The following is a 55,325-nucleotide window of genomic DNA, read 5'->3' as shown; positions in this document are numbered from 1 at the left end:
GGACGGATCGGATCCAGCAAGCTCTCTGATGTGTGAGAGAAGCTGATCATTGAGATTGCTGTTGAAAGACACTGTCGGGCCCCGAAAGCCATTGTCCGACGGCCAAAACACCCCATTCGACAGACCGGGCCATACTGTCCAGCGTTGCGCGCCGGCCCGAGACAGGATGCGCTCGTATTCAGCAACGCTAATCGAACCGACGCTGCATTTCTCCAACCCTACGAGTTCCGTAAAGCTGAAAGCCCAAAGCAATATGGGGAGCGCAAACAGCAATCCCACGGGTGAGAGCAGGCCTATTGCAATCTTCGGGTTCGTGCTCAACGCGTTTCCATTCGTGAAGATGACCCGTGGAGCGGTTCCTTGCATCAACCGCGGGACGTTAGACCGCATCTTGGGCAACTTGCTGCGCCCGGTAGCTCACCACGAATCTGCACGCATGGTCGATAGCACGTTCGTGCTGCCCCTATTTCAAGATAGCAATCAGGTCGGTGCGACGAATGAGCCAGCCTGCCCCGCATCAAACCGTACAGGACGACCGGCCAGAAGTTCCGATTTCGCACCGCATCAATGCCACTTCTCATATCGCTCATTATTTGAGCGTGCATCGGCTCGCCTGCTCCGCTTGAATTGTGATGGATACGATTCGACCAATCAACACGGCGGAGGATTGGATGCGACTAGCGCAGCTCGTTCTGCTCGTGTGTCTCTGTGCGCTCGCAGGCGCCGCGCTCGCCGTCGATAACGGGCAATTCGAAAATGTCCCACCCGATATCCGCAACTGGTTCAAAAGTGTGATCGCGCCGAACGGCGTGCCCTGCTGCGATATCTCCGACGGCCATCGCACCTCCTACGACGTGCGCGACGGCGCCTATTGGGTGCCGATCGAAGGCCAGTGGATGGCGGTACCCGACCGCGCCGTCATTCGCGATCACGGCAATCCGATCGGAGAGGCCGTGGTGTGGTACGTGCATCACCGCGGCAGCATTATCATCAGCTGTTTCGTGCCTGCGGACGCGGTGTAGGATTCCGGCAGCATCCGGGATCGCAGGATGTAGAGATAAAAGGTGGTCGCCGGAATACCGCGATGGTATCTTCACGTCATCGCGCCGCATTCATTCAGGAGATGTGCCTTGACCGACTTTGCCGCCAGCGACCTCGCCGCGATCTATCCTGCCCCCTCGCCGCGCGTGATCGCGAAGGCGCGCCCCGAGATCGACGTCCATGCGAAGAAATTCATCGGCATGTCGCCGTTCTCCGTGCTGGCCACGTCGGGCTCGGACGGCAGCGTCGACGCCTCGCCGCGCGGCGGCAATCCCGGCTTCATCCATGTCGCCGGACCGAAGGCGCTGCTGATGCCGGACCGCTCCGGCAACAACCGGATCGACAGCTTTCGCAACATTGTCGAGGGAAGCGGCTTCGTGCAGCTGATCTTCTTCGTGCCGGGGATCGACGAGACGCTACGCGTCGGCGGCAAGGGCAAGGTATCGGTGGATCCGGAGGTGATGGCGTCGATGGTGGAGTTCGGCAAGCCACCGCGTGCGGTGCTGCACATCGACGTGCACGAGGCCTATTTCCATTGCGGCAAGGCGCTGATGCGATCAAAGCTGTGGGCGGGCGATACGCGGGTGGAACGCGCTGTGATGCCGAGCATCGGCGAAGTCATTCACGACCAGACAGGCCTTGGCGAACGGGAAAGCCAGGAAGTGATTTACGAGCGGTACAAGACTCAGCTGTGAGGAAAGCCGGGGATCAGCGATCGGCCCCGGGATTGCCTGAGCTGTCGGCCAAGCGAAGTTCGGCCAGCCGCGCTTCCCTGTCGGCAATCCATTGCTCTACTTTTTGGGCCTGACTTGGGCCGAACTCAAGTTCCCCCATCGGCGTGCCCGCATCGATCCATCGCCGGTTGCTGGCAGGCAAGAACCAGACAAGCACAGCTATGGCCGTCGACACGACCACAGCGAGCGCACCCATCACGAAATCGGCCCACAGGAGATAGCCAAGGAAAGCGGCGAGCGCGGCAAGCATGAATACACTGCCGCGCTTCGCTACGCGCCCGTTGCGTTCGAGAAGCGCATACTGCGATCTGAGCGCCGCTAGTTCATGCTCAAGCCGGGCAATCTCCTCGGAGTGAGCCATCGCGCCCTAGGGTTAGTGCTCGCTCTCGAGTCCGCCGACATGCTTCTGGGTGTAGAGCTCAAGCCCGATGCGCTTGATCAGGTCGAGCTGGGTCTCGAGGAAATCGATGTGATGCTCCTCGTCCTTCATCAGCTGCTCGAACAGGTCGCGTGAGACGTAATCCTTGACGCCGTGGCAGTGGGTAGCGGCTTCCTGGTAGAGCGCGCGCGCGGATATCTCGGAGGCCAGATCGCATTCGATGATTTCCAGGACGTTCTGGCCGATCCGCAGGGGATCGAGCACCTGCAAGTTGGGAAAGCCGTCGAGGAACAGGATCCGGTCGGTGAATTTGTCGGCGTGTTCCATCTCCTCGATGGATTCCTTGCGCCAGACCTTGGCCATGTCCAGAAGGCCCCAATTGTTCAGGAGCCGATAATGCAGCCAGTACTGGCTGATCGCGGTAAGCTCGCTGCGCAGGCCCTTGTTGAGATAATCGATGACTTTTGGGTCGCCCTGCATGGTGCACTCCGGGGTTATTGAGGCCAAATCGGCCCGAAACTGTATTTAGAACGTTTCTAAATCAGTTTGGAGGCAAGAGCAATGGTTCCCGCAAAAAAGCGGTGGGGAACCGAACTATCCCGCGGATTTGAGAGGCTTTCAGGAGGCGGCGAGCGCGAACTCGTGGGCCTGCTCTTCGGTCATTGCGTGGCTATGCGGGCAGCCCGAGCAGCAGGCCTTGGCGCAGGGGCCCAGCGCCTCGTCGATGATGGCCTTGATGGTGCGCGCGCAGCGGCCACACTCGGCGCTGCAGCCGAGGCATCCATAGACCTGCTTGGGATTGCGCGCCACGCCTGAAGCTGCACTGACGGCATTGCGGACATCATGGTCGCTGATGACGTTACAGGAACAAACAATCATGAAGTCGGCAGGCCCTTCGGTGAAGCTTGGCCTCATCGATATTGAAGGCCAGGTCTTGATGCAAAAGGAAAAACAACACTTTCAAGCAATTCCAAACTGAAGCCTAAGTCAGTTTGGAATGAGTCTAAAAAGCCTTGTCTCACAGGCACAATCGCAGGTTTCCCGCGCAGGCACTGTGACCTTAGTCACCACCACCACCACCGCTATCAATCATCGCTACTACCGCCGCTATCGCTATCGCTGTCGCTATCACTACCGCTGTCGCTGTCGCTTCCCCCGCTATCATCGCTGCTGGAATCACTCGACGAGCTGGAGTCGTCGGACGAGCTGAAATTGTCGGACGAACAGTTGGAGCTGGAATTATCGGACGGGCTGGAATTGTCGGACGAGCAGTTCGAACTGGAATTGTCGCTGCTGAACAGGTTGGCGATGCTCGAGCCACTGCCGCCGCCGCTACTGGAACCATAGCTGTCATCATTGCGGTTGCGGTCGCGGTCGCGGTCGCGCGACGAGCCGCTGGGCCATGCGCTGATATTGTACGTCCGGGTTATCACCCAATAGAACATAGCCGACATGCCGCCGAGCGCGATTAGATATGCTGTCATCCCGCTCATCCCGGAATCCTCTTCAAAATCGGTTGGGAAGCGGGCCTTTTGCACCGCAATGAAGCCCAACCGCATGCCCCTTCGTCGCAAAAAGAGGCGGTCCCGTTCATTGATCATTTCAGCGAAATATGGAACTTTCGCTGCGACGGACCGCTTTCCCGCCGTCCTTTGCTCCATCAGAAAGGTGAGGCCCATGAAGAAGACATTGATGGCGCTGGTTGCCGTCTCCGCTTTGGCTGTTTCCGCGGCAGCCCCCGCCCATGCGCAGCGTGGCGTAGCGGCAGGCGTCGCAGCCGGATTGATCGGCGGCGCCATTGTCGGCGGCGCGATCGCCTCGCAGCACGGCTATTACGGTGGTCCGGGCTATTATGCGCCGGCCCCGGGCTATTACGGCGGCCCGGCCTATGTTGCCGAACCCGGCTACGGTCCGGATTGCATCTGGCAGAAGCAGCGATTCTGGGACGGCTATGGCTGGCGGGTCCGCAGCGTGCGGGTTTGCGACTAGAGCCTTGTCGGTTCTGATTGGTCAGAACCGAAGCTCGAAAACGCTCTGAATACCCGTTCACCTTCATTAAATCGCACGCAAAGTCCCGGAAACCCGATGGGTTCTCCGGGACTTTGCCATTCCATGGCCAGAAAAAACCGCTTTTTTCGGCCATCAAGCCCGCACGTTTACTTTCGGTTGACCGTTGTGCGCTCTTTTCGAAGCGGCCAATTCGAGTACGGCGTGTGTGCCTAACCCTAAACCCGGCGTCGGCTGATCAGGCGCCATCTCCAGGAGAGCTTTCAACATGAAGAAGACATTTGCTGCCTTCGTCGCGGCCGCAACGATTGCCGGTTCGCTCGCAGCGACACCCGCAAACGCCCAGCGTGGCGTGGCAGCTGGCGTGGTCGGCGGCCTGATCGGCGGCGCGATCATCGGTGGTGCGATCGCCTCCAGCCGCCCGGCTTACGGCGGACCGGTGTATGTGGAAGACGCCCCCCCGGCCTGCCGCCTGGTTCGCGAGCGCTTCTGGGATGGCTACGGCTGGGCCTACCGCCGCGTCGAAGTCTGCTACTGATCCGATCGACCGGCGCGCCTAACGCGCCTTGCGAGTTCAAGCCCGGCCGAAACTCTCGGCCGGGTTTTTTCTTGGCCGATCTCGCTTGGTGCCGATCTCTCTTGCGTCAACGCGACGAGCTGATCGAACGCAGCACCGCTTCGCTCGGCCAGCAATCGACCTTCAATCCGGCGGACTTCTGATACGCCCCCAGCGCCGCGCGGGTCTGCATGCCTGCCTTGCCGTCGAGCTTGTCCTTGTAGAGGCCGATCCGCGTCAGATGACGCTGCATGGCTTCGACGTCCTTGCTGCGCAACTGCGTCGAGGCCGACCATGGCGTCGCGAATGGCAACGGGTTCGCCATGCGGTCTGCGAGATGGCCGACGAACAGCACGTACAAATCAGAGAAGTTATATTCCTTGATCACGAAGTAGTTCTTGGTGGTCAGGAACGCCGGACCATAAATGCCTTCGGGCTGCAGCAGCGAGGCTGGCTGGGCCTGCTCGGCCGCACTCAACTTCGCGCCGCGCACCGGCACGAAGCCGGCGCGCAGCCATTCGCCGATCGGCTTGCTCACCTCGGGCACGCCCATGGTGCAGTCGGCATTATCAGGCGCGCGCACTTCATAGGCCCAGCGCAAGCCCGGCTGCCAGCCCTTGTTGACGAGCTGCTGGGCGGCGGAGGCGAGCGCATCCGGTACCGAATTCCAGATGTCGATGCGGCCATCGCCATCGAAATCGACACCATGCTTGTAATATTCGCCCGGCAGGAATTGCGTCAGGCCAGTGGCGCCGGCCCAGGATGAGCGCATGTCCTTGCGCGTCACCGCGCCCTCCCCGAGGATCTTCAGCGCCAGAATGAATTCGCCGCGGTACTGATCCTTGCGCCGGCCGACATAGGCCTGCGTCGCCACCACGCGCACGGTGTCGTAAGGCAATCGATAGCGGCCGTAATCGGTTTCGCGGCCCCAGATCGCGAGCACGACCGTGGCGGGCACGCCGAAGCGGCTCTCGATCTGACTGAGCGCTGCGCGATGCCTCGCCATCAGCTTCTGCGCCTCCGCCGCCAGCCGCGCGATCGAGGCCTCCTTCACATAATCGGCCGGCACCTGCACGAACTCGGCCTGCGACGGCGCGCCGGTGGCGGGCCGTCCCGGCAGGATCAGGTCGGGCAATTTGTAATCCGGCTCGAGGCCGCGGGTCTCGGCGTCAAACGTCGCCCGCGACACGCCGGCGGCCTGCGCCTCCGGCCACAGCGAGGCGATGAACTGCGTGAAGCCGGCATCGGCGGCGAACGCCGGGCGCACCACGCCCAGCGTCATCGCTGCCAATATCAGAACCGCGGTGATCGCCCTCATTTGCACGATCGAAATCCCGTGATCGACGCACCGGCTATCGATGCGAGACGGCGGCGTGTTTGGCATTTTCTGCGGAATCATTCGACAGCTTGTCGACATAGGCAATGCCGATCGCCGACAGAATGAAAACCGTGTGGATGATGGTCTGCCACATCACGCCGGTTTCGGTATAGGAGCTCTTGCCCGAGGCCAATGCACCGGCCTCGATGAACGTGCGCAACAGATGGATCGACGAGATGCCGATGATGGCCATCGCGAGCTTGATCTTGAGCACGCTGGCGTTGACGTGGCTGAGCCATTCCGGCTGGTCGGGATGTCCTTGCAGATTGAGACGGGAGACGAACGTCTCATAGCCGCCGACGATGACCATCACCAGGAGGTTCGAAATCATTACCACGTCGATGAGGCCGAGGACCGCCAGCATGATCTGCTGCTCGCTGAAATCGAAGGCGTGGGCGAACAGGTGCCACAACTCCTTCAGAAACAGCACCACATAGACGCCCTGCGCGACGATCAGGCCGATATAAAGCGGCAATTGCAGCCAGCGGGAGCTGAAGATCAGGAACGGGATCGGACGCAATGCCTTCCTCTCAGCTTTGGGCGGCAACGGCGTTTCCGGCGTCATGGACATGGTCGGGGATCTCTCTGTGCGGGACTCAGGTGGGGCAATCGCGGCCAATCTAATAGCCGGATATGGCACATTCCGGACGAGCGGCATTGAGCGGCCATTTGGCGCAGGCGGAGTAGCGTCTGCGACACGGCTTCGTCATCTCAGCGCGAACCACAACTCAGCGCGTCAGCTTCTTGTACTTCACGCGATGCGGGATGATGGAATCCTGGCCGAGCCGGCGCATCTTGTCCTTCTCGTAATCCTGGAAATTGCCTTCGAACCATTCGACATGGCTGTCGCCTTCGAAGGCCAGAATGTGGGTGGCTATGCGGTCGAGAAACCAGCGGTCATGGCTGATAATGACGGCGCAACCGGCGAAGTTCTCCAGCGCCTCTTCCAGCGCGCGCAGCGTGTCGACGTCGAGATCGTTGGTCGGTTCGTCGAGCAGCAGCAGGTTGGCGCCGGACTTGAGCATCTTGGCCAGATGCACGCGGTTGCGCTCGCCGCCCGACAGCGCGCCGACCTTCTTCTGCTGGTCGGCGCCCTTGAAGTTGAACGACGAACAATAGCCGCGCGAGTTGACTTCGCGCTTGCCGAGCAGGATCAACTCGTTGCCGCCGGAGATCTCCTCCCACACGTTCTTCTTGCCGTCGAGATCGTCGCGCGACTGGTCGACGTAACCGAGATGCACGCTTTCACCGACGGTGATCGTGCCCTTGTCCGGCGTCTCCTGCTGGGTGATCATCCGGAACAACGTGGTCTTGCCGGCGCCGTTGGCGCCGATCACGCCGACGATGCCGCCCGGCGGCAGCTTGAAGGTGAGGTCGTCGATCAGCATGCGGTCGCCAAAGCCCTTGCTGAGGCCTTCGAAGTCGACGACGTTCTGGCCGAGCCGCTCGGCCACGGGAATCGTGATCTGCGCGGTCTGGGTCTGCTTCTCGCTGGCCTGCTTCAACAGGTCCTCGTAGCGCTGGTAGCGCGCCTTGGACTTGGCCTGGCGCGCCTTGGGCGACGACGCAATCCACTCCTGCTCGCGCTCAAGCGTCTTCTGGTGCGCGGCGTCCTCGCGGCCTTCCTGCAAGAGGCGCTTCTGCTTCTGCACCAGCCAGGACGAATAATTGCCCTCGTAGGGAATGCCCTTGCCGCGATCGAGCTCGAGGATCCAGCTCGTGACGTTGTCGAGGAAGTAGCGGTCATGGGTCACGATCAGGATCGCGCCGGGATAGTTGCGTAAGTGGCCTTCCAGCCACGACACCGACTCGGCGTCGAGATGGTTGGTCGGCTCGTCCAGCAGCAGCAGGTCCGGCTGGTCGAGCAGCAGCTTGCACAGTGCGACGCGGCGGCGCTCACCGCCCGACAGCTTGGTGACGTCGGCATCGTCGGGCGGGCAGCGCAGCGCGTCCATCGCCTGGTCGACCTTGCTGTCGAGATCCCAGAGGCCGGCAGCCTCGATCTCGTCCTGCAGCTTGGTCATCTCGTCGGCGGTCTCTTCCGAGTAGTTCATCGCCAGTTCGTTATAGCGATCGAGGATCGCCTTCTGCTTGGCGACGCCCAGCATGACGTTCTCGCGGACCGTCTTGGTCTCATCGAGATGCGGCTCCTGCTCGAGGTAGCCGACCCGGGCGCCCTCGGCGACCCAGGCCTCGCCGTTATATTCCTTGTCGAGGCCGGCCATGATCCGCAGCAAGGTCGATTTGCCGGAGCCGTTGACGCCGAGCACGCCGATCTTGGCGTCCGGGTAGAACGACAAATGGACGTTATCGAGCACCTTGCGGGTCGGGTAGCTCTTGGTCAGACCCTGCATGAAATAGACGAACTGGCGAGCCATCGCGATCCCTTGAAACCAGAGGATTTATGGAAATTTGCTGCCGCTGATGTAGCGGCGCGGCCCCCAAAGGGCAACCGCAGGGACGCGTTTTCCATCCGTTCACCACGGATGAATACGGGATGGTCACCATGTGTGCTCGGACACACCCTTGTGTGCCCTAGATCACGACAATTGAAACCTTCTTTTAATAAATCAGGCCAAAAGTCGTTCCCGGCGCTGAAAAAAGGCGTCTCCGCGGCGAAACCGCGAATGGAAACCAGAGACCGCGTCATGGCGACGACCAGTTCGGCATCCCTTTCCACCCCGGCGCACGGCCACGGCCTTGCAAAGCCGCTGGCCGAACTTCGCAACTTCTGGCGCCAGTTCGTGGCCAAGGCTTTCAACCCCTACCGTCCGGAACTGCACTATATGCGCGGCCCCGGCCCCGCCTGGCGCGCCAAGCACCTCTCCCGCTCGAACTGAGCTTCCCGGAATTTTGACCTGGCCCCGCTTTTTGGCCGCTTGCGCGCCTTTCGATTGCGCGCGACCATGGCGATCTCCCCTGACGGCCCAATTCCGCCGTCACCCACGCCATGATCGGACTTTCCAATGACGCGGCTGCGCTGTGCAATCCTCGACGACTATCTCGATGTGGCCTTGAAGGTCGCCGACTGGTCCCAAATCGCCGACCGGGTCGACGTCACCGTCTTCAACCAGCCGTTTGCGAACGCGGAAACCGCCGCCAGTGCGCTGAAGGATTTCGAGATCATCTGCGCGATGCGCGAGCGCACGCCGTTTCCGCGCACGATGTTTGCGGCGCTGCCGAAACTGAAACTGCTGATCACCTCGGGCATGCGCAATGCCGCGATCGACATGGAAGCCGCCAAGGACCACGGCGTGGTGCTGTGCGGCACCCAATGGGGCCGCGATCCCACCGCCCCCCTGACCATGGGCCTGATCCTGGAATTGACCCGCAATATCGGCCGCGAGAACGCGCGCATGCATGCCGGCGAACCGCTGCAGAAATTCGTCGGCATGGAAATCGAGGGCCGCACCCTGGGCGTGATCGGCCTCGGCAAGCTCGGCACCAAGGTCTCAAAGCTGGCGCAGGCCTTCGGCATGAACGTGATCGCCTGGAGCCCGAACCTGACGCCCGAGAAGTGCGCGGAAGCCGGCGTCGGCTACGCCTCCAAGGAGGAATTGTTCGCCACCGCCGACATCATCACCGTGCATGTCGTGCTGGGCCCGCGCTCACGCGGGCTGGTCGGACGTGAGGACCTCGCCCGCATGAAACCGACCGCCTACCTCGTCAACACGGCGCGAGGGCCGATCGTCGACGAAGGCGCCTTGCTGGAAGCACTGACGCAGAACAAGATCGCGGGCGCCGGCATCGACGTGTTTTCGGTCGAGCCGCTGCCGGTCGACCATCCCTTCCGCAAGCTCGACAACCTCGTGCTGACGCCGCATCTGGGCTACGTCACCGAGGACAGCTTTCGCAACCACTACCGCCAGATGGTCGAAGGCATCGACGCCTGGTTCAAGGGCGAGGCGACGCGGAAGCTGGCTTAAAGAAAGCTGGCCTGAAGAAAGCTGGTCTGGGGTCGCCGATCCCGCTCCCAAACAAAAATATGGAAAACAACCCCATGCAAAGAAAGGAACCCTAAGAAAACAAAGGGGTTCGCTGGCATGGATTCTTAACCCGCAAAAACGTTTTGACACGTCGGGCAAATCAGGGGCACATCTTCATCATCCCGCAAATTAGTAGCCGCCCGGCGTTCCCCGGATACTGCGCAGCGCGTTTACGCGCTTCTGTGACGCGCAGACATCCTGTAACCTGGAACCCGGACATTCAGCCTCATTCCGGAAACCGGGCAATACGCAATCCTTCGGCGACTCGATCGGCATCGGCCTGCTTCACAAACTGATGCAACTGCAGCCATTTTTGGATCGTGAAGGCTGGGTCACGCCGCAGCACGACCGCCGCCGCCTCCTGGGCTTCCCCATCATAACCGAGCTGGGCGGCGGTTGCGGCAAGCCAAACGAAGGTTGGACGAAAAGACGGCACGCGACGGGCCGCGATCCTGAGATTTCCAATCGCGTCGGTGTATTGGCCGGTCAGGTAATAGGCGTTTCCCAGGAAAGTCAGACAGTCGGGTGCATGGAAGGGATCGAACCGGATGATCCGTTTCAGGTGATCCATTGCTTCTTCGGTGCGGCCCCAATGGATGAGCGCGAGCGCGAACCGAGGGTCCGCAAGATTCGGGTTGAGTTCGAAGGCGCGCTCGAATTCTGCGTGGCTTTCGGCGGGCCTGTTCAACCAACGCAATATTCCGGCAAGCGTCAGACGGGCGTCGGGCAAATGGGGATCCAGTTCAACGGCTCTCTGCGCAAGTAACAGGCCTTGCTCGAGTGTTGCCGGCTGCTGATACTCAAGGGCGAGCGCTTCATGCGACCACGGCTCGATCCAGGCAGTATTATAGGTCCGGGCGAGACCGTAAACTGGCGGTGCGTAGGCAGAATCGGCGGCCATCGCCTGCCGGAAGAGTGTCCGGGCAGCGAATATCTGCTCGCCGGTGGGGTCGCTTTGCCACCTCTTCATGATGGCATTTCCGCGCAGCCAATAATCATAAGCGGAAAACGCTTCGGGCGGCTTGGCCAGCGCGCGCTCGATCTCGGACCTGGAAATATGGGCAATCAGGGTGTCGATGATCTTCCGGGTCACCTCGTCCTGGAGTGCAAAGATTCCGGTAAGCTCGCGATCGTAATGCTCGGTCCATAGCTGCTCGGTGGTTCCTGCGTCGACGAGTTGGGCCGTGATACGGATGCGCCGGGCGTCATGCCGCACGCTGCCAAACAGCAGATAGCGGACGCCGAGTTCGCACCCGATCGACCGCACGTCGCGGTCCGTTCCGCGGTAGCGGAAGGCCGAGTGGCGCGCGATCACGAACAGGCCTGCGAATTTCGACAGGCTGGTAGTGAGATCCTCCGAAATGCCATCGGTGAAATAATCTTGCTGGGGATCCCCGCCGCGGTTGGCGAACGGGAGAACGGCGATCGAGGGTTTATCGGGGAGCGACGGTCCCGGGCTTGCTTCGGTTTGTGAAACCGGCGCGACAAACATGTACCCGCGACGCAGGACCGTCTTGATGATGCGGTGCTCCGCATCGCCGAGCGCAAGCCGGACGTCGCTCATGCAGCGTGTCAACGAATCGTCGCCGACCTGAACCTTGGGCCAAATCGCGTTGACGATCTCATCCTTCGACACCAGACGATCGGCGTTCTCGACGAGATAGCGCAGCACATCGAAACTTTTTGGTCGCAGTTCGATATCCCGGTCCCCAGCCCGCAGGCGGCCGCGCGCCAGGTCGAGCGTGAACCGGTCAAACCGAATGACTGTCACCGCAAAACTCTCCATCGCCGCTTCGAGCGGCCCACCGGCGGGATGAGGGTAACGCATCCTCAGCCCATTTTCAGCCAAATTGCAGCGCGCTTTCACGACGATCGCTGGGGATGACTCTATGACAGGGCTCTCGGGTGCTGCTGCGTTTCGAGCGAGTGACTAACGCCCCGAAAGCCGGATTGAGGGAGCCAGTCATGAGGAAATTGTCTCTTGGACCAATGATCTGCTGCATTCTAGCCAACGCGATCGCATGGACCGGAGCAGCCTACAGCGGCGATGATGCCATCAAGATCGGCGTGATGGCCGATATGAACGGTCCGCTGGCGAGCGCCTCGGGGCAAGGTTCGTTCGAGGCCGCCCGGATAGCGGCGGAGGAGTTCGGCTGGTCGATCAAAGGCAAACGCATCGAGATCATCTCGGCCGACCATCAAAACAAGCCCGATCTCGGGGCTGCGATCGCCCGCCGATGGTTCGACATCGAGCATGTCGATGTCGTCGCCGACCTGTCCAACTCGGCCGTCGGCTTCGCGGTCGTTGAGATTGCGAGACCGCTCAACAAGATCATTCTGGTGTCCGGACCGGGATCGTCGGACTTCACCGGCAAGGCTTGCGCGCCGACCAGCATTCACTGGACATGGGATACCTATGCGGCCGCGACCAGCGCCGTTAAGGCAGTATTCGGACCGGGCGCGGACACATGGTTCTTCATCGCCTCGGATTTTGCCTTCGGCCATGCGCTTGAACGCGACGGCGCCAGGGCGGTCGAGAAGCTTGGGGGCAAAGTGGTGGGCCGCGTGCGGCCGCCGTTCAATTCCTCCGACTTCAGCTCGTTCCTGCTTCAAGCCCAGCAAAGCAAGGCATCCGTGATCGCGTTCGCCACCGGCGGACAGGACACCGTCAATCTGGTCAAGCAGGCTGCCGAGTTCGGCTTGGCAAAGCCTGGCACGCGGGTGATCCCGATGCAGATGATGATCGACGAAATGAAGGCCATCGGGCCTCAACTCGGCCAAGGCAGTTTTGTAACGATGGCCTTCCACCACGACATATCCCCCGAAGCCCGGGCGTGGTCGCAACGTTTCTTCCAGCGCATGAAGGCGATGCCGACGCAGATTCAGGCCGGCACCTACTCCGCGGTGCGGCACTATCTGCAGGCCGTGAAGGATGGCGACAACGACGAGCCGCTGGCGGTTGTGGCGAAGATGCGGCAAACGCCGGTGAACGACATTTTCGCGATGGGTGGCCGCATCCGGCAAGACGGGCGAATGGTCCACGACATGTACCTCGTGCAGATCAAAACGCCCGCCGAATCGACTGATCCGTGGGATCTCGTGAAGATCATCAAGACCATTCCCGGCGACGAGGCATTCCGGCCGCTCTCGGAAAGCGAATGTCCCCTTGTGCAGAAGGCAGGCTGAACGATAATTGGCGGTCGGTATTGTGAACATGAAGCAGGTTCCGGTCCTCATCGTGGGCGGCGGTCCAGTCGGCATGACGCTCGCGCGCGACCTGGCTCGCCGCGAGATCAACTGCATGTTGGTGGAACGCAATCCCACCACCACGCGCCATCCAAAAATGGACATCACTAACGTCCGAAGCATGGAGCTATTTCGCCGACTGGCTTTGGCGGACGAACTTCGGGCAGTTGCGGTGCCGGAGGATCACAATTTTGACGTCTCGTGGATTACGTCCCTTTCGGGGGACGAACTGTATCGCTTCCGCTACCCGAGTGTGACGCAGTGGAGACGCCTGATCCGCGAGAAGAATGACGGCAGCATGCCAGGTGAACCACCGATGCGCGTCTCTCAGGTGGAGATCGAGCCGGTGCTGCAGCGAAGCGTCCAAACTGAGCCCCGCGTCGAGGCGCGTTGGGGCGTTGCCTTCGACAATTTGGCGCATGACCGGGACGGGGTAACTGCGACTCTGCGCACGGCAGAAGGACAAACCGAGCAGGTACGGTGTTCCTTTCTGGTCGGTTGTGATGGCGGCACCAGCCGGGTCCGCGGCTGTCTTGGAATCGGCCTTGACGGTCAATCCCGCGTGATGGATCGCTTCATGACACACTTCCGTTCCAGAGCGACCAGCGTGTTGCAGCGCTTCGGCATGGCTTGGCACTATCAATCGGCGGCGGGCACGCTGATCGCGCAGAACGACAGCGACATCTGGACACTACATACCCGCTGGCCGAAGGCCATAGCGCCCGAGGGGGTCGATGCGCGCGAGTTACTGCGCGGATTTGCGGGCTGCGATTTTGACTATGAGATCTTGGTCGCCAATGCTTGGACCCCGCACTTGCTCGTGGCGGAGTCCTACGGGATCGACCGCGTCTTCCTGGCTGGTGACGCTGCTCACCAATACATCCCTACCGGCGGTTACGGCATGAACACCGGTATTGGTGACGCGTGTGACCTTGGCTGGAAGCTCGCGGCAGTGCTGCAGGGCTTTGGTGGGCCGGGTCTGTTGGCATCTTATAATGCAGAGCGCCGTCCCATCGGTCTGCGCAATCGTTCGGCTTCTGGCCGGCATGCCCAGGTGCGTGCCGAGATTGCTGCGCTCTACAATCCTGCCCTGACTGCCCCCGGGGCGCAGGGAGACGTCGCGCGCGCTGAGGCAGGGCTGCGCATTGGGGCCATCGGCAACGCCGAGAACGAGAGCTATGGCATTGAACTCGGCTACGCCTACACCGATTCACCGATCGTTTGCACGGAGCCGGGCACGGAAATCCCGAGCGACCCGCTGCGCTATGTGCCGACGACCGTACCCGGAGTGCGGATGCCGAACGTCGTCATGAGCGACGGCGCACCGATCTTTGATCTTCTTGGATCATGGTTCACGCTGGCCTGCTTCGGAGTGCAGCCTAGCGAGGCACTGGTGGCTGCAGCCGCGAGGCGCTGCTTGCCGCTGCACGTGCTACAAGGCGACGCACCTGAACTCATCAGGGTCTACGGCCGCCAGCTTCTGCTGGTGCGGCCGGACCAGCACGTTGCCTGGCGTGGCTCCGCATGCGACGACCCTGGCGTTGCCAACGCCACTATCGCCCGCACCCTGGGTTGGGAGAACTAACAGCGTAGCGTCGTTACGCCGGGGACCTGACCACTCACAACGTCATTGCGAGCTACCGGGTCGCGCGAATGCGCGCCCGATGACAGGCTCCGCCGAAGCAATCCAGAGTCGTGGGCGGGACTCTGGATTGCTTCGGCGCTACGCTCCTCGCAATGACGAAAAAAGGCCCGCGCTGCGGGCCTTTTCAATAGAGGTCATGTAAATCTCTGCTGTTACTCTAGTAGTCGGCATTCTCGTCGGGAGAAAATGGAAGGTGACGCTGCAGGTCCATTCTGTCGTGCAGTGTCCGCACGATTTCGATCGTTGTTTTAGGGGCCACCCGGTACATCAGGAAGTGACTTCCGCGCCGGCCCCGTCGCGCAACGTGGACCGTACGAAGACCTGGCATGATCTCATCTCGGGCCGTGAAGCCCGAAACATCGGGACCATCGGCAAGTTCGCCGATCGTCTGAACGAGCGTGCTCTGATAGACACGCGATTGTCGCGCGCCAAAATTCTCAGTGGTCCATTTCAAGATGTTCGCCAAGTCGGGTTCCGCGGCGGCGCCGAGGCGAACGTGCCATCTCCGCTCGGCCATCGGAGTCTATCCGGATGCCTTGGAAATGACCTTCTCCGACAGCTCGTTCAAATAGGCTTCCAGGTCTCCGATATTTCGAAATTCTTTGTACTCACCTCGATCCAGTGCACCAACGCCGACGCGGGCCGCTGCCCGCAGGGCCTTCAGCTTGCTCGCATCCTCCGCCTCGCGTTGCTCCACCAGCCGCAACCCGTCACGCAGCACTTCGCTGGCGTTCTGGTAGCGGCCGGACTCGACGAGCGTTTCGATCAGCTCTGCCTGGCGTTCCGTCAGCACAACATTCCTGGTTCGCATGGGCTTCTTCTCAAGATCCGGGCGATGGCATAATATGCCATCGTCGCTCGATTGCCTCAAGCCGAAACGCTACCCGAGCAGCGCTTCAGGCCGCCGTCTTCTCGGCCGTCTGCCTCGCCACCATTGCGAATCCCTCGCGCCAGGATGAATAGGCCGGCCGCCAGCCCAGTTCCTGCCTCGCCTTGGCGTTCGATCCTCCGCGCACCTCGGTCATCATCGAGACCAGGTGTTGCCCCGCCAGCAGCCGGCCGAGCCAGGCCGGCACGTGAAATGGCGGTTTGGCGCCGAGAATGCCTGATAGCACGGGCAGCCAATCCCTGACTTGCGCCGGTTCATCATCGACGATGTTGTAGATGCTGCCGGGCCTGCCATGCTCAATCGCAGCAACGGTCGCGGAAGCCGCGTCTTCGACATGCACGAACGACCACCAGCCGCCGCCGTCGCCGATCAGCGGCACACGGCGATGGCGCAGCTGGCCGATCATGGCCGGTGACAGCATGCCGGTATCGGGTCCGTAGAACGATCCGTAGCGCAGCACGATGCCTTCGGGCGCGGCCGACGCGGTCACGGCGTGCTCCAGATGCTGGATCGCTTCCAGCGTACCGCGTAGTTCCTGCGGCGGATCAGGATCGAGTTCGTCGGCTTCGGTTTTGACCGGTCCGCCACCGCTGCCATAGGTCCAGCCGCAAAAACTCTGGGCGATGAAACGCTTCGCGCCGGCATCGCGCGCGGCAACCAGCAGAAAATCGGTGCCGCGCGTCCGCAGCTGATTGGTGGTGGTGAAGGCGCGATCGAAACGGCGCAGATCCGTCACCGCGGCAAGATCGGTCATCTCGTCGATGACGACATCAGGCTTCGCCGACATCACGGCGGCATGAACGGCCGGTGCGTCGAGGCCGTCGGCAACGACCGGTTCGGCCCCGAGCCGTTTGACGGCGTCGGCCTTCGCCGCCGTCCGCGTCATGCCGGTGACGGAATGACCGGCCGCAACCAATGCAGGAACGAGTTCGCGGCCCACGGCGCCGGTGGCGCCCGCAACGAAAATTCGCATGCTGAGATCCTTCTGCTTGCCGCCCCAGCTTGTCGGCGGCAAATAGTCGGAAGAAATGAGAATTCAAGCACGCAAATGTGGCAAGCGAGGAAGGCGTGGCACCGAAAGCTTGCGTACGACGCCGAACGACGCACAGCCGTCATTGCGAGCCACCGGGTCGCGCGAATGCGCGCCCGATGACAGGCTCCGCCGAAGCAATCCATGGTCCGGCAAAGCAAGTGTGGATTGCTTCGTCGCTTCGCTCCTCGCAATGACGAAAAAAAGGCCCGCGCTGCGGGCCTTTTTCAATAGTGGTCGTGCAAACCTCTGACCCTACCGCACCGTCACCGGCGCGGGCAGCGGGGGCACCACGGTCGGCTGCATGCCGGGAACCGGGGCGAGCTGCGCCTGAGCCGGCGCGCCCTGAGCACTTGCCGGCGGCAAGCCTTGAGCAGGAGCCAAGCCTTGAGCAGGCGCGGCCGAAGCGGTCGCAGTTCCAGGCGGCGGACCACCGGGCATGACGACGACGCGGGTGCCGACTTTGACGCGTTCGAACAGGTCGGACACGTCCTCGTTCAGCATACCGATGCAACCCGACGAGACGAACTTGCCGATCGTCGACGGCTGGTTGGTGCCGTGGATGCGGTAGACGGTCGAACCCAGATACATCGCGCGGGCACCCATTGGGTTGCCGGGGCCGCCGGCCATGAAGCGCGGCAGATAGGGCTGGCGCTCGATCATCTCGGACGGCGGATGCCAATCCGGCCACTCGGCCTTGCGGCTGACCTTCTGCACGCCGGTCCAGGTGAAGCCGTCGCGACCGACGCGGACGCCGTAGCGGATCGCGCGGCCACCGCCGAGCACGTAATAGAGATAGGTGTTCGGCGTATCGACGACCAGCGTGCCGGCGGGCTCCTTGGTCGCGAACGAAACTTCCTGACGACGCAGATGCGGCGGGAGCTGCACGGGCGCTGCTTCCGGCTGTTCTTCAGGCGGCAACGCGGAAAGCACCAACGGCTTGCCGTCGGCGCCGACGGCGGGTTGCTGCTGCGGTTGCACGGCGCCGGTGACGGCGGGTCCGCCGCCGACGGCTTCCGGCGGACGCAAGCGGTCATCACCGGGAACGCGACGACCATCACCACGATCCGAATAGATCACGGGTGGCGGACCGGCGGGCCGACCGTAACGCGGATCATCTGGCGAAAGAATCGGGCCCGTAGGCATCGGCTGGCCGCGGTCCGAATAAACCGGCGCGCCAGCGGGACGGCCGTAACGCGGATCATCCGGCGAAAGGACGGGGCCGGTGGGCATCGGCGGGCCGCGGTCGCTATAAACCGGGCGGCCGTAGCGTGGGTCGTTCGGCGAAAGCACCGGGCCAGGCGGCGGCAGCGCGGTCGAACTCTGGGCGTTCGGCGCCTCGTCGTCATCGTCCAAGGCATCGAAATCGGGCGCGCCGGGTCCGCGGCGTTCATCGGTGCCATAACCACCGGGAACATACTGTCCCGGTGCAGCCGAATAGACCGAGCCAGGGGGCTGCATATAGCCCTGGGCCTGGGCAAGCGAGGTTCCTGCCATTGCAGCAGCGATGGCAGCGCTGATCGTCAGAATACGGTTAATCATCATCGCTCTTGTATAGTCCCCAAGCCACACCGGACCGTTAACGGCAGATGACGGAAGATAGCGGCGCATTCAAGACAAATCGGCAAATTCGGGCCAAATCGGTCATTTTGTGATGGGCCGTGAACGCTGCGGCAAAGATGCCGCACGGCGCGAAAAACAACGTTTACCGGCTCCTCGCCGCCATTGGCCGCCAATTTTGTAACAAACAGGTTGGAGACGTTGAGATACTCTCGAATCGGCCTGATTCGCGGTGCGAATCCAGCCGCTTCCCAGTGGTCACCGCGTTCCCTTGGCATCAACAGCCCTGCATGCTCCCGGCAAGGCGGAACTCGCGTCCATGCTCCCCGGTTTTCGCTTTCTGTTCGCCGCGATCGTGCTGTCGATGTCGGTTCTGGTCTTTGGGCTTGGTGCGGCGGCGCTGCTGCGTGCCGCGCATGAGCAATTTGCCAGCATCCCGTCGCGGCGGCCGCCGCCCGAACCCGTATTTGTCAGGCAGAACGAACCGCCCATGCCCACGCTGGCCCTGCTGCGCGTCGAGCCCGATGTCGCAGAGAAGGTGCCGGACAATGTCGCGGCGACGATCATCGAGACCGTGACCCCTGCGGCACAAGCTCCGGAAGCGCCGCCGGTTGAACCGGAAAAGACGGCTGCGCTGAAGCTGGACGAGCCCGTGAAGCTGAACGAGGTCGTGCCGGCCGAGACAGTGAAGGCGGAAATCCCGGCGGCAGAAACAATACCGGCTGTTCAGGCCGCGCAGCCAGAGATGCCGGCCGCCGAGATGCCTGCCGCCGAGGCGCCTGCTGCCGAGACGCCTGTGGCCAATGAGCAAGTGAAGCTCGCGGCGATCGCGGAAACGCCGCCGCCGACGATATCAGCCGCATCGACCGAGACAGCGCCGGTGGCGGAAGCGCCCTCCCTGGAAGGCAACCTCGCCGCGATGAAGATCGCCACGCTGGGCGGTCCTGCTGTCGCTATCCAGGAAACGGCCTCGGTGAAACCGGCGGCCGCGAAACCGGATCGCAGCGCCGACAGGAAGCGGGCACAGCGCGCCAAAGAGCGCCGGCGCATCGCCGCGGCGCGACGCGCGCAACTGGCGCGCCAAGCAGCGGCCCAGCAAGCGCTCGACCCGTTTGCTCAACTAACCTCGCGCGGCAAACAGTAAAACCCGCGCCGTTCAGGTGGGGCCGGTCGCAACCGGCGGCCCGCCCTGCATCCCCCATTCGGTCCATGAGCCGTCATACAGCGCACTGCCGCGCACGCCGAGGCGATAAAGCGCCAGCGTCAGCACCAGCGCGGAGACGCCGGAGCCGCAACTCGTCACGATCGGCGCGTCGAGCTTGACGCCGGCGCCGACGAACACGGCGCGCAGTTCCTCGAGCGACTTCATCGCACCGGTCGAGGCGTCGAACAGCTGGTTGTAGGGCACGCTAAAACTGCCGGGAATATGACCCGAACGCAGGCCCGGTCGCGGCTCGGGCACCTTGCCCTGATAGCGCTCGTTGGCGCGCGCATCGAGCACCTGCTCAGTGCGGCTGGTGAGGTTGTCGACCATCTGCTGGATGTTGCGCGTGTAACGCGGATCGAAGGTCGCCTTGAACGTCGCCGGCTTCGGCGTGACCTCACCGCTCTCGACCTTGCGCCCTTCGGCGCCCCACTTCTTCAGGCCGCCATTCAGGATGCGGACGTTCTGGTGTCCAAACGACAGGAACATCCACCACACGCGGGGTGCGGCGACCCATCCGCCGGAATCGTAGAGCACGACCGTATCGCCGTTGCTTATCCCGAGCCCGCCGACATCGCGGCCGAACTGCTCGGCGCTCGGAAACATGTGCGGCAGCGGATTGGAATGATCGGACACCGCGTCGACGTCGAAGAACACCGCGCCCGGAAGGTGGGAAGCGAGATAATCGTCCTTCGGCAGCGGCAGAATACCCGGCATCTTGAACGACGCGTCGATGATCTTGATCTTGGGATCGTCGAAATGCGCAGCGAGCCAGTCGGTGGAGACAAGCGGATCGTCGGTGGTGGTCATGTCCTATTTCCTTGTCATTCCGGGGCGCGCGTAGCGCGAGCTATGATGCGCAATCGCGCATCAGAGAATCTATCGCGCGACAGAGTTGGTGGATCAATGGATTCCGGGTTCGCGACTTCGTCGCGCCCCGGAACGACAGGCGGAGCGAGTGAGGACCGCTCGATCACCCCTTCTTCTTCGGCTCCCACTTCTCGACCGGGCCGCCGGCGTCGCGCCAGGCGGCGAAACCGCCGGCCATGTGCGCGACCGGCTTCAGGCCCATGTCTTTCGCGGTCTTGGCCGCCAGCGCCGAACGCATGCCGCCGGCGCAGTGGAAGATGAATTTCTTGTCCTGCTGGAACACCGGCTTGGCGTAGGGGCTTTCCGGATCGATCCAGAATTCCAGCATGCCGCGGGTGCAGGAGAACGCGCCGGGGATGCGGCCGTCGCGCTCGATCTCGCGGGGATCGCGGATATCGACGATCACGACATCGTCGCTGGCAGCCGCCTTGATCGAATCCACAGCGCTCAGGGTTTCGATCTCGGCATTGGCTTCGTCGATCAGGGATTTGATACCGCGGTGGATGGTCTGGGGCATTGATTGCACCTTTGTTGTCTGTTGTTGCTCCGGTCATTCCGGGGCGATGCTAAGCATCGAACCCGGAATCTCGAGATTCCGGGTTCGCGCTGCGCGCGCCCCGGAATGACGACGGGACAATTACCGCACCAGTTCCTTCATCGCGCCTTCGAGGCCTTCGATCGTGATCGGGTACATCCGCTCCGAGAACAGCCGGCGAATGATGGTGGTGGATTCCGAATAGTCCCAGTGCTTCTTCGCCACCGGATTGAGCCACACCGCGTGCGGATAGGTGCGCGTGATGCGATCGAGCCAGACCGAGCCGGCCTCCTCGTTGACGTGCTCGACCGAGCCGCCGGGAACCATGATCTCGTAGGGCGACATCGAGGCGTCGCCGACGAACACCACCTTGTAGTCGTGCGGGTATTTATGCAGCACGTCCCAGGTCGGCGTGCGGTCGGTGAAGCGCCGCTTGTTCTGCTTCCAGACGCCTTCATAAAGGCAGTTGTGGAAGTAGAAATATTCCATGTGCTTGAATTCGGTCTTCGCCGCCGAGAACAGCTCCTCGACCTGCTCGATATGCGAATCCATCGAGCCGCCGATGTCGAAGAACACCAGCACCTTGACCGCGTTGCGCCGCTCGGGGCGCATATGCACGTCGAGATAGCCGTGGTTGGCGGTCTCCTTGATCGTGGTGTCGAGGTCGAGCTCATCGGGCGCGCCGGTGCGGGCGAATTTGCGCAGGCGCCGCAGCGCGATCTTGATGTTGCGGATGCCGAGTTCGACGTTGCCGTCGAGATCCTTGAACTCGCGCTTGTCCCACACTTTGACGGCGCGGTTGTTGCGGTTCCTTTCCTGGCCGATCCGCACCCCCTCGGGATTGTAGCCGTGGGCGCCGAACGGCGAGGTGCCTGCCGTGCCGATCCACTTGCTGCCGCCCTGATGGCGGCCCTTCTGTTCCTCAAGCCGCTTGCGAAGCGTCTCCATGAGCTTGTCCCAGCCCATCGCCTCGATCTGCTTCTTCTCTTCCTCGGTGAGGTATTTCTCCGCGAGCTTCTTCAGCCATTCGGCGGGAATGTCCGCCTTCTCCATGGCGTCGAGCAGGTTCTCCAGCCCCTTGAACACGGAGCCGAACACGCGGTCGAACTTGTCGAGGTTGCGTTCGTCCTTCACCAAAGCGGCGCGGGAGAGGTAATAGAAATTCTCCACCGTCTGATCGGCGAGATCGGCGTCGAGCGCCTCCATCAGCGTCAAATATTCGCGCAAGGTCACCGGGACCTGTGCGTCGCGCAGCGATGTGAAGAATTGCAAGAACATGGAATACAGATTGCCCGCCGGGCCGCTGACGTCAAGGGCTAGCGGATTCCCGACAGGGAAGGCCAGCGCATACCAGACAGGCCTAGACCGGGAGGGTTTTTCCTCTAGAATTGAGCCATAAAGGGCTTATTCCGGCAGGGGAAATTCTATGGGGATCATAGCTGCGCTGATCATCGGCGCGATTGCGGGCTGGCTGGCCGGGAAGATCGTGCGGGGCGCAGGCTTCGGGCTGATCGGCAACATCGTGATCGGCATCATCGGCGCGCTTCTTGCGGGCTGGCTGTTGCCGCAACTGGGCGTCAACCTCGGCGGCGGCTGGATCCGCGAGATCATCAACGCCACCATCGGCGGCGTGATCATCCTGGTGATCCTCTCGCTGGTCAAACGCTGACAGGCGCGCATCACCTTCAATCGCGACCGCCGAACCGGCGGTCGTTTACTGTTCAGGCCGGAAACGGCGCAAGAACGAACAACAAGGCAAAGAGATAGATGAAATTTACCGGCACCAAGGACTACGTCGCCACCGAAGACCTCAAGGTCGCGGTCAACGCCTCGATCGTGCTCGAGCGCCCGCTGCTGATCAAGGGCGAGCCCGGTACCGGCAAGACCGTGCTGGCCGAGGAAGTCGCCAAGGCGCTCGGCGCGCCGCTGTTGACCTGGCACATCAAGTCCACCACCAAGGCGCAGCAGGGCCTTTACGAATACGACGCGGTGTCGCGGCTGCGCGACAGCCAGCTCGGCGACGCCAGGGTCTCCGACATCTCCAACTACATCAAGCGCGGCAAGCTGTGGGAAGCCTTCACCCACGACAAGCGCCCGGTGCTGCTGATCGACGAAATCGACAAGGCCGACATCGAATTCCCCAACGACCTCCTGCTCGAACTCGATCGCATGGAGTTCTTCGTCTACGAGACCGGCGAGAACATCAAGGCGAGCCTGCGCCCGATCGTGATGATCACCTCGAACAACGAGAAGGAATTGCCGGACGCGTTCCTGCGCCGCTGCTTCTTCCACTACATCAAGTTCCCCGACGCCGACACCATGGGCCGGATCGTCGACGTGCACTTCCCTAACATCAAGAAGCGCCTGGTCGAGGAAGCGCTGCGGATCTTCTTCGAGGTGCGCGAAGTGCCGGGCCTGAAGAAGAAGCCCTCGACGTCGGAGCTGCTCGACTGGCTCAAGCTGCTGCTCAACGAGGACATCACCCCGGAAATGCTGCGGGAGCGCGATCCGCGCAAGCTGATCCCGCCGCTGCACGGCGCGCTGCTGAAGAACGAGCAGGACGTGCATCTGTTCGAACGGCTGGCGTTCCTGAGCCGCCGCGAAGTGTAATCGCAAGACGACAACGCCAGAACCCGGGGTTCTGGCGTTTTGCTTTTGAAACGATAAAACCAACGACAAGAAGAACAGGGAAGATGAACGTTCAAACCCAGATTCACGCCGCCTCGCCCGGCCATACCGAGCATTTCGACGTCCTGATCGCGGGCACCGGGATCTCCGGCGTCGGTGCGGCCTATCATCTCACCACACAATGTCCGGGCACGAGTTTCGTCGCCCTCGAGACCCAGAAGACGTTCGGCGGCACCTGGAGCACGCACCGTTATCCGGGCATCCGCTCGGACAGCGACCTGCATACGTTCGGCTATCGCTTCAAGCCGTGGACCTCGGCGCCGATCGCAAGCGCGGCCGAGATCCTCAAATATATGGGTGATGTGATCGAGGAGAACGATCTCGCCCGCCACATCCGCTACCAGCACACCATCACTTCGGCGACCTGGTCGAGCGAACAGAACCTCTGGACTATCGAGGCCACGCGGAGCGACACCGGCGAAAAGCTGCGCTTCACCACCAATTTCTTCTGGATGTGCCAGGGCTATTACCGCCACACCGAAGGCTATACGCCGGAGTGGAAGGACATGGCCAAGTTCAAGGGCCAAATCGTCCATCCGCAGAAATGGCCTGAAGATCTCGACTACAAGAACAAGCGCGTCATCGTGATCGGCTCGGGCGCCACGGCCGCAACGCTGATCCCGGCGCTGGCCAATGACGTCGCGCACGTCACCATGCTGCAGCGTTCGCCGACCTATTTCCGCACCGGCCGCAACGCGATCGAGATCGCCGAGCAACTGCGGCAGTTGCAGGTCGACGAGAAGTGGATCCACGAAATCACGCGGCGGAAAATCCTGTTCGATCAGGACGCATTCACCCGCAGGACCTTTGAGGAGCCGGAAGCGGCGAAGAAGGATCTGCTGTCGGCGGTGGAAGCCTATCTCGGCAAGGACTACGACATCGCCACCCACTTCACGCCAAAGTACCGGCCGTGGCGACAGCGCATCGCCTTCATTCCCGATGGCGACCTGTTCCAGGGCATCAAGTCGGGCAAGGCTTCGGTCGTCACCGACGAGATCGAGTGCTTCACCGAAAAGGGCATCCTGCTGAAATCCGGCAAGGAACTGGAAGCCGACATCATCATCACCGCGACCGGCTTCAACCTCTCGGCCAATGGTGACATCGAATTCGCGGTCGATGGCAAGAAGCTCGATTTCGCCGATACCGTGACCTATCGCGGCATGATGTTCACCGGCGTGCCGAACCTGGTCTGGGTGTTCGGATATTTCCGCGCCAGCTGGACCTTGCGCGTCGACCTCGTCGCCGATTTCGTGTGCCGGCTGCTCAACCACATGAAGGACACCGGCGCGAAGAAAGTGGCGCCGCAGCTTCGGCCGGAAGACCACAACATGCCGCTGCTGCCCTGGATCGATCCGGAAAATTTCAATCCCGGCTACATGATGCGCGGCATGCACCTGTTGCCCAAGCGCGGCGACAAGCCGGAATGGCAGCATAACCAGGATTACTGGGCGGAGAAGGATGAATTTCCGGCCATCGACCTGAAGGACCACGTCTTCGTTTATGGCTCCTGACGATAGTCGCCGAGTGACGGAGACATCCGTCACTCGGGGAGCTGTCAGTTGAGATGAGCCTCAATCACGTTGAAGCGGCCGGCTGGATAGATCGCGGCGAGGCGGAAGCCGCTTTGGGCAAGCAGTTCGGCATATTGCCGCTCGGTGCGCTCGAGCCCGCCCGGCCCGCGAAGCATATTCAGATCGCTCAGTGCGTGCGCCCTGTCCTCTTCATTCGTCGTTGGCGATTCCGGCATCAGCCGTTCGACCAACAGCAATTTGCCATTGCCCGGCAGCGCCTGGCGGCAGTTCCGCAAGATTGAAGTGCTGCGGACGTCATCCCAATCGTGGATCACGCTCTTGAGGATGATCGCGTCAATAGCCGGCGGCACGCGCTGAAAGAAATCGCCGGCCGCGAAATCCACGCGGTCACTGACACCGATGTGTCGAAGATGGCTGGTTGCGGCCTCCGCGCACCTCGGAAGGTCGAAGACAGTTCCGCGCAACTGCCGGTTTTGCATCGCGATAGCGCCGAGCAATTCACCGGACCCGCCTCCCACATCCATCAAATGCGACAATCCGCTGAAGTCGTAGCATCGCAGAATTTCCGGTGTGACCAGCCGCGTAAGGTCCGTCATCGCCGCGTTGAATTTGGCGACGTTGCCTGGCGTTTGCCCCATCAAATCAAAGCTGTTCTCAAGCCCCATAAGTTGAGCGGCGGTCTTGCCGGTCATTATCGTTTCGAGCAGGCCGGCCCAGGACTTTGTGAGCATCTCCGCTTCCAGGAAGGCCCACGCCTTGAACGATTGCTCGGATGCGCCGTCGAGGCAGGCCCCCACGTCAGTCAATGCGTAGGAATTGTCGCTGGTCCGCGCGAACAGGCCGATGGTGGAAAGTGCGGTGAGCAGACGTCCGAGCGCCCGCTCGTCCGCGCCGGTCGCCGCTGCAAGCTTGGCCACCGTCTGCGGGCCGTCCCGCAGAAGCTCCGCCAGCCCCAGTCTCACCGCGACATGGATCACCGCAGTGATGCGGTGCGACTGTATCAAGTCGAGAAGTTTGAGGGCCGGGAGTTGTGACGACATCGCCTCTCTCCGATCGCGGGTTTATTGCGGGCTCCGGATATCAATCGATTTGGTGATTTCGCTCAACGCTGTTCGTTGCTTTTCGATCCCTTGTTTCAGCTCCTCGGTCGTTCCCTTGAGCACGTTATGCCCGCTTGCCTCCAGTTTGCGGCGAACATCGGCGTCCCGACAGATCGCGGCGACATCAGCGGCAATTCGGTTTCTCAGCGCTTCGGACAGGGCCTTGCCACCAAAAATTCCTGCCATTCCAGCGATTTCAAGCTCGGGGTAACCGAGTTCGCGCACGGTCTTGATGTCGGGCAGCGTGGCTGCACGGCCTGGATTGGCGACGGCAAGAAAGCGCGCCTTTCCGGCCTGAACGGGTGAGGACGAGGCCGTCAATGAGGTGAGAAGCGCCTGTATCCGGCCCTCACCGAGGTCAGCCTGCGGCTGGGAGGCGTCGCGATAACTGACGAAATTCATCCTTAGATCGTGTTGTCTCAGGAACGCCGAAAATACAAATCGCGGCAGGGTCGGTCCGGACGCCCAGGCATATTTCTCGGGGCTGGTCCGCAGCGCCGCGATCAACTCCGGAATGCTGTTGACCGACAGCTGATTGCTGACCGCGAGTGTCAAAACGATCTCTGTGGTCGCCGCAATCGGCACCAGATCGTGGTTGACGTCGTAGGGCAGCCGGTCGACCAGCAGTGGCGCCACCGTGATGGAGCCGGCCACCGTATACAACAACGTATGATCGTCCTGGTTTGCGACGAACGATCCGACGCCAATCGTACCTTCAGCGCCAGGCCGATCCTCAACCACGACTGGCTTGCCCCATTTCTTGCCCAGCGCATCGGCGAAGATTCGGGCAGCGGCATCATTGGCGCTTCCGGGCGGAAAGGTCACGATCAGCTTGACCTGCCGCTCGGGCCAATCCGCTCTTGCGGACATCGGCGCAACAAGCGCCGTGACACAAGCCGCAAGAACAGCGATCGCGCGCAGCCCTCGCGCCTTGCGCCATGTGGATTTTCCTTGAGCTGAGCGATGAGCCGACCATGTTGGAGTATGAGACACTTGCGAGAACATTGTCACGACTGCCTCCCATTCGTTACTGGCTTGGATTTGCTGGCTTGGATTTGCGTTGCGGCTTTCGGCGACCGTTTCCGGGACGGGCGTAAGAATCATTCGCTTCAATGACGCGCACGAGCATGTCCAGCAACGCGCGCCGTTCGTCTGGCGATAGCGGCGCCAGCAGGCGCTCCTGAGCGGCAAGCAAGTCGGGACTCAAGCGGCGACGCAAGGCCGCGCCTCGCTCGGTCACGTAGAGCTTGCGCGCGCGCCTGTCATCGGGATCGATCTTCCGCTCGACGAGGCCCTTGCCCTCCAGTACGTCGATCATCAGGCCAAAATTGACCACATCGACGCCCATGCCCTCGGCCACCTGTCTCTGGCCTCTCCCCGGCCGCTCCAGGACGGCGACGAGAACGCCAAAAAGCATCGGCGTCAGATCCTCGCCGCTCAGTATCTCGGCGGTGACACCAAGGCAGATTTGATTGAAGCGACGCGCCAAATGAGCCGGCACCCGGTGGGACGGCAATACTTCCGGAGAAGCGTGCGGCTCGGCCATGATCATCTCAAAAGATAAGAATTATTATTATAATAATTATTTACTGTATGTCAAAACCACAGCACTTATAGATATGTATACTATAAAGGTAACATATAACCTTTTCCATACATAGTTTGCCATATCCGGCGCATTAATGTATACATCATGAATTCATTATGCCATGGAGTGCAGCCATGCCGTCATCCTTCCCACTCAATGCCTGGTACGCCGCCGCGTGGGACGTCGATCTCAAGCACGCGCTGTTTCCCCGCACGATCTGCGGCAAGCACGTGGTGATGTACCGCCGGTCTGACGGCCAGGTGGCCGCGCTGGAGGACGCCTGCTGGCACCGGCTGGTGCCGCTGTCGAAGGGGCGGCTCGACGGCGACACCGTCGTCTGCGGCTATCACGGGCTGAAATACAATGCGCAGGGCCGCTGCACCTACATGCCCTCGCAGGAGACCATCAATCCGTCGGCCTGCGTGCGCTCCTATCCCGTGGTCGAGCGGCATCGCTTTGTCTGGCTGTGGATGGGCGACCCGGCGCTGGCCGATCCGGCGCTGGTGCCTGACATGCACTGGAACGACGATCCGGCCTGGGCCGGCGACGGCAAGACCATTCAGGTCAAATGCGACTACCGCCTCGTGGTCGACAATCTGATGGACCTCACCCACGAGACCTTCGTGCACGGCTCCAGCATCGGCAACGACCACGTCGCCGAGGCCCCGTTCGACGTCACCCATGGCGAGCGCACCGTGACGGTGACGCGCTGGATGCGCGGCATCGAGGCGCCGCCGTTCTGGGCCGCACAGCTCGGCAAGCCCGGCCCGGTCGACCGCTGGCAGATCATCCATTTTCAGGCGCCCGGCACCGTCAATATCGATGTCGGCGTGGCGCCCGCCGGCACCGGCGCGCCGGAAGGCGACCGCTCGCAAGGCGTCAACGGCTTCGTGCTCAACACCATGACGCCGGAGACCGACACCACCTGCCACTATTTCTGGGCCTTCGTGCGCAATCATCGCCTGACCGAACAGAAGCTGACCACCGAGATCCGCGAGGGCGTTTCCAATATTTTTCGCGAGGACGAGATCATCCTCGAGGCGCAACAGCGCGCCATGGACGAGAATCCCGACCGCACCTTCTACAATCTCAACATCGACGCCGGCGCGATGTGGGCGCGGCGGGTGATCGATCGGATGGTGGCCCACGAGACATCGCCGCCGACCGCGCAAGCCGCGGAGTGAGGCCATGAGCGAACGCGATTCCGAACGCTCGATCTCGCAGACGGTGCGGGCCCAGCTCGCGCTGCGCGACATGATCCTGTCCGGGCAATTGCGGCCGGGCGAGCGCATCTCCGAATTGCAGGCGGTCGAGATCACCAACGTGTCGCGGACGCCGGTGCGACTGGCGCTGGTCCGGCTCGAAGACGAAGGCCTGTTGCAGGCGATCCCCTCCGGCGGCTTCATGGTCAAGGCGTTCACCGAGCGCGACATTCTCGATTCGATCGAACTGCGCGGCACACTGGAAGGCCTCGCCGCCCGCTTCGCCGCCGAACGCGGCGCCAGCGCGCGCAGCCTCGAGCCGCTGAAGGAATGCCTCGCCGACCTCGATCAGCTGGTTCGCCAGGATCCGGTCTCGGTCGAAGCCTTTTCCGCCTATGTGACCATGAACGCGCGCTTTCACGCGCTGCTCACCGAACTCTCCGCCAGCCCGCCGCTGATCCGGCAGATCGACCGCGTCTCGGCATTGCCGTTTGCGTCCCCAAGCAGCTTCGTGATGGCGCAGTCGGCGCTGCCGGAAGCGCACCAGATCCTGCTGATCGGCCAGGACCATCACCGCATCGTGGTGGACGCGATCGAGAACCGCGAGGGCGGGCGCGCCGAAGCGATCATGCGCGAGCATTCGCGGCTCGCCGCACGCAATCTGCGGCTGGCGCTGCGCAATCGCACACATCTCGATCTGCTGCCGGCACTCGCTCTGCTTCAATCCCCGGCCTAGAACCTTTTCCGTTCCGATTGAATCGGAACGGGCCTCTAGATTTTTGTTTTGACGCGTTTTCTTGACGCGAACCGGTATCCACTTCTCTTGAAAACGCTCTAGGAGGGATCGTCATGCGCTTTGCCGAACAATGGAGCTGGTGCACGATCGATGCGATCCGTGACGTCACGCCTGGCATCCGCGAATTCCGCCTGCGCCCTGACGGCGGCGTGGCGCCCTACCCGGCCGGCAGCCATCTCAACGTCGCGGTGCTGATCGACGGGCAGCCCGCACGGCGGTCCTATTCGCTGGTCGGCGATCGCGACCCGCACAGCTATCGCATCGCGGTGCGGCTGGCGCCGGACAGTCGCGGCGGCTCGCGCGCGATGTGGAGCCTCAAGCCGGGCGCGCGGGTCGAAATCTCCAATCCCACATCGCTGCTCGATATCGACTGGAACAGGCAGAATTATTGCCTGATCGCTGGCGGCATCGGCATCACCCCGATCACCGGCATCGCCAGCGCCCTGCACCGGCGGAATATCGACCTGCGCCTGCACTACGCGGTGAAGTCGCGCAGCGACGCCGCCTATCTCGACGAATTGTCCTCGGTACTCGGTGACCGGCTGGTCGTCCACGCCAGCGACGAAGGCATGCGGCTCGATCTCGATGCCACCTTCCGCGCACTGCCATCGGATGCGATTGCCATCATGTGCGGGCCGATGCGGATGCTGGAGGCGGCACGGCGCGCCTGGAACGAGGCCGGGCGGTCTCCCGCCGATCTGCGCTACGAAACCTTCGGCTCCAGCGGCCTGCTGCCGACGGCGGAATTCCGTGTGCGCCTGAAGGACACCGGCGCGGAGCTTGTGGTCTCGCCCAACAGCTCGATGCTCGACGTGCTCAACGACGCCGGCTTCGAGGTGATCTCGGACTGCCAGCGCGGCGAATGCGGCGTCTGCGCGGTCGATGTCATCGCCGTCGACGGCGAGATCGACCACCGCGACGTGTTCTTCAGCGACCAGCAGAAGAAAGACAACCGCAAGATCTGCCCGTGCGTATCACGCGCCGTGGGCGTGGTCACGATCGACACGCTGTACCGGCCTGAGGCGGCTTAAAGCGTGATGAAGTTAGGTGGAGTCGGTAGGGCTGCAGATTCGCTGCACCTCTCCCGCTTGCGGGATCGAGACGAGCGAAGCTCGCTCTTAGGTCGACGCGCGAAGCGCGGCGGGTGGGGGTCTATCCACTTGGAGAGCGCGTCGTGCGGATAGACCCCCACCCCAGCCCTCCCCCGCAAACGCGGGAGAGGAGCGCAGTCCCTTCGCGGTTGGCACTAAACCCCCGCCGCTTCCGGCGCGGCCTTGCCGCGGATCATGTCGGAGGCCTTGTCGGCGATCATCATGGTCGAGGCGTTGAGATAGGCCGAGATTATCCGCGGCATGATCGAGGCGTCGGCCACGCGCAGGCCCTGCGGGCCATGGCGCGCTCCTCAAGATGAGCTCTCCGGTCGTGGCGAAGTTTGCTCAATCGTCCCAGCGACCACATTGAACAGCTCGACTAGGGCCCTGACGCCGAGAACATATTCGCGGTCATTGCTGCAACCCTCGTAAGTCGCGACACCCGGCACAAGCCGACCCAGCAAGCCGTCAGCTCCTTCGACGTCGAGCGCGAACTTCGGCTCGTCAACATGAAAGATTCGAAACTTCAATGGGGACCACATGCGAAACATATTGCCGCCGAGCCAGACGCCAATCTCGAAAACGAGGCCGCTATCAGTCTTTTTCCGCCAACGGTTGCGAGAGTAACCTTCGAAGCCAAGTGCGGAGCAGAACTGTTCGAGGAACGGAATCACATCCTTCTTCTTCTTCAACCCGTCCTTGGCGTCGATAGCCAACCGTTCGGCCTCCGCCGCCCGCGCACGGTGAAAGAGCGCGCTCCGGTTCTCCCTGAACTCCCGATCCGTCCAGACCCTCTTGTGATGTTCAAGCAGGCATTTGAGGAGCGGTGGAGACTGGTATGGCGGCTCAATGGGACCTCTCGCGGCGAAGAGTTCATCCAGAAACGCCGAGCGATATTGAGGTTGAATGGCGAAATACCTCATATCGGAATCGCACTTTCCTATCGACAGCATGGTCTCCAAAGCGACTTCGTCCCAGTATCGGTTGAGCATATCCGACTGCTGCTCGCCGCAGAACTCGATGATCTCGTTCTGCCACACGCTGTGGAGCGAGAAGCCAAGCGCCTCGAATGCGCGCTGCGTTGGACCTCGGCCGGGCCATTTCGACACCACCCGGAGAAGCGGATGGTCTTTCGTCAGTTGCGCTTCATCCTCCGGCACGCTGAACCACCCCGTTACGCGTAACCCGCCAGCTTCGCCGCCTCCGGTGCGGCCTTGCCGCGGATCATGTCGGAGGCCTTGTCGGCGATCATCATGGTCGAGGCATTGAGATTGGCCGAGATCATCCGCGGCATGATCGAGGCATCGACCACCCTCAGGCCCTGCAGCCCGTGCACGCGCAGCTGGTCGTCGACCACGGCCCATTTGGTATCCGCCAGTCCCATGCGGCAGGTGCAGCCGGGATGGAAGGTAGTGGTGCCGCGCTCGGTGGCCGCAGCGAGAAACTCGTCGTCGCTTTGCACCTTGGGCCCGGGGAAATCCTCATAGGCGTAATATTGCGACAGCGGCGCGGAGGCGAGTAGCCGGCGCGCCAGCTTCATGCCGGCGACGACGACGCGGCGATCGAGCTCCTCGACCAGGTAATTGGTCTGAATGATCGGCGGCGCAAACGGATCGGCCGAGCGGATGCGGACGTAGCCGCGGCTTTCCGGGCGCTGCTGCCAGGATGCGATGGTCATGCCGGGCTCGTCTTCGAGCTGGCCCTGCACGCCCTCCTTGTAGCTTGCGGGCGTGAACGTCAGCTGCAGGTCGGAGCTCTCGGTGGTCTCGCCGGAATGCCAGAAGCAATAGACCATGGTCGGCGACAGCGACAGCAGCCCGCGTCGCGTCGTCGCCCATTTCAGCGCCTCGACCCAGAGGCTCAGCCCGCGCCGGAGTTCGTTGATGGTCTTGATGTTCTTGACGCGCGCGACCGAACGCGGCGCGTAATGATCCTGCAGGCCCTCGCCGACGCCTGATAGCGCGTGACGCACCTCGATGCCGTGCGACTGCAACAGCTCCGGCGAGCCGACGCCGGACAATTGCAACACTTGAGGTGAATTGTAGGTACCGCCGGAGAGGATGACCTCCTTGTTGGCGCGCACTTCGGTGGGCGTGCCGCCCTTGCCGCCCTTCAGGTAGCGGACGCCGACGGCGCGCTTGCCTTCGAAGATGATGTTGGTGACATGTGCATGCGTCCGCACATCGACATTCCCGCGTTTTACCGCCGGATGCAGGAACGCGGTCGCCGCGCTGACGCGCAGGCCGTTTTGGATGGTGCGCTGGGCGTAGGAGACGCCCTCCTGGATCGCGCCGTTGTAATCGGGGTTGCGCGGAATGCCGAGGCTCATGGCGCCCGCCATGAACGCCTCGCACAGCGGATCCCGCCAATCCATGGTGGTGACGGTCAGGTTGCCGTCGCGCCCGCGATAGGTTTCATCGCCCTCGCCGACGCGCCGCTCCAGCCGCCTGAAATAGGGCAGTATGTCCGGATAGCCCCAGCTGCGATTGCCGAGCTGCGCCCAGGTGTCGAAATCCTGGCGCTGGCCGCGGTTGTAGATATGGCCGTTGATCGAGGACGAGCCGCCGAGGGTCTTGCCGCGCGGCGCGTAGATGCTGCGGCCACCGGTCCACGGCCCCGGCTCCTGCTGGTACGCCCAGTTGATGCTCTTCATGTGGAACGTCTTGATGAAGCCGGCCGGCAGATGGATGTAGGGATGCCAATCCCTGCCCCCTGCTTCCAGCACGCAGACGCTGGTGCCCGCATCTTCGCTCAGGCGGTTGGCGAGCACGCTGCCTGCGGAGCCCGCGCCAATGATCACATAATCGAACGTTTCCATCACACTTTTTTCTGCCGCGGGTTGAAAAACTACCGCAGTCTATCGTTGAGTTGATAATTGAGATGCGCCTTCACCGTCGGCCACTCGCTGGCGATAATGCTGAAGACCACGGTATCGCGCAACGTGCCATTCGGCGCGATCACGTGGTTGCGCAAGATGCCATCCTGCTTGGCGCCCAGGCGTTCGATGCCGCGGCGGCTTTGCTGGTTGAAGAAGTGCGTGCGGAACTCCACCGCAATGCAATCGAGCGTCTCGAAGGCATGCGTCAGCAACAGCAACTTGCACTGCGTATTGACGGCGCTGCGCTGCACACGCTTGGCGTACCAGGTGGAGCCGATCTCGACGCGCCGGTTGGCGGCATCGACATTCATGTAGGTCGTCATGCCTGCGATCTTGCCGTCGGCATCGAACACCGTGAACGGCAGCATCGAGCCCGCCGCCTGCAAGCCCAGCCGGCGATCGATCTCCTTGGTCATGTCTTCCGGCGCCGGCACAAAGGTGTACCAGAGATTCCACAGCTCCCCGTCCCGCACCGCTTCGGTCAGGCCGTCGCGTTGATCGTGCGACAGCGGTTCGAGCCGCGCGTTGGCGCCGCGAAGGGTAACCGGTTCAAGCCAGGGCATCTGTCACTCTCTTTCCGTCATTGCGAGGAGCGAAGCGACGAAGCAATCCATTCTTTCTTCGTCCGGCACAATGGATTGCTTCGCTTCGCTCGCAATGACGCACTATAGATTATTTATTCAAGAAATTCAGCGGCAGGCCGGGGCGCGGCCAGTCCATCGCGACCAGTTCGCCCTTGGTTGACAGCGTGATGTAGGCAGTCTTCAGCTCGGGCCCGCCGAAGGCGATATTGGTGGTCATGCGGTCGCCGGTCGGCACCTGCTCGACCAGCGTGCCATCGGGCGCGATCACGGAGATGCAGCCCGAGATCAGCGTCGCCACGCAGATATTGCCTGAGGCTTCGACCGCGAGCGAGTCGAACATCTGGTAGCCGCCGAGGCCCGTGATCGGCTTGCCGCGTTCACCGCGATAGATCGGCTCACGCGGCTTCAACATGCCGGGCGCGGAAAGTTCGTAGGCCCATAGCCGCGCGGTCGGCGTTTCGGCGATGTAGACAGTGTTTTCGTCTGGCGACAGCCCGATGCCGTTGGCCGGCAGAACGCCGTGCACGACCTCGACAATCTCCTTCATGCCGGGCTTGACGTAGTAGACGCCGCCAACATCCATGTCGCGGGCCCGGCGCTTGCCGAGTTCGGAGAACCACAGGCCACCATGCTTGTCGAAAACAAGGTCGTTGGGACCCCGCAGCGGATACTCGCCGCATTTGTCGACCACTGTCTCGACCCTGCCGTTCGAGAGGTCGACGCGCTGGATCGAGCCACCGAGATAGTCATCGGGCTGCGGACCCGGCATGATCACCTTGCCCGTCGGAATCCAGCTAAAGCCGCCATTGTTGCAGAAGTACATTTTTCCGTCGGGCCCAAGCGCTGCGCCATTGGGGCCACCGGGGACTTCCGCGACCACCTCCTTGCGCCCGTCCGGCCAGATCCGTGTCAGCCGCCGGCCGCGTATTTCGACCAGCACGACCGATCCGTCCGGCATGACCACCGGGCCTTCCGGAAACTCCAGATCGGTGGCAAGAACGCGGACATTTCCCATGAAATCCTCCCGGCTTTTTATGGCTGCAGGCGGACTCCAAGCTCATTTCCGCACGCGCAACACTGACGTTGCGTCATGTTATGGCAAAGCAGGTCACGCTTGCCAACCCGACGACCTGCGCAACAGGTATGCCGCGCTCCCCGGCCTCGCCACCAGCGAACGGATATCCGATAGCCGTACAGCAAAAAGGCGTATGCGCCTTTTCAGTTCACTCGTACAAATATCCGACCGGCTTGCCTTCGTTACGCAGCGGACGAACGTCCTTCCGCGTAATGATTTGACCAGCCAGGCCGTCAATTTCGTCGCGCTGCGTCGGCGTCCAGCTGCGAAGATTCTCCATGCCTTTCAGCAAGCCCAGCCGGAGGATTTGGGTATTTTCGCCCAGCCCCACCAGATCGATCGTGTTCTTTCCCGCCGTGACCGTATCGCCGGCCGCAAGTTCGAAATTCTCCCCCGCGCTATTCGTGAATTGGGCTGTGCCGCGAATGACGCGATAGATGACAACCTCACCCTTCCCAAGAAAGGCGGTTTCCGCTGCTGCGGAGGTGCTCTTCGGCAACAGCGACTGGCCACGCGGGTCGGTCGCGATGATATGTCCAGTTGTAAGGCGACCGCTCGGAATCTCTATACCGATATCGCGCACGTAAACAGGCCCGGCGGATTTGATCGGCGAGCCTGCCGGCAGCGGCTTGTAGAGTGCGTCCAGCTCCAGCGGATCCTGCAGCCAGAAACAGGCATCGGCAGGGCGGTCATGCAGCGGATGGCTCCAGGCTACACGCGGCGTTTCCTCTTCGTTGATGTGATCATGATCCACCACCGTCGGGTTGGGGAAGGTCGTGGGATCGGTGATGAAGGCTTCAAGAAATTTGCCGGAATAGCCCATCGACATCGGATCCGGCACCACCGTCTGTGGCGTCTTCAGGTTTTCTTCGGTGGACAATCCCGACCATGTGTAAAAGAGCTGGCGATGCACGATCGCGCTCTGCAGCATCACCGCACCGGGACCGACGTAGTAAAATCGGCCATCGTAATCGAAGGTGAACACGCCAGACGTGACCAGCACGAGTTGGTAACCGCCGGGTGGAAGGTGTAGATGGAAATCGGTGGGGCCTGTATCGGAGCGGTAGATCGGCAGATTTGTCGAAACCTCGTGGAGGAGGAAGGTTTCGTTGTTCGCATGAAAGCCTTCGTTCGCGCGATTGTAGAGGGCTTGCGGGCGATAGGTCGGCTCGTGTGAAGCATCCCGATCGCGATCGATAGCCACGAAGTTCGTTTTATTCAGGCGGAGGGCATCGCCGTCCGGGCGAGTAAGGCCAGGCCATTTGAGATCAACCGCGGCATGTATATTCATGGCATCCTCCAATCCCTGAATTTCAGCGAGACCCGGAGCCTGTTCAAATTTGCCCTGTTCAAAATTGCTGCTCAGCTTTGGCAGAGCGCTCGGAGTCGCCGGTCGATCCTGACGTACTTATGCTGCAATGCGAATTCTGGGCCAGTTCGAGCACGGAGCATCGCGCCTTCTCCCAAGGCGCGCTTTGGGGCGGGGCGTTTGAAGAAAATACAAGGCGTACAGGACGTTAGACAGCCCGCCGCTTGACGCTGCCTTGCCCCTCATCGCCAACTTCGCAACTCCAGGGAGAACTAGCGAGGCTTGCCTTGCGTAAATTGTCGGCAAGCCTTGCCAGGAAACGCGCAGCTGGATGCCGCGAGACTGATCTGCCGCCACGCGCTGCTTTGGTTGGTCATGCGGTCAAATCATCCCACAGAGAGCTCATGATCGGCGCGTCGGCTTCGCGCTCCGGCGCTCGCCCGAAGGTGATGGATTTCGCTTCCGCCAACTCATTCCACGAGCCGCCCTACTCCCTCACCGGTATCCATATCTCGAGCCCGCCATTGCCGGTCGCGGGATCGAACTTCTCGTCATAGCGCTCGAAGTTCGGCGCGTCGGCGGCCTTCATGCCGGACGCGGGCAGCCAGTGATTCCAGATCGTGTTGACGGTACGGCGAATGGTCGAGATGTGCTCCGCGTGGGTAAACACGGCGTATTTCTGTTCGGGAATCCGCACCCGCTGGAATTCGCGCGGCAGGTCCGAGAAGTCGGTCACTTCGACGGCGGCGACATAGTCGAAATTGCCGGCATCGTCGGCGTTGCAGCAGACTCCATAGGCGACCTTGCCGATCCGGCCCGGGACATGGTCGATGGTATGATTGAAACGCTGCCACAGGCTCGGAATGAAGGCGCCTTCGTTTTCGTGGGTGCAGCGTTCGCCGATGCCGGCAACCAGCAAGGCCTTGCCGGTCTCGAAACGCGGGGGCTTGAGATGATCGAGCGCGGTTGAAATCATGACGATGGGCTCCTGAAGCTTGAGACGATCGAGGCACGTTCCTGATCGAACCATCTCGGGCGTGATGCCGAAATGGTCGCGGAACGCGCGGGTGAAGGCTTCGTGAGAACTGTAGTCCGCCTCCAGCGCGAGGCTGAGAATGTCAGGCGCGCCGGCGCTAAGCGCACGCGCTGCGTTGCTGAGGCGTCGCGCGCGTACATAGCGCATGACCGAATATCCGGTCGCGGCCGCAAACGCCCGCACCAGATGAAAGCGCGAGACGCCGGCGACCGCGGATATCTCGTCGAGGGTCAACGGCCCGGCAAGATGACTTTCGATGTACCAGAGCGCCTTCTGGGCTGGATTCATCGGTGACGGCTTTCCTTCGAAGCGGCCGCATCATGAACGCTTGCTGCGCGCCGCATTTGATCGGCGTTGCTCTCGCGGTCGCCATAGCGTCGCGGGGAACCGCGGGTTTGCTGCGCATCACCCGGAATAACGGCGTTACTTCGCCGCGGCCGGCGCCGCATCCTTCGCCGGCGCATCGGCCTTCTTCTTCAATTCTTCCGCCGTCTTCTTTTGCAGATCGTCCACGAACTTCTGCAGCGCGATCACCGTTCCCTTCAGCGCCTCGATCTGCCGGTTGGCGGCGTCGAGCTTCTGCTGATTGTCCTGCGTCATTTTGTTGATGGTCTTTTGCAGGAAGTCGACATTGCTCTGCAGGCAAGAGGTGCGCCGTTCCATGGTTTTTTCGACGGTGCAGATTTCGATGCCGGGAACATCCTGCGCGTAGCTTGCGCAGGGCATCAGCAGCGCTGCAACGGCGGCAGCGGTTCTTGCAATCCGGGCGATCATCCAATCCTCACTCAATATTCATTCGGTCAATCACATCAAATTGCTGCGTATCAGGCAGCAGGCGTCAGCGATACCACACTGATACCGCATTCAGGCGTTGAGCTTCCGCTTTATTGGTGTGGATGGACTTTCACCGGGAACCCAAACGTAAGGTTTGCACGCCCGGCAGTGGAGATTGAACATATGGCAACGCGCGAGAAGCGGCTGGCACAGTTCGATGGCAACGGGGAACCGCCGCCGGACCGGCCGGTGGAGGTGCTTTGCGAGGATCACAGCGGCACATATCAGTTACCGTTCGCCTGCCGCTGGATCGAGGGCCAATGGCGCAATGAGCGGACCGGCGGCGCGGTCGAGGCGACCGTAGTCGGCTGGCGGCTGCCGCGGGTGAGCAGTCAGGTTTGACGGGCATTTTCCGGGGCTAGAGCATTAACGGTTCTGATTGGATCAGAACCGAAGCTCTAGGCTCTTGTTTTGACGCGTTTTCTTCACGCGAACCGGTATCCACTTCGCTCGAAAACGCTCTAAGCGGCTGCAGGCGCAGCCGGACGCGCGGCGCATTGTTCCAGAATGCGACGATATCGCGCGTCGTCCGGAGCGGTCTTTAAGTTTCAGAACGCGGACGGAACGAATCGCGCCCGAATCACTGCTTGGCGGCTGTACTCCCCTGTTCACGGCTAGATATCGGCTGGAACGTGATGCGGCGCACCACATGCAGCACCGCCACGATCGGCCGCAACCAGCGGCCGACGACAAAGGTTAATTCCTCGGGGGATGACATGGCGGTCACCTCCAGGGTGTCGGCGGCGCAATGCCGAGGTCGCGATAGAGGAAGTAGTTGCGCAGGATTGCGGTGTGATTCATCGAAGCCTCCACGGTTCTTCGCGAGATCGCGACCACGCAGGGCGTCCAGATTTTCGGCAGCGCCGCATCGTCGCGTTCACAGCTGCATGCTGCCATGCGAAATCCGCGCCAGTCGCGTTGCACTGCAGCGATCACGACGGTCACCGCTGAAAGCCCGTCAAACGGGCACAGCGCTTCGCGTGCTGCCTAATATTCCACCTCGAGCTCCTCGATGTCGGCGGGCTCGGCCTTGGCCGCTTCGATCCACTCGACCATCTCGGGCATCTCCATGATGGTTTTTGCGTAGGCTGCAAGCTTCGGGTCGAGCTTGACGTCATAGGTCATGAAGCGGGTCACGACCGGCGCGTACATCGCGTCCGCCATGGTGCGCTCGCCGAACAGGAACGGCCCGCCGGACTGGGCCAGGCACTCGCGCCAGATGGTGCAGACCCGGTCGATATCGGACTGTGCGCGCGACCAGATCTTGAAGTTCGGGAAATGGCCCTTGAGATTGACCGGCAGTGAGGCCCGCAGCGTGGTGAAGCCGGAATGGATTTCACCGCAGATCGAGCGGCAATGCGCCCGCTGCACGCGGTCCGCCGGCAACAGGCCGGCATCCGGCATCACCTCGTTGAGGTATTCGCCGATCGCCAGCGTGTCCCAGACTGTGGCGCCCTCGTGCCGCAGGCACGGCACCAGGATCGACGACGACAGCAGCAGGATTTCGGCCCGTGCCGACGCATCGTCGGGAGCGGTCACGACCTCTTCGAAGGGAAGACCTGAGAATTTCGCGAGCAGCCAGCCGCGCAGCGACCAGGACGAATAGTTCTTGCTGCTGATGGTCAGTGTCGTATTCGCCATAGGGCCTTCCCTCACGCCTGAACGTCTACCGCAAGGCTAAGTGGACGGCCGCGCCAGCGCGCCGCCGCCGATAGCTTACGCCGGTCTCGTTCCGCAGCAAGCCACGTGCCAGTTTTTCGGGCGGTTCGCTCCGCTTTGGCTTCGATATTGCATGGCATCATCGGGCAAGGGCGGATGCGTATGATGTCATTGATGTACCAAGCTTATCAGAACCATATGGACCTCACGGCGCCGTGGCGGACCGGGGCCGGAGCGGCGCTGAAATATCTCAACCTCGTGCCGCAAGGCGTGTCCGACAAGGCGTTCGGGCGGCTGGCCGCGGCGCTCGAACTGATCTCGCGCACCTCGCTGACCTACACCCGCCCGGCCTACGGCATCGACAAGGTCATGGTAGGCAATCAGGAATTGGAGGTGACCGAGGAAGTCGCCTTTGCCACGCCGTTCGGCTCGCTGCTGCGGTTCAAGAAGGAGCACGCGCCGGAGCAACCCAAACTGCTTTTGGTGGCGCCGATGTCCGGCCATTTCGCGACGCTGCTGCGCGGCACCGTGAAGACCTTGCTGCAGGACCACGACGTCTACATTACCGACTGGCATAATCCGCGCGAGATCCCGCTCAATGCCGGCCGCTTCGGCCTCGAGGATTACACCGACCATTTGATCACCTTCCTCGACAAGATGGGCCCGCGCTCGCACATGGTGGCGATCTGCCAGCCCTCGGTCTCGGCGCTGGCGGCGGCGGCCGTGATGTCGGAGCAAAATCACCCGGCGCGGCCTGCGACGCTGACGCTGATGGCGGGGCCGATCGACACCCGCATCCAGCCGACCAAGGTCAATGACTTCGCCAAGAGCAAGCCGATCAAATGGTTCGAGGAGAATTTGATCAACTACGTGCCCGTTCAATGCAAGGGCGCGTTCCGCCAGGTCTATCCGGGCTTCGTGCAGCTCACGGCGTTCGTCTCGATGAACCTCGAGCGGCACATCAAGCAGCACATCGACCTTGCCCAGCATCTGGCCAAGGGCGAGAAGGAGAAGGCTGAAGTCATCAAGACCTTCTACGACGAATATTTCGCCGTGATGGACCTGCCGGCGGAATTTTACATCGAGACGGTGCGCGACGTGTTTCAGGAGCATCTGCTGCCGCTCGGCAAACTGATGCATCGTGGCAAGCCGGTGAACCCGGCCGCGATCAAGCGCATGGGCCTGATGACGGTTGAAGGTGAAAAGGACGACATCTGTTCGATCGGCCAGACGCTGGCCGCCCAAGACCTCTGCAGCGGCGTACGCGCCTATCGCCGCGTCCACCACATGCAGGCCGGCGTCGGCCATTACGGCGTGTTTTCCGGAAAACGCTGGAACAACGAGATCTATCCGCTGCTGCGGGATTTTGTTCATGTGAATTCGTGAGGTTGTTTGTCGTCCCGGCGAACGCCGGGACCCATACCGCGTGATCTTTCGATAGAGGCTCGGTGACAGAGACCTTTCGCAAAACTTCCCCCTGTGGTTATGGGTCCCGGCTCAAGGCCGGGACGACGGCGGTGTTTGTTGTTGGCACCATCATCCAAACGCACCTTCGCGTTCTCGCGACGCATTGCGCCCGAGCTTTGCCAGAATTTCCTTGCCCCCGAAATGAGAGGGCGCAGGGAAGACCGGCTGCGCGCTGCACCCGCGGTCCCGTGTGCGGTTTGCACAAAACAAAATGCACACGAGTATACAGGTCCAGCGGAGAACACCCGGCCTTCCCTGCGCAATGGCTTTACGGCTTATATCGCGCTCTCCCTGGTGAACGGGCTTTCTTGCCACCATCGCCCGCACCCGCCGCGCTCAGAATGCTCTTGCGCACGAGGCAACGCAGTTCGCAAGGCATCGGTGGGCGGCAACGTTCAAGCGCGACAGCCGTCTTCCCGGCTCACGCCTCGCTTTCCGCCGCACCTTGTGCTTCGCGGCGCCACACGGACGGGCTGACGCCGACCAGGGCCGAAAATACCCGCGTAAAGTGGCTTTGATTGGCAAACCCGGCCGATATTGCGATCTCCGCAAGCGACAGGCCACGGACGGTCATCAACTGCTTGGCGGCGTCAATGCGTTGGCGAAGGAGCCACTGATGGGGCGGCAGGCCGACGGACGCCCGAAACGCCCGAGAAAAATGGCTAACTGACAGGCCCAATTCAGCCGCGATCTCCTGCAGCGTGAATTTGCCACTGAGATCAGACTGGAGCCTTTCGCAGGCACGCTTCATCTGCCACGGAGCAAGGCCGCGATACACGGGTTCGGCGTTGCGAAGCCCGCCATACGCCCGAGCGACGTGCGCTGTGAGCGCCAGCATCATGTGATCGACGAAAAGCTGGTTCGCTTCGGATGGCCGGCGCAATCCCTGCAGGAGCGCTGCGCCGATGTGATGCACGGCCGCGTCGTCAAAGCCGTTACCGAACTGACAGTCGAGCTGGCCGACACGCCGCGCGCCGAACCGCTCCGCGACGCCGTTGAGCGCCAAAGCCGGAACATAGAAATGAATGGAGTGGAACGGCTTTTCGATCACAAAGCGCGGATCGCACTTCATGTCGTACAGATATGTCGTGCCTGCCCGGATATCGGGCTTGGCCACGCACTTGCCACGCTCCCAGTATTCGCAGTCGGGATAATCGCGAAGTTTCAAGCTAACGAGATAGGCATCCTCGGGTGCGATGGCGCCGCAAAGGCCCGGGACGGGATTGTCATCCCGCGTTTCGGTGGCTGTGACCTCGACACCGCGCATAGACCGCGTGATCAGCGATGACGGTGTATCCTGAAGGTGCAGTAGGTCCTTGAACGCCTGACCGTGAAAACCGCTCTGTGTCATATGCGTCTACCCATGGGTAACGCGGGAGCAGCATCATTGCCGCGCCGTCACGCATTATCGTAGATCAGCGAGGGGCCGTCCAGCGCGGCCGATCACAGGACCGTTTACGCTGCGATTTCAAGGTATCGTGGATTCCACGGTCCGCTTCGAGTCAATTTCGGAAATTGGACTCAATGACGGGATGCTTATCCACCTCCGGACCGGACGTGGTCAGGCCGAATTTCAGCCGAGAGACTGTTGGCAATCCGCCCGTCCGGGTTGTTTTGTCGCACCGATGTATCCGGATCGTTACAATCCGAGCCGCGGGCCGCTCTTTCTCCCGCGCAGGCTGTCGTATAAAAGTGAATCGCCCCCGGAACGGGCCGAATTCGCGGCGTGGATGGTGGTGGCGATTGGTTGATCCAAAATTCATGAATCTGACATCTGATCGACGCACGCGTGGACAGACATTTGAACCGGGGCAAGGAATGGTAATTCGATTGGCGACGGCGCGACCCTCCGTGGCGCTGCGGCGTCGGGGTGTTCCTGCCATTGTGACAATCGCGGCGGTGGCCGCACTGACGGCCTTGACGGGACTGGCCGCCGACGCGGCGCCGAAACAGGCGCGCCCGAAGCCCGCCACCGAGGCGACGGCGCCACGCGATGCCGGCGAGCCGCTGATGGCGATCGTGTCGATCAAGAGCCAGCAAGTCACTTTCTACGACGCCGACGGCTGGATCCTGCGCGCGCCGGTGTCGACCGGCACCAAGGGACGCGAGACGCCCGCCGGCGTCTTCGCCATCCTCGAGAAGAACAGGGAACACCGCTCGAACATGTATGACGATGCCGAGATGCCGAACATGCAGCGCATCACCTGGAACGGCATCGCGCTTCATGGCGGGCCGCTGCCCGGCTATGCGGCCTCGCACGGCTGCGTGCGGATGCCGTTTGGCTTTGCCGACAAGATGTTCGACAAGACGCGGATCGGGATGCGGGTGATCATCTCGCCCAACGACGCCGAGCCAGTGGAACTCTCCCATCCGGCGCTGTTCTCGCCGAACCGCGAAGCCATCGCGGCCGCGCCGGCCAAGGCCGAAGCGCTGCCCCGCGAGGCGGCCGAGGCTGCCAGGGCGGCCGACGACGCGAAGAAAGCCATCACGACGGCGACGCGCGAGACCGCGTCGCTGACGGCGTCGCTGCGCAAGCTGCAGGGGCTGAAGGCCCGCGCCGACGGCGAGCTTGCCTCCGCCGAGAAGGCGGTCGCCGGTGCCAAGACGGACGAGGCCAAGGCGAAGGCCGAGGACCTCAAGCAAAAGGCCGCCGCCAAGGCCGCGGACCTCGGGACCCAGCTCGACACCGCCAAGGCCGACGCGAAATCGAAGCTCGACGCCGCCGCCGCCGCCAAGGAAGCGGCCAAGGCGGCCCAGACCAGGAAGGCCGACACCGCCAAGGCGGCGAGCGAGGCCAAGCTCGCGCTCGAGCCGGTCTCGATCTACATCAGCCGCGCGACGCAAAAGCTGTACGTGCGCCGCCCGACGCATAAGCCGGCACCTGATGGCGGCGGCATTGTGTTCGATGCGACGATCGAGGTTCCGGTCACGATCCGCAATTCCGACAGGCCGATCGGCACGCACGTCTTCACGGCGGTGGCGCAAAACAATTCGGGCCTGCGCTGGACCGCGGTCACCATCGACGGCGACGACGACGCCAAGGCCGCGCTCGACCGCATCACCATCCCGCAGGAGGTGCTCGATCGCATCGCGCCGACCGCCGTACCGCGATCCTCGATCGTCATCTCGGACGAGCCGTTGAGCGCCGAGACCAACTATCGTACCGAGTTCGTCGCGGTGCTGAGCACGCAGCCGCAAGGCGGCTTCATCACGCGCAAGCCGACGCCCCCGATCGATGTCTACGCTTCGAGCGACCCGGTCCAGGGCGACGGCTTCAACCCGTTTTTCCAGCGCAGTTGGGAACCCCAGCCTCCCCAACCCGCCAATACCCGCCGGCGCGGCGGCCAACAGTACTGGCAACCGGGCACCAACTGGTGGTAGGGCAAGGCACGCTGCGCGTGGAGCGCAGGGGCGCTCGGGGTCATTCGCGTCGATTTAATCTGCCTCTCGATGTCGGACTAGCTGCGCAACTCAATCCGCACCGCGAGGGCCTCGGTCTCAGCAAGTAGCCCGTATAAACGACGCGCCATACGGGATCACGTCACCGCGAAAAACCCGGATGTCACGGAGCCTGTCATCGGGCGCGCATTTGCACGACCCGTTGGCTCATCCGGGATACACTCGCTGAATTCAGTCGGCGTCCGTAATTCTTCCCTTGCCGGCACAGGCCTCGCACTTCGCCGGATAGATCTTGCGAGTTACCAGCACGGGCTGCTTCACCGCAGGGAATCCCGTTCCATTGCAGGCCGCGCAGGTGTGCTCTTTGATCTTTTGCGTCATGGCGTTCATTTGAACCCCTTCCACGCCGCCATGTTTGGCAGCCCTCGTACAGTATGTATGGCAATGAGACGCGGCCAGCGATTTTCGCCCGTGTGATTGCGGAGACCCCAACCACGCGCATGGGGGCGCACAGGCGTGAGCGCCTCAGCACGTAGCCCGTACAAGCGAAGTGCCACACGGGATCACGTCACAGCGAAAACCCTGAAATCGTGGAGCCTGTCATCGGGCGCGCATTCGCGCGACCCGTTGGCTCATCCGGGCTACACTCGCTCAACAAGATGCGCACGCGAGGCTGCAGGGTCAAAACGATCGGCGAAATATTGCGTTTCGTGGGCCACCAGTCCTTCGCGGAACTCCATGATGCTCACGGTGTAAGATGGTATGCCGTCATAGGTAAGCACGAATTCAGCGACCCAGAGATCGCCGCTGCCGATCATTCGCCGGACCGCAAAACGCTTCTGGTTCGGTTGGACGGTTCGGCTCTCCTGAATGTTGCGCCGGCCCCGGATCCGCTCGCCCGATTGCGGATAATCAAGCACCGCGTCCTCGCGGTAGATTTCGTGTTCGGCCTCGAAATCGCTGGTGTCCGAAGCATCCCAATGGCGCTGCAGCGCAGTCAGCACGGCTCGATCATCCATCGCAATCTCCTACCTGCGCTTCCGGCTATTATTTTCCGGAACATCGCATTCATTTTGCTGTAAAATCCAGAACACCTCGCTCGAATGTTTGAAGCAAGGACCGTAGGGTGGGTAGAGCCACCGGGTCGCGCGAATGCGCGCCCGATGGCTCTACCCATCCTACGAACTATCAATATGGTCAGATCATTCGAAAGGCTCGCCATGTCGCGTCCCCTCCGGTTCCAGCTGCGTTTCCCGCTGGCCTGTATCGCCGCCTGCACCCTGGCCTTGTCGGCCGTGCCCGCACGGGCCGCGCCGGTGGCCAGCATTCACGAGCTGGCGCAGCAGGAAAAGGCCCCGCTGCTCGACACGCTGCGCGACCTCGTCAACATCGAGTCCGGCAGCAAGGATGCGGAGGGCCTGGCGCAGCTGGCGGCGTTGATCGCCGAACGCCTGACCAGGCTCGGCGGCAAGGTCGAGATCATCGAGCCAACCGACATCTACCGGATGGACGACACGCCGCAGAAGCCGGGTTCCATGGTGCATGCGGTGTTCAAGGGGACGGGAACCAGGAAGATCATGCTGATCGCCCACATGGACACCGTCTATTTGAAAGGCATGCTGAAGGACCAACCCTTCCGCATCGACGGCGACCGCGCCTATGGCCTCGCCGTCGGCGACGACAAGCAGGGAATCGCGCTGATCCTGCACGCGGTGGCGATGCTGCAAAAACTGAAGTTTACGGATTACGGCACGCTGACCGTGCTGATCAACGGCGACGAGGAGATCAGCTCACCTGGCTCGCGCAGCACCATCACCCGCATGGCGGGCGAGCACGACGCGGTGTTCTCCTATGAGGGCGGCGGAATGGATGGCAATTTGCGCCTGGCCACCAGCGGCATCGGCGCGGCGTACCTGACGGTGGACGGCAAGGCCTCGCACGCCGGTGCGGCGCCGGAAAAGGGCATCAACGCGCTGTACGAGCTGTCGCACCAGATGCTGCAATTGAGTGACCTGTCGCGGCGCGAACAGGGCCTGTCCCTGAACTGGACCGTCTCGCAGTCCGGCACCAACCGCAACGTGATCCCGGCGCAGGCCACCGCGCAAGGCGACGCAAGGGCGCTGAAAGTGTCCGATTTCGCCGAGCTGGAGGCCACGCTGCAGCAACGCATCAAGACCCAGCGGATCCCCGACGCCAAGGTGCAGCTCCGGTTCGAGATGCGCCGACCGCCGCTGGAGGCCACGCCCGCCTCGCGCCGCCTGGCCGCCCACGGCACCGCGATCTACGAGGAACTCGGGCTGCCCTTGAAGGTGATCGACGTCGCCTCCGGCGGCGGCACCGACGCCGCGTTCGCGGCGCTGAAGACCAAGGCCCCCGTCATCGAGGGCTTTGGTCTCAGCGGCTTTGGCGCCCACTCCAACGACGCCGAATACGTCAAGCTGGAGACCATCGTGCCGCGGCTTTATCTGTCGGCGCGCATGATCATGGATGTGTCGCAGGACAAGGTGAAATAAGACGGTTCCAACGGTGGTTGCGCCGCTGGAACCGGCCTCGTTGCCACGAGTTCCAAAAATAAAAAGGCCGCTGAGTGATGTCAGCGGCCTCGCTAAAATTTTTAAGTATGAAATCCTGCTTGGCAATTTGATAGCGCAGAACCGTTCGATTGTGGATTCCGGGCAAATACGGTGTCCTGATCTGCGAAGGCTGTCGCGTCGCTAACAGCGCAAGTCCTAACCGCGCTTCCCGCCGATCGAGATGAAGGCCATCAGACAGGGCTCCGGCAACGGGTTGCGCCAGCGATGCCTTGTGCCGTTCTGCACGATGCAATCGCCCTGGCGCAGATGGACCTTCTGTCCGTCGTCCAGCTCCAGCGTCATCTCGCCGCGAACCACGACGCCGTAGTCGATGGTATCAGATGTATGCATGCCCGGCGCGCTGCGGTCGAAAGCGTCACCCATGCCGGGGAGATTGTCGGACAATTCCTTCAGCCCGCTTTCGAACGTGACGCCGGCCGGCGGCTTGTAGCCTTCGGGCCGCCTGGGCGGATACGAGATCAGGCGAAACATCGTGCCGCCCGGGCCGGGAAAGCCTATTGTGCCCTTGAGCATCGGGTCCGGCTCGAGGCCGGTGAGCTGCGGCACACCATCGGTCATGTAGAGTTCGTAGAATGTCAGCCCCGGATTGCTATCGATCTCCACGATCTTGGACGTGACGTCAAAGGACTTGAACACCGACTTGCCGGCCTCATCGCGGCCGGTCAGCGCCCGCTTGGGCGCTGGCAAGTCGCTTGAATCCTTGGCTTCGGCAGGTTGCGAGATCACGGCCAGAGCGCCACTGCCGGCGATCGCGGAAAGCGCCTGGAGTAACTGGCGCCGATCCCCGCCTACAAATTCTTCGGACGGGGGCGTCCTCTCGCTTACGGATTTGTCCTCGTTTCGTGTCCACCAGCGCACGAGAGCCTGCCCATCTGTCCTCCGCCTGTTTTGGTTTTCGTTGTCGTCAGTACTATTTGTGCCGAAGCAAGCAGGCCCGTGGAACTAGGCCTTAGGCGTAACGTGCAACCAGTGAGGGTGGGTGGTTTGAGCCTTCCAGCGTCATTGCGAGCGCAGCGAAGCAATCCATCGCTCGGCAAGACGAAGCATGGATTGCTTCGTCGCTTCGCTCCTCGCAATGACGGGACGGCCTTTTGTGGTAGCCGCTTGGCCTTATGCGCAGTAACATCCCTCGTAAGGACGTCCGCTCAAGAAGCGCCCCGGGAGGAATAACCATGCGGCTGAATTCAACTATTTTCCGCGCACTCGCACTCGGCTTCGTTGCCGCCTTCGCGTTTTCAGGTTCAGCCTCCGCCGCCGAGGTGCGCGTCATGATCTCCGGCGGATTGTCGGCCGCCTATAAGGCGCTGGTCCCTGAATTCGAACGTGCCACCGGCCACAAGGTGCTGACCGCCTACGGTCCGTCGATGGGCACGACGGCGAATGCTATTCCGGTGCGGCTGGAGCGCGGCGAGGCCGCCGACGTGCTGATCATGGTCGGCTATGCGATCGACGATCTCGCCAAGCAGGGCAAGGTGATTGCGGAAAGCAAGATCGACCTGGTCAAATCGCCGATCGGGGTTGCGGTGAAGTCAGGCGCCCCGAAGCCGGACATCAGCAACGCGGACGCGGTCAAGCGCGCGCTGCTGGCCGCGAAGACCATCGCCTATTCCGACAGCGCCAGCGGCCTCTATGTCTCGACCGAGATGTTCGACAAGCTCGGCATCAAGGACGCCATGAAGGACAAGGCGCGAAAAATTCCGGCGACCCCGGTCGGCGAAATCGTCGCACATGGCAACGCCGAGATCGGCTTCCAGCAGATCAGCGAGCTGCGGCCGGTCGAAGGCATCGACATCGTTGGTCCCCTGCCCGACGAATTGCAGAAGATCACGGTGTTCTCCGCCGCGATTGCCAGCGTCTCCAAGGAGCCCGACGCCGCCAAGGCGCTGATCAAATTCCTCGCCTCGCCCGCGGCGCGGCCGGAGATCGTCAAGAGCGGGATGGACCCGATCGTGGGGGCGGCGAATTAGGGGCGGGATGGCTTGGGCCGGCGCGTCCACAGACTCGCTTCACCTCTCCCGCTTGCAGGGGTCGAGACGAGCGAAGCTCGCTCTTAGGTCGCATCGCATCGACAGATGCGATCCGGGTGGGGGCTCTCTCCCCACGAAGATTCCGACTCGCGGCGACACCCCCACCCCAACGGCTCCGCCGCAAGCGGGAGAGGGAGCGCAGCTCCCTCGTGGATGCAATTCGATCTAATCTCCCGCAATCACCGGTGCATGCCGTGCTGCATCGCCAGCAGCACGATGATCGCCAGCGCCAGCACGACGGTGGTCGATTTCCAGAACAGCAGCGGGTTGCGCTCGATCAGCGGCGTCGATGAGGTGCTGAGATAATTGGCGTTGGGATGACGCAAATCCTGCAGGAATTCCGACAGGCTGTCGTATCGCTTGTAAGGGTTCGGATGCACCGCGCGCTCCAGCGTGCCGTCGACCCATACCGGCACTTCGCGGTCGCGGTGTGAGGCCGGACTGTAGATCAGCCTGTTGAACTGCGAGCGGGTTCGGGCTTTCGCCGCTGCGGCGCCATAGGGCAGCTTTCCCGTCAGCATGTGATAGGTGATGACCCCGAGCGAGAACAGGTCGGAGCGCGACGAGACCGGCTCGCCCAAAAAATATTCCGGCGCGGTGTACTGCGCGGTGCCGAGAATGTCGTTGCGGTTGCCTGACGGAGCGGCCTCGATGACGCCGGTGATCTTGGTCGAGCCGAAATCGATGATCTTCACCGTTCCAGTCTTGTCGATCATGATGTTGTCGGGCCGCAGGTCCTGATGCAGCATCTCCTTGCGATGAAAGGCGCGCAGGCCCTTGGCGATCTGCTCGACGATGCCGCGCACGGTTTCCAGCGTCGGCCGGGGATTGTCGATCATCCATTGCGTCAGCGTCTGGCCGTCGATGTACTCGGTCGCGACATAGAGGAAGTTGCGCTTGCGTGACGGCAAACACGGCTTCAGCACATGCGGGCTGTCGATCCGCCGCGCCACCCATTCTTCCATCATGAACCGCTTCAGATATTCCGGGTCGTCGCGCAGGTCGATCGACGGAATCTTGAGGGTGACGACGTCCTCGCTCTCGATGTCGACCGCGAGGTAGATGTGGCTGCGGCTGCTGCCATGCAATTCCCTGACGATCCGGTATCCGTCGAAAACCTGCCGCGCTTCCAATAGCGGCGGCAGCGGCAGTTCTCTCGGCTGCCCGAACACTTCGCTGGCGGCGCTTTCGGGCAGCTCATCGACGCGTACGATCTGGATGGTGAGATTGTCCTTGCTGCCGAGTTCAAAGGCGAGCTCGGCGACGGCTTTTGCCGCTTGGTCGAGATCGGCGGCGTTATCCCGGACCGTTCTGGCGATATGGCGATCGCTGACATGTTCGTAGATGCCGTCGGTCACCAGCACGAAGGTGTCGCCCTTCTCGACCCGGGACATCAAATAGTCGATTTCGATCTGCGGATTCACCCCGAGCGCGCGGCCGAGATAGGACTGTTCCGACGAAATGATGACGCGATGGTCGTTGGTCAGCTGCTCCAGCGAGTTGCCGGACACGCGATAGATCCGGCTGTCGCCGACGTGAAACAGATGCGCCGTGGTCGACTTGAGGACGATGGCGCTCAGCGTGCAGACGTAGCCGCGGTCCCTGTCGTAGGAATACTGGCTTCTTCGCGTTTGCGAGTGCAGCCAGGAATTGGTCGCCTCCAGCACGCGCTGGGCAGACGTCCGCACCGACCAAGAGTCCGAGGTGCAGTAATAGTCGGTCAGAAAGCCCTTGACGGCGGACTCGGCTGCGATCCGGCTGACATTGCTGCTCGAGATACCGTCCGCCAGCACGATGGCGATGCCCTTGAGGCTGAGCAGCGGCTCGGCCGGAATCAGGACGCCGTGAAAATCCTGATTGGTCTCCTTGCGACCTTTGTCAGAATATTGCCCGACCGATATTTTCAGCTCACGCGGCATCTGTCCCGTCAAAGGCAGGGGGCCTCAACTCACGAGGATAAGGAGTTGAGACCCCGGAGGTAGAGATGGTCAACCCACGGCGCGCTTCGGCGCCGTCTTGACGTGGGTGGCGTACAGCGTCAGGCCGGTGAAGGCGAGGCCGCCGACGAGGTTGCCGACCACGGTCGGAATCTCGTTCCAGATCAGGTAATCCCAGACGGTGAAGTGGCCGCCCATCAAGAGGCCCGACGGGAACAGGAACATGTTCACGATCGAATGCTCGAAGGTCATGTAGAAGAACAGCATGATCGGCATCCACATCGCGATCACCTTGCCGCTGACCGTGGTCGAGATCATCGCGCCGACGACGCCGGCCGAAACCATCCAGTTGCAGAGCATGCCGCGGATGAACAGCGTCAGCATGCCGGACGCGCCATGCGAGGCGTAACCGACGGTACGGCTTTCACCGATGGTGCCGATCACCTGGCCCACCTTGTCCGGCGGCGTCGAGAAGCCGAAGGTGAAGACGATCGACATCATCACGGCGACCGTGAACGCGCCGCCAAAATTGCCGACGAACACCAGGCCCCAGTTGCGCAACACGCCGGCCAGCGTCACGCCCGGACGCTTGTCGATCAGCGCCAGCGGACACAGCACGAAAACGCCGGTCAGGAGGTCGAAGCCGAACAGATAGAGCATGCAGAAGCCGACCGGAAACAGCGCCGCACCGACGATCGGCACGCCGGTCTGCACGTTGATGCTGACCGCAAAGGCCGCCGCGAGCGCGAGAATCGCGCCGGCCATATAGGCGCGGATGATGGTGTCGCGCGTCGACATGAAGATCTTGGATTCTCCGGCATCGACCATCTTGGTCACGAATTCCGAAGGCACGAGATAGGCCATTGCAGTTCCCCCTGTTTCGCAAAAATCTAGTGAGCGCCGCCAGCCATATGGCCCGCGCCGATGTGAGGTGTGGCGAGCCGTCCTCGCGCGCGCATGCCGCAACCAACACCATCAGCAGAAGCAAAACGCTTCTGCTCGGCGCCGCGGGTCACACGCTCACGCTTGATCTGAGACAGAGATGTTTGTGGAGTGGTCCCGATGACTGCTCCAAGCGCCTCGTGGAGGTCGCCTGATCCCTGCGCCTTGGCCAACACTGGCTTTGGCAATCCGTAGGACGGCAGTCGTCATTGACTGAGATTTAATTAAGCAATCGATGTGCCAACAGGGCGCGGGCACCGAAGTGGCAAAAACCCCGTGATTTTACAGGATTATTCGCCCCGGATCGCATCCGCAGGCACCGATCTCATGCCTTGTATTTGTGCAGTTGCACAGATGTAACGCAGGGCTCGGAAGCGGACGCAACAGGTGTCAACGCAGGGCTCGCTTCACCTCTCCCGCTTGCGGGGGTCGAGACGAGCGAAGCTCGCTCTTAGGTCGGATCGCATCGACAGATGCGATCCGGGTGGGGGAAGCTCTCTCCACACGAACAGTCTGACTCGAGGAGACACCCCCACCCCAACCCTCCCCCGCAAGTGCGGGAGAGGGAGCACAGCTCCGTCGTGGAAACAGTGTGCGGACTAACGCTCTAACCGCTCACTTCGTCTGGGTTCGGATCGGCGAGTCCTTCAGGCCGTTATTGTCATAGGCCTTGCGCAGCGTGCCGTTCGAGATCGACTCGGTCAGGAATTTCACCGCAAACGCGTGCGACAACGGATGATTGAGCGGCACCGCGACCGCGGTCACCGTCTGCTTGAAGGTTTCGTCGAGCACGCGCGTGCCCGGAATCTTCCTGGCCATGGCATTGAGCGTTTCGCGCGACAATGCGAAGGCATCGATTTCTCCCTTCGCAAGCAGGCCGGCGATTTCGTCAAAGGTCTGATAGCCGGTGACCTTGGCATTCTTCAGGTGCACGATCGCGCCGCGCATGGTCGTGGTGTTGTTGACGGCGGCGATCTTGACGCCGGGTTGATCGAGGGTCGCAAAGTCAGTCACCGTCGAGCCTGGCTTGACGATGTAGGTGGCGTCCGCGACCTCATAGATCGGCCCGAACGACATCTTGCCCTCACGCTCCGGATCCTTCGGCAGGAAGGTGACGTCCCAGGTGCCCTTCGACGCGGCGTCAACGATCTGGCCGGAATTCTGGTGCACAACATATTCGACGGGAACGCCGAGCTGCGCCGCCATCGCCTTGCCGAGATCGACCGGGACGCCGGCATAGCCGGATTCGGTTTTGGTCGACCAGAACGCGCCGCCCGCCGGGCTGATCGCAATCGCCACCCGCAGCTTGCCGGTCGGCGCGATTTCATCTTTCAGGGCATCGGCATTTGCCGGCATGGCTATCATCATGGCTCCAAGGACGAGGCCGGCAAGTCGCGGCAATTGATGGGACATAGCTTTCCTCCACGCCGGGTCTTCGCCCGGTCAGTTCTGGAAGTTTGCTTTTAGCTCAGCGACGATCGGGCGTACAGCGATCCGCCACGCACGCCGCATATGACGCAAAGCCCTATCCAGACCATCTGCAGGCCACTATCGTCTGCCGCAAAAGCAGATCGGGAGCGAAACGTCTTGACGGGTAAATCCGGTTTTGATGCGGAATTCGATGTCGTCGTGGTTGGCGGCGGCTCCGCCGGCTGCGTGCTGTCGGCGCGGCTGACGGAAAATCCAAAAGTGTCGCTTTGCGTCATCGAGGCCGGCGGACGCGATCGCAATCCCTGGATTCACATTCCGGTGGGTTTCGGCAAACTGGTCCCGAACCCGAAAATGAACTGGGGTTACGAAACCGAACCCGAACCGGGCCTGGGCGGCCGAACCGTGATCTGGCCGCGCGGCAAGGTGCTGGGCGGCTCCGGCTCCATCAACGGCCTGGTCTTCCTGCGCGGCGCGCCCAGCGACTATGACGAATGGCAACGCCTCGGCGCGCGCGGCTGGGGCTACAATGACGTGCTGCCCTATTTCAAGCGGATGGAGCACAGCGTCGATGGCGCCAACGAATGGCGCGGCACCGGCGGTCCGATGACGGTGTCGAACATCAGACGCCCCTCGACGGCGGCGAAGGCATTCGTCGAGGCCTGCGAGCGCCTGCAATACCAGCGCAACCCTGATTTCAACGGCGAGCGTATCGACGGCGTCGGCTTCGCGCCGCTCAACGTCCACAATGGCTGGCGCCGCTCGACGGCGGTCGGATATCTCAAGCCGAATCTTGCCCGCAAAAATCTCGAACTGATGACCAAGACCCGCGTCCGCCGCATCCTGTTCGATGGAAGCCGCGCCATCGGCGTCGAGGTCGAACGCGACGGCCAGATCCAGCGCATCGGCGCGCGGCGCGAGCTCATCGTCTCAAGCGGCGCGATCAATTCTCCGGTGCTGTTGCTCGCCTCCGGCATTGGCCCGGCCGCAGAACTGGCAAAGCTGGGCATCGACGTGAAATGCGACCTGCCCGGCGTCGGCAAGAATCTGCAGGACCATTATCAGTCGAACTTCACATTCAAGACCAATGCGACCGATA

At 62.1% G+C, this 55,325-nt stretch carries 57 protein-coding genes and 1 pseudogene (2 of these 58 cut by a window edge); 21 read left to right on the top strand and 37 right to left on the bottom strand.

Translation table 11 applies throughout. The annotated features are described in order from the left end of the window. Window positions 1–321 carry the start of a hypothetical protein gene (locus tag JQ567_RS14070; protein WP_212439366.1) on the bottom strand. 330 nt of this gene lie to the left of the window's left edge, so the window shows 321 of its 651 coding nt (coding positions 1–321); its start codon is at window positions 319–321; its stop codon lies off the left edge, out of view. Window positions 322–671: 350 nt separating this feature from the next. On the opposite strand from JQ567_RS14070, the gene JQ567_RS14065 reads away from it, so the two are divergent. Together JQ567_RS14065 and JQ567_RS14060 are read left to right on the top strand one after the other, a co-directional pair. Continuing rightward, on the top strand, window positions 672–1,022 hold the full coding sequence (locus JQ567_RS14065) for a hypothetical protein (protein ID WP_212439365.1): 351 nt from the start codon (window positions 672–674) through the stop codon (window positions 1,020–1,022). Between the two features lie 108 nt (window positions 1,023–1,130). Next, window positions 1,131–1,736 (top strand): MSMEG_1061 family FMN-dependent PPOX-type flavoprotein, encoded by a 606-nt coding sequence (locus JQ567_RS14060; protein WP_212439364.1) that lies wholly within the window; start codon window positions 1,131–1,133, stop codon window positions 1,734–1,736. A 13-nt stretch (window positions 1,737–1,749) separates the two neighbouring features. Here the strand turns inward: JQ567_RS14060 and JQ567_RS14055 are convergent, their stop codons facing one another. From JQ567_RS14055 to JQ567_RS14040, 4 genes are all read right to left on the bottom strand, one after another. Beyond that, window positions 1,750–2,136, bottom strand: a complete 387-nt coding sequence (locus JQ567_RS14055) for a hypothetical protein (RefSeq protein WP_212439363.1) — start codon at window positions 2,134–2,136, stop codon at window positions 1,750–1,752. A 12-nt stretch (window positions 2,137–2,148) separates the two neighbouring features. Then, entirely contained in the window at window positions 2,149–2,634 is a 486-nt protein-coding gene (gene bfr / locus JQ567_RS14050) for a bacterioferritin (protein WP_212439362.1), read from the bottom strand. Window positions 2,635–2,772: 138 nt separating this feature from the next. Then, on the bottom strand, window positions 2,773–3,033 hold the full coding sequence (locus tag JQ567_RS14045) for a bacterioferritin-associated ferredoxin (RefSeq protein WP_212439361.1): 261 nt from the start codon (window positions 3,031–3,033) through the stop codon (window positions 2,773–2,775). Between the two features lie 206 nt (window positions 3,034–3,239). After that, window positions 3,240–3,833, bottom strand: a complete 594-nt coding sequence (locus JQ567_RS14040; protein WP_212439360.1) for a hypothetical protein — start codon at window positions 3,831–3,833, stop codon at window positions 3,240–3,242. On the opposite strand from JQ567_RS14040, the gene JQ567_RS14035 reads away from it, so the two are divergent. Together JQ567_RS14035 and JQ567_RS14030 are read left to right on the top strand one after the other, a co-directional pair. Continuing rightward, on the top strand, window positions 3,832–4,143 hold the full coding sequence (locus tag JQ567_RS14035; protein WP_212439359.1) for a hypothetical protein: 312 nt from the start codon (window positions 3,832–3,834) through the stop codon (window positions 4,141–4,143). The genes JQ567_RS14040 and JQ567_RS14035 overlap by 2 nt on opposite strands. A gap of 286 nt (window positions 4,144–4,429) precedes the next feature. Next, the gene (locus tag JQ567_RS14030; RefSeq protein WP_212439358.1) at window positions 4,430–4,699 is read left to right on the top strand and encodes a hypothetical protein; all 270 of its coding nucleotides are present in this window, start codon (window positions 4,430–4,432) and stop codon (window positions 4,697–4,699) included. Window positions 4,700–4,805: 106 nt separating this feature from the next. Here the strand turns inward: JQ567_RS14030 and JQ567_RS14025 are convergent, their stop codons facing one another. The 3 genes from JQ567_RS14025 to ettA all read right to left on the bottom strand — a co-directional run bounded on the left by JQ567_RS14025 (window position 4,806) and on the right by ettA (window position 8,473). Next, window positions 4,806–5,999 carry a lytic murein transglycosylase gene (locus tag JQ567_RS14025; protein ID WP_249165467.1) on the bottom strand — a complete coding sequence of 398 codons (1,194 nt, stop codon included), beginning with the start codon at window positions 5,997–5,999 and terminating at the stop codon, window positions 4,806–4,808. Window positions 6,000–6,069: 70 nt separating this feature from the next. Further along, on the bottom strand, window positions 6,070–6,666 hold the full coding sequence (locus tag JQ567_RS14020; protein ID WP_212439357.1) for a TIGR00645 family protein: 597 nt from the start codon (window positions 6,664–6,666) through the stop codon (window positions 6,070–6,072). A 157-nt stretch (window positions 6,667–6,823) separates the two neighbouring features. Then, window positions 6,824–8,473: an energy-dependent translational throttle protein EttA gene (gene ettA / locus JQ567_RS14015; protein WP_192740044.1), complete on the bottom strand. Its 1,650-nt coding sequence runs from the start codon at window positions 8,471–8,473 to the stop codon at window positions 6,824–6,826. Window positions 8,474–8,743: 270 nt separating this feature from the next. On the opposite strand from ettA, the gene JQ567_RS14010 reads away from it, so the two are divergent. Both JQ567_RS14010 and JQ567_RS14005 read left to right on the top strand, forming a co-directional pair. Then, window positions 8,744–8,935: a hypothetical protein gene (locus tag JQ567_RS14010; RefSeq protein WP_212411300.1), complete on the top strand. Its 192-nt coding sequence runs from the start codon at window positions 8,744–8,746 to the stop codon at window positions 8,933–8,935. Window positions 8,936–9,061: 126 nt separating this feature from the next. Then, a complete protein-coding gene (locus JQ567_RS14005; protein ID WP_212439356.1) occupies window positions 9,062–10,021 on the top strand; it encodes a D-2-hydroxyacid dehydrogenase family protein in 960 nt (319 codons plus the stop codon). A gap of 286 nt (window positions 10,022–10,307) precedes the next feature. Here the strand turns inward: JQ567_RS14005 and JQ567_RS14000 are convergent, their stop codons facing one another. Further along, window positions 10,308–11,909: a winged helix-turn-helix domain-containing tetratricopeptide repeat protein gene (locus JQ567_RS14000; RefSeq protein ID WP_212439355.1), complete on the bottom strand. Its 1,602-nt coding sequence runs from the start codon at window positions 11,907–11,909 to the stop codon at window positions 10,308–10,310. 137 nt (window positions 11,910–12,046) lie between these two features. Here JQ567_RS14000 and JQ567_RS13995 point away from each other — a divergent pair, with 137 nt between their 5' ends. Continuing rightward, window positions 12,047–13,267 carry an ABC transporter substrate-binding protein gene (locus JQ567_RS13995; protein ID WP_212439354.1) on the top strand — a complete coding sequence of 407 codons (1,221 nt, stop codon included), beginning with the start codon at window positions 12,047–12,049 and terminating at the stop codon, window positions 13,265–13,267. Window positions 13,268–13,274: 7 nt separating this feature from the next. Continuing rightward, complete coding sequence (locus JQ567_RS13990) at window positions 13,275–14,912, top strand: FAD-dependent monooxygenase (RefSeq protein ID WP_212439353.1); 1,638 nt, start codon at window positions 13,275–13,277, stop codon at window positions 14,910–14,912. A 217-nt stretch (window positions 14,913–15,129) separates the two neighbouring features. On the opposite strand, the gene JQ567_RS13985 is transcribed toward JQ567_RS13990, so the two are convergent. The 4 genes from JQ567_RS13985 to JQ567_RS13970 all read right to left on the bottom strand — a co-directional run bounded on the left by JQ567_RS13985 (window position 15,130) and on the right by JQ567_RS13970 (window position 18,436). Then, the gene (locus tag JQ567_RS13985) at window positions 15,130–15,489 is read right to left on the bottom strand and encodes a type II toxin-antitoxin system RelE/ParE family toxin (RefSeq protein ID WP_212439352.1); all 360 of its coding nucleotides are present in this window, start codon (window positions 15,487–15,489) and stop codon (window positions 15,130–15,132) included. 6 nt (window positions 15,490–15,495) lie between these two features. Beyond that, entirely contained in the window at window positions 15,496–15,783 is a 288-nt protein-coding gene (locus JQ567_RS13980; RefSeq protein ID WP_212439351.1) for a type II toxin-antitoxin system ParD family antitoxin, read from the bottom strand. A gap of 85 nt (window positions 15,784–15,868) precedes the next feature. Then, entirely contained in the window at window positions 15,869–16,834 is a 966-nt protein-coding gene (locus JQ567_RS13975; protein ID WP_212439350.1) for an NAD(P)-dependent oxidoreductase, read from the bottom strand. A 312-nt stretch (window positions 16,835–17,146) separates the two neighbouring features. After that, a complete protein-coding gene (locus JQ567_RS13970) occupies window positions 17,147–18,436 on the bottom strand; it encodes a L,D-transpeptidase (protein ID WP_212439349.1) in 1,290 nt (429 codons plus the stop codon). Between the two features lie 247 nt (window positions 18,437–18,683). On the opposite strand from JQ567_RS13970, the gene JQ567_RS13965 reads away from it, so the two are divergent. Next, a complete protein-coding gene (locus JQ567_RS13965) occupies window positions 18,684–19,595 on the top strand; it encodes a hypothetical protein (RefSeq protein WP_212439348.1) in 912 nt (303 codons plus the stop codon). A gap of 12 nt (window positions 19,596–19,607) precedes the next feature. Here JQ567_RS13965 and sseA read toward each other — a convergent pair whose 3' ends face one another. From sseA to JQ567_RS13950, 3 genes are all read right to left on the bottom strand, one after another. Next, window positions 19,608–20,465 carry a 3-mercaptopyruvate sulfurtransferase gene (sseA, locus tag JQ567_RS13960; protein WP_212439347.1) on the bottom strand — a complete coding sequence of 286 codons (858 nt, stop codon included), beginning with the start codon at window positions 20,463–20,465 and terminating at the stop codon, window positions 19,608–19,610. Window positions 20,466–20,628: 163 nt separating this feature from the next. Continuing rightward, window positions 20,629–21,042, bottom strand: a complete 414-nt coding sequence (locus JQ567_RS13955) for a rhodanese-like domain-containing protein (RefSeq protein WP_211997283.1) — start codon at window positions 21,040–21,042, stop codon at window positions 20,629–20,631. 120 nt (window positions 21,043–21,162) lie between these two features. Further along, window positions 21,163–22,338, bottom strand: coding sequence for a VWA domain-containing protein (locus JQ567_RS13950; RefSeq protein ID WP_212439346.1), 1,176 nt, complete (start codon window positions 22,336–22,338; stop codon window positions 21,163–21,165). Window positions 22,339–22,486: 148 nt separating this feature from the next. On the opposite strand from JQ567_RS13950, the gene JQ567_RS13945 reads away from it, so the two are divergent. The 3 genes from JQ567_RS13945 to JQ567_RS13935 all read left to right on the top strand — a co-directional run bounded on the left by JQ567_RS13945 (window position 22,487) and on the right by JQ567_RS13935 (window position 25,259). Next, window positions 22,487–22,729 carry a GlsB/YeaQ/YmgE family stress response membrane protein gene (locus tag JQ567_RS13945; RefSeq protein ID WP_212033892.1) on the top strand — a complete coding sequence of 81 codons (243 nt, stop codon included), beginning with the start codon at window positions 22,487–22,489 and terminating at the stop codon, window positions 22,727–22,729. Between the two features lie 98 nt (window positions 22,730–22,827). Continuing rightward, window positions 22,828–23,670: a MoxR family ATPase gene (locus JQ567_RS13940; protein ID WP_211997282.1), complete on the top strand. Its 843-nt coding sequence runs from the start codon at window positions 22,828–22,830 to the stop codon at window positions 23,668–23,670. A gap of 83 nt (window positions 23,671–23,753) precedes the next feature. Continuing rightward, window positions 23,754–25,259, top strand: a complete 1,506-nt coding sequence (locus JQ567_RS13935; protein WP_212439345.1) for an NAD(P)/FAD-dependent oxidoreductase — start codon at window positions 23,754–23,756, stop codon at window positions 25,257–25,259. A 44-nt stretch (window positions 25,260–25,303) separates the two neighbouring features. Here JQ567_RS13935 and JQ567_RS13930 read toward each other — a convergent pair whose 3' ends face one another. Genes JQ567_RS13930 through JQ567_RS13920 form a run of 3 tightly spaced genes read right to left on the bottom strand, consistent with a single transcriptional unit; the run spans window position 25,304 to window position 27,926 of the window. After that, entirely contained in the window at window positions 25,304–26,320 is a 1,017-nt protein-coding gene (locus tag JQ567_RS13930) for a methyltransferase (protein ID WP_212439344.1), read from the bottom strand. A 21-nt stretch (window positions 26,321–26,341) separates the two neighbouring features. Continuing rightward, window positions 26,342–27,484 (bottom strand): tripartite tricarboxylate transporter substrate binding protein, encoded by a 1,143-nt coding sequence (locus JQ567_RS13925; protein WP_249165459.1) that lies wholly within the window; start codon window positions 27,482–27,484, stop codon window positions 26,342–26,344. Beyond that, window positions 27,408–27,926 (bottom strand): MarR family winged helix-turn-helix transcriptional regulator, encoded by a 519-nt coding sequence (locus JQ567_RS13920; protein ID WP_212439343.1) that lies wholly within the window; start codon window positions 27,924–27,926, stop codon window positions 27,408–27,410. Before JQ567_RS13920 ends, JQ567_RS13925 begins: the two co-directional genes overlap by 77 nt. 176 nt (window positions 27,927–28,102) lie before the next feature. On the opposite strand from JQ567_RS13920, the gene JQ567_RS13915 reads away from it, so the two are divergent. The 3 genes from JQ567_RS13915 (at window position 28,103) to JQ567_RS13905 (ending at window position 30,997) form a co-directional block, all read left to right on the top strand. Further along, window positions 28,103–29,152, top strand: a complete 1,050-nt coding sequence (locus JQ567_RS13915) for an aromatic ring-hydroxylating dioxygenase subunit alpha (protein ID WP_212439342.1) — start codon at window positions 28,103–28,105, stop codon at window positions 29,150–29,152. A gap of 4 nt (window positions 29,153–29,156) precedes the next feature. Continuing rightward, the gene (locus JQ567_RS13910; protein ID WP_212439341.1) at window positions 29,157–29,906 is read left to right on the top strand and encodes a GntR family transcriptional regulator; all 750 of its coding nucleotides are present in this window, start codon (window positions 29,157–29,159) and stop codon (window positions 29,904–29,906) included. A gap of 113 nt (window positions 29,907–30,019) precedes the next feature. Continuing rightward, complete coding sequence (locus JQ567_RS13905; RefSeq protein ID WP_212439340.1) at window positions 30,020–30,997, top strand: PDR/VanB family oxidoreductase; 978 nt, start codon at window positions 30,020–30,022, stop codon at window positions 30,995–30,997. A gap of 215 nt (window positions 30,998–31,212) precedes the next feature. Here the strand turns inward: JQ567_RS13905 and JQ567_RS13900 are convergent. The 8 genes and pseudogenes from JQ567_RS13900 to JQ567_RS13865 form a co-directional block, all read right to left on the bottom strand. Continuing rightward, window positions 31,213–31,359, bottom strand: a pseudogene (locus JQ567_RS13900) (GMC oxidoreductase); the annotation flags it as partial. A gap of 9 nt (window positions 31,360–31,368) precedes the next feature. Beyond that, entirely contained in the window at window positions 31,369–32,217 is an 849-nt protein-coding gene (locus tag JQ567_RS13895; RefSeq protein ID WP_312017397.1) for a hypothetical protein, read from the bottom strand. A gap of 14 nt (window positions 32,218–32,231) precedes the next feature. After that, entirely contained in the window at window positions 32,232–33,875 is a 1,644-nt protein-coding gene (locus JQ567_RS13890; protein WP_212439339.1) for a GMC family oxidoreductase, read from the bottom strand. A gap of 29 nt (window positions 33,876–33,904) precedes the next feature. Next, window positions 33,905–34,498, bottom strand: coding sequence for a GNAT family N-acetyltransferase (locus JQ567_RS13885; protein WP_212439338.1), 594 nt, complete (start codon window positions 34,496–34,498; stop codon window positions 33,905–33,907). A 109-nt stretch (window positions 34,499–34,607) separates the two neighbouring features. Further along, on the bottom strand, window positions 34,608–35,534 hold the full coding sequence (locus JQ567_RS13880; protein WP_212439337.1) for an SMP-30/gluconolactonase/LRE family protein: 927 nt from the start codon (window positions 35,532–35,534) through the stop codon (window positions 34,608–34,610). A gap of 208 nt (window positions 35,535–35,742) precedes the next feature. Further along, window positions 35,743–36,885 (bottom strand): hypothetical protein, encoded by a 1,143-nt coding sequence (locus tag JQ567_RS13875; protein ID WP_212439336.1) that lies wholly within the window; start codon window positions 36,883–36,885, stop codon window positions 35,743–35,745. A gap of 505 nt (window positions 36,886–37,390) precedes the next feature. Then, complete coding sequence (locus tag JQ567_RS13870; RefSeq protein WP_212439335.1) at window positions 37,391–38,227, bottom strand: AraC family transcriptional regulator; 837 nt, start codon at window positions 38,225–38,227, stop codon at window positions 37,391–37,393. Window positions 38,228–38,362: 135 nt separating this feature from the next. After that, window positions 38,363–38,713 carry a hypothetical protein gene (locus JQ567_RS13865; RefSeq protein ID WP_409363598.1) on the bottom strand — a complete coding sequence of 117 codons (351 nt, stop codon included), beginning with the start codon at window positions 38,711–38,713 and terminating at the stop codon, window positions 38,363–38,365. Window positions 38,714–38,896: 183 nt separating this feature from the next. Here JQ567_RS13865 and JQ567_RS13860 point away from each other — a divergent pair, with 183 nt between their 5' ends. Further along, window positions 38,897–39,115: a hypothetical protein gene (locus JQ567_RS13860; RefSeq protein WP_212266854.1), complete on the top strand. Its 219-nt coding sequence runs from the start codon at window positions 38,897–38,899 to the stop codon at window positions 39,113–39,115. Window positions 39,116–39,353: 238 nt separating this feature from the next. On the opposite strand, the gene JQ567_RS13855 is transcribed toward JQ567_RS13860, so the two are convergent. The 3 genes from JQ567_RS13855 to JQ567_RS13845 are packed head-to-tail and all read right to left on the bottom strand — an operon-like array spanning window position 39,354 to window position 40,414. Beyond that, the gene (locus JQ567_RS13855; RefSeq protein ID WP_212439334.1) at window positions 39,354–39,491 is read right to left on the bottom strand and encodes a hypothetical protein; all 138 of its coding nucleotides are present in this window, start codon (window positions 39,489–39,491) and stop codon (window positions 39,354–39,356) included. A gap of 5 nt (window positions 39,492–39,496) precedes the next feature. Continuing rightward, window positions 39,497–39,718 (bottom strand): hypothetical protein, encoded by a 222-nt coding sequence (locus tag JQ567_RS13850; RefSeq protein WP_212439333.1) that lies wholly within the window; start codon window positions 39,716–39,718, stop codon window positions 39,497–39,499. A 42-nt stretch (window positions 39,719–39,760) separates the two neighbouring features. After that, window positions 39,761–40,414: a glutathione S-transferase family protein gene (locus JQ567_RS13845; RefSeq protein WP_212439332.1), complete on the bottom strand. Its 654-nt coding sequence runs from the start codon at window positions 40,412–40,414 to the stop codon at window positions 39,761–39,763. A 180-nt stretch (window positions 40,415–40,594) separates the two neighbouring features. Between JQ567_RS13845 and JQ567_RS13840 the strand changes: the two genes are divergently transcribed. Next, window positions 40,595–41,818 carry a polyhydroxyalkanoate depolymerase gene (locus JQ567_RS13840; RefSeq protein WP_212439451.1) on the top strand — a complete coding sequence of 408 codons (1,224 nt, stop codon included), beginning with the start codon at window positions 40,595–40,597 and terminating at the stop codon, window positions 41,816–41,818. A 502-nt stretch (window positions 41,819–42,320) separates the two neighbouring features. On the opposite strand, the gene JQ567_RS13835 is transcribed toward JQ567_RS13840, so the two are convergent. Then, window positions 42,321–43,250 (bottom strand): AraC family transcriptional regulator, encoded by a 930-nt coding sequence (locus JQ567_RS13835; RefSeq protein WP_212439331.1) that lies wholly within the window; start codon window positions 43,248–43,250, stop codon window positions 42,321–42,323. Between the two features lie 467 nt (window positions 43,251–43,717). On the opposite strand from JQ567_RS13835, the gene JQ567_RS13830 reads away from it, so the two are divergent. Continuing rightward, a complete protein-coding gene (locus tag JQ567_RS13830; protein ID WP_212439330.1) occupies window positions 43,718–45,280 on the top strand; it encodes a L,D-transpeptidase in 1,563 nt (520 codons plus the stop codon). Window positions 45,281–45,529: 249 nt separating this feature from the next. Here JQ567_RS13830 and JQ567_RS13825 read toward each other — a convergent pair whose 3' ends face one another. Both JQ567_RS13825 and JQ567_RS13820 read right to left on the bottom strand, forming a co-directional pair. Next, a complete protein-coding gene (locus JQ567_RS13825) occupies window positions 45,530–45,688 on the bottom strand; it encodes a hypothetical protein (protein WP_212439329.1) in 159 nt (52 codons plus the stop codon). Between the two features lie 251 nt (window positions 45,689–45,939). Next, entirely contained in the window at window positions 45,940–46,317 is a 378-nt protein-coding gene (locus JQ567_RS13820) for a nuclear transport factor 2 family protein (protein ID WP_212439328.1), read from the bottom strand. Window positions 46,318–46,518: 201 nt separating this feature from the next. On the opposite strand from JQ567_RS13820, the gene JQ567_RS13815 reads away from it, so the two are divergent. Beyond that, a complete protein-coding gene (locus JQ567_RS13815; protein ID WP_212439327.1) occupies window positions 46,519–47,811 on the top strand; it encodes a M20/M25/M40 family metallo-hydrolase in 1,293 nt (430 codons plus the stop codon). 216 nt (window positions 47,812–48,027) lie between these two features. On the opposite strand, the gene JQ567_RS13810 is transcribed toward JQ567_RS13815, so the two are convergent. Continuing rightward, complete coding sequence (locus tag JQ567_RS13810) at window positions 48,028–48,579, bottom strand: cupin domain-containing protein (RefSeq protein ID WP_249165458.1); 552 nt, start codon at window positions 48,577–48,579, stop codon at window positions 48,028–48,030. A gap of 485 nt (window positions 48,580–49,064) precedes the next feature. On the opposite strand from JQ567_RS13810, the gene JQ567_RS13805 reads away from it, so the two are divergent. Next, the gene (locus JQ567_RS13805) at window positions 49,065–49,859 is read left to right on the top strand and encodes an extracellular solute-binding protein (protein ID WP_212439325.1); all 795 of its coding nucleotides are present in this window, start codon (window positions 49,065–49,067) and stop codon (window positions 49,857–49,859) included. A 239-nt stretch (window positions 49,860–50,098) separates the two neighbouring features. Here the strand turns inward: JQ567_RS13805 and JQ567_RS13800 are convergent, their stop codons facing one another. The 3 genes from JQ567_RS13800 to JQ567_RS13790 all read right to left on the bottom strand — a co-directional run bounded on the left by JQ567_RS13800 (window position 50,099) and on the right by JQ567_RS13790 (window position 54,211). Beyond that, window positions 50,099–51,838 carry a bifunctional protein-serine/threonine kinase/phosphatase gene (locus JQ567_RS13800; protein ID WP_212439323.1) on the bottom strand — a complete coding sequence of 580 codons (1,740 nt, stop codon included), beginning with the start codon at window positions 51,836–51,838 and terminating at the stop codon, window positions 50,099–50,101. A gap of 69 nt (window positions 51,839–51,907) precedes the next feature. After that, window positions 51,908–52,720 (bottom strand): formate/nitrite transporter family protein, encoded by an 813-nt coding sequence (locus tag JQ567_RS13795; protein WP_192740075.1) that lies wholly within the window; start codon window positions 52,718–52,720, stop codon window positions 51,908–51,910. A gap of 693 nt (window positions 52,721–53,413) precedes the next feature. Then, window positions 53,414–54,211 (bottom strand): transporter substrate-binding domain-containing protein, encoded by a 798-nt coding sequence (locus tag JQ567_RS13790; protein WP_212439322.1) that lies wholly within the window; start codon window positions 54,209–54,211, stop codon window positions 53,414–53,416. A gap of 174 nt (window positions 54,212–54,385) precedes the next feature. On the opposite strand from JQ567_RS13790, the gene JQ567_RS13785 reads away from it, so the two are divergent. After that, a protein-coding gene (locus tag JQ567_RS13785; RefSeq protein ID WP_212439321.1) for a GMC family oxidoreductase crosses the window boundary here: on the top strand, window positions 54,386–55,325 show its 5' portion. It continues 680 nt past the right edge of the window; the window shows 940 of its 1,620 coding nt (coding positions 1–940); its start codon is at window positions 54,386–54,388; its stop codon lies beyond the right edge, outside the window.

Source organism: Bradyrhizobium sp. AUGA SZCCT0431, assembly GCF_018131065.1.
Classification (GTDB): domain Bacteria; phylum Pseudomonadota; class Alphaproteobacteria; order Rhizobiales; family Xanthobacteraceae; genus Bradyrhizobium.
The sequence above is the reverse complement of the archived record's forward strand: the minus strand, read 5'-3'. Positions and strand labels throughout refer to the sequence as shown.

Coding starts and splice junctions, on each gene's coding strand:
- JQ567_RS14065 (WP_212439365.1), top strand. CDS start 672: ATGCGACTAGCGCAGCTCGTTCTGCTCGTGTGTCTCTGTGCGCTCGCA.
- JQ567_RS14055 (WP_212439363.1), bottom strand. CDS start 2,136: ATGGCTCACTCCGAGGAGATTGCCCGGCTTGAGCATGAACTAGCGGCG.
- bfr (WP_212439362.1), bottom strand. CDS start 2,634: ATGCAGGGCGACCCAAAAGTCATCGATTATCTCAACAAGGGCCTGCGC.
- JQ567_RS14045 (WP_212439361.1), bottom strand. CDS start 3,033: ATGATTGTTTGTTCCTGTAACGTCATCAGCGACCATGATGTCCGCAAT.
- JQ567_RS14035 (WP_212439359.1), top strand. CDS start 3,832: ATGAAGAAGACATTGATGGCGCTGGTTGCCGTCTCCGCTTTGGCTGTT.
- JQ567_RS14040 (WP_212439360.1), bottom strand. CDS start 3,833: ATGGGCCTCACCTTTCTGATGGAGCAAAGGACGGCGGGAAAGCGGTCC.
- JQ567_RS14030 (WP_212439358.1), top strand. CDS start 4,430: ATGAAGAAGACATTTGCTGCCTTCGTCGCGGCCGCAACGATTGCCGGT.
- JQ567_RS14025 (WP_249165467.1), bottom strand. CDS start 5,999: ATGACGCTGGGCGTGGTGCGCCCGGCGTTCGCCGCCGATGCCGGCTTC.
- JQ567_RS14020 (WP_212439357.1), bottom strand. CDS start 6,666: ATGTCCATGACGCCGGAAACGCCGTTGCCGCCCAAAGCTGAGAGGAAG.
- ettA (WP_192740044.1), bottom strand. CDS start 8,473: ATGGCTCGCCAGTTCGTCTATTTCATGCAGGGTCTGACCAAGAGCTAC.
- JQ567_RS14010 (WP_212411300.1), top strand. CDS start 8,744: ATGGCGACGACCAGTTCGGCATCCCTTTCCACCCCGGCGCACGGCCAC.
- JQ567_RS14005 (WP_212439356.1), top strand. CDS start 9,062: ATGACGCGGCTGCGCTGTGCAATCCTCGACGACTATCTCGATGTGGCC.
- JQ567_RS14000 (WP_212439355.1), bottom strand. CDS start 11,909: ATGCGTTACCCTCATCCCGCCGGTGGGCCGCTCGAAGCGGCGATGGAG.
- JQ567_RS13995 (WP_212439354.1), top strand. CDS start 12,047: ATGAGGAAATTGTCTCTTGGACCAATGATCTGCTGCATTCTAGCCAAC.
- JQ567_RS13985 (WP_212439352.1), bottom strand. CDS start 15,489: ATGGCCGAGCGGAGATGGCACGTTCGCCTCGGCGCCGCCGCGGAACCC.
- JQ567_RS13980 (WP_212439351.1), bottom strand. CDS start 15,783: ATGCGAACCAGGAATGTTGTGCTGACGGAACGCCAGGCAGAGCTGATC.
- JQ567_RS13975 (WP_212439350.1), bottom strand. CDS start 16,834: ATGCGAATTTTCGTTGCGGGCGCCACCGGCGCCGTGGGCCGCGAACTC.
- JQ567_RS13970 (WP_212439349.1), bottom strand. CDS start 18,436: ATGATGATTAACCGTATTCTGACGATCAGCGCTGCCATCGCTGCTGCA.
- sseA (WP_212439347.1), bottom strand. CDS start 20,465: ATGACCACCACCGACGATCCGCTTGTCTCCACCGACTGGCTCGCTGCG.
- JQ567_RS13955 (WP_211997283.1), bottom strand. CDS start 21,042: ATGCCCCAGACCATCCACCGCGGTATCAAATCCCTGATCGACGAAGCC.
- JQ567_RS13950 (WP_212439346.1), bottom strand. CDS start 22,338: ATGTTCTTGCAATTCTTCACATCGCTGCGCGACGCACAGGTCCCGGTG.
- JQ567_RS13945 (WP_212033892.1), top strand. CDS start 22,487: ATGGGGATCATAGCTGCGCTGATCATCGGCGCGATTGCGGGCTGGCTG.
- JQ567_RS13940 (WP_211997282.1), top strand. CDS start 22,828: ATGAAATTTACCGGCACCAAGGACTACGTCGCCACCGAAGACCTCAAG.
- JQ567_RS13935 (WP_212439345.1), top strand. CDS start 23,754: ATGAACGTTCAAACCCAGATTCACGCCGCCTCGCCCGGCCATACCGAG.
- JQ567_RS13930 (WP_212439344.1), bottom strand. CDS start 26,320: ATGTCGTCACAACTCCCGGCCCTCAAACTTCTCGACTTGATACAGTCG.
- JQ567_RS13925 (WP_249165459.1), bottom strand. CDS start 27,484: ATGATTCTTACGCCCGTCCCGGAAACGGTCGCCGAAAGCCGCAACGCA.
- JQ567_RS13920 (WP_212439343.1), bottom strand. CDS start 27,926: ATGGCCGAGCCGCACGCTTCTCCGGAAGTATTGCCGTCCCACCGGGTG.
- JQ567_RS13915 (WP_212439342.1), top strand. CDS start 28,103: ATGCCGTCATCCTTCCCACTCAATGCCTGGTACGCCGCCGCGTGGGAC.
- JQ567_RS13910 (WP_212439341.1), top strand. CDS start 29,157: ATGAGCGAACGCGATTCCGAACGCTCGATCTCGCAGACGGTGCGGGCC.
- JQ567_RS13905 (WP_212439340.1), top strand. CDS start 30,020: ATGCGCTTTGCCGAACAATGGAGCTGGTGCACGATCGATGCGATCCGT.
- JQ567_RS13890 (WP_212439339.1), bottom strand. CDS start 33,875: ATGGAAACGTTCGATTATGTGATCATTGGCGCGGGCTCCGCAGGCAGC.
- JQ567_RS13885 (WP_212439338.1), bottom strand. CDS start 34,498: ATGCCCTGGCTTGAACCGGTTACCCTTCGCGGCGCCAACGCGCGGCTC.
- JQ567_RS13880 (WP_212439337.1), bottom strand. CDS start 35,534: ATGGGAAATGTCCGCGTTCTTGCCACCGATCTGGAGTTTCCGGAAGGC.
- JQ567_RS13875 (WP_212439336.1), bottom strand. CDS start 36,885: ATGAATATACATGCCGCGGTTGATCTCAAATGGCCTGGCCTTACTCGC.
- JQ567_RS13870 (WP_212439335.1), bottom strand. CDS start 38,227: ATGAATCCAGCCCAGAAGGCGCTCTGGTACATCGAAAGTCATCTTGCC.
- JQ567_RS13865 (WP_409363598.1), bottom strand. CDS start 38,713: ATGATCGCCCGGATTGCAAGAACCGCTGCCGCCGTTGCAGCGCTGCTG.
- JQ567_RS13860 (WP_212266854.1), top strand. CDS start 38,897: ATGGCAACGCGCGAGAAGCGGCTGGCACAGTTCGATGGCAACGGGGAA.
- JQ567_RS13855 (WP_212439334.1), bottom strand. CDS start 39,491: ATGTCATCCCCCGAGGAATTAACCTTTGTCGTCGGCCGCTGGTTGCGG.
- JQ567_RS13845 (WP_212439332.1), bottom strand. CDS start 40,414: ATGGCGAATACGACACTGACCATCAGCAGCAAGAACTATTCGTCCTGG.
- JQ567_RS13840 (WP_212439451.1), top strand. CDS start 40,595: ATGATGTCATTGATGTACCAAGCTTATCAGAACCATATGGACCTCACG.
- JQ567_RS13835 (WP_212439331.1), bottom strand. CDS start 43,250: ATGACACAGAGCGGTTTTCACGGTCAGGCGTTCAAGGACCTACTGCAC.
- JQ567_RS13830 (WP_212439330.1), top strand. CDS start 43,718: ATGGTAATTCGATTGGCGACGGCGCGACCCTCCGTGGCGCTGCGGCGT.
- JQ567_RS13825 (WP_212439329.1), bottom strand. CDS start 45,688: ATGAACGCCATGACGCAAAAGATCAAAGAGCACACCTGCGCGGCCTGC.
- JQ567_RS13820 (WP_212439328.1), bottom strand. CDS start 46,317: ATGGATGATCGAGCCGTGCTGACTGCGCTGCAGCGCCATTGGGATGCT.
- JQ567_RS13815 (WP_212439327.1), top strand. CDS start 46,519: ATGTCGCGTCCCCTCCGGTTCCAGCTGCGTTTCCCGCTGGCCTGTATC.
- JQ567_RS13805 (WP_212439325.1), top strand. CDS start 49,065: ATGCGGCTGAATTCAACTATTTTCCGCGCACTCGCACTCGGCTTCGTT.
- JQ567_RS13800 (WP_212439323.1), bottom strand. CDS start 51,838: ATGCCGCGTGAGCTGAAAATATCGGTCGGGCAATATTCTGACAAAGGT.
- JQ567_RS13795 (WP_192740075.1), bottom strand. CDS start 52,720: ATGGCCTATCTCGTGCCTTCGGAATTCGTGACCAAGATGGTCGATGCC.
- JQ567_RS13790 (WP_212439322.1), bottom strand. CDS start 54,211: ATGTCCCATCAATTGCCGCGACTTGCCGGCCTCGTCCTTGGAGCCATG.